The 57671-nt window shown below is 73.6% G+C and carries 53 protein-coding genes (1 of these 53 only partly in view); 38 read left to right on the top strand and 15 right to left on the bottom strand.

Annotated features, from left to right (window positions below; all coding sequences use genetic code 11):
- Nucleotides 1–753: the 5' portion of a DUF58 domain-containing protein gene (locus tag HNR21_RS26920; RefSeq protein WP_119729808.1), read on the bottom strand. The gene continues 492 nt to the left of window position 1, outside the view; the window shows 753 of its 1245 coding nt (coding positions 1–753); it begins with the start codon at nucleotides 751–753; its stop codon lies beyond the left edge, outside the window.
- Nucleotides 754–802: 49 nt separating this feature from the next.
- The gene (locus HNR21_RS26915) at nucleotides 803–1834 is read right to left on the bottom strand and encodes an AAA family ATPase (protein ID WP_182707399.1); all 1032 of its coding nucleotides are present in this window, start codon (nucleotides 1832–1834) and stop codon (nucleotides 803–805) included.
- Nucleotides 1835–2327: 493 nt separating this feature from the next.
- On the opposite strand from HNR21_RS26915, the gene mraZ reads away from it, so the two are divergent.
- The 18 genes from mraZ (at nucleotide 2328) to HNR21_RS26825 (ending at nucleotide 22653) form a co-directional block, all read left to right on the top strand.
- Complete coding sequence (gene mraZ, locus HNR21_RS26910; RefSeq protein WP_119729810.1) at nucleotides 2328–2759, top strand: division/cell wall cluster transcriptional repressor MraZ; 432 nt, start codon at nucleotides 2328–2330, stop codon at nucleotides 2757–2759.
- Nucleotides 2760–3097: 338 nt separating this feature from the next.
- Nucleotides 3098–4120: a 16S rRNA (cytosine(1402)-N(4))-methyltransferase RsmH gene (gene rsmH / locus HNR21_RS26905; RefSeq protein WP_376766632.1), complete on the top strand. Its 1023-nt coding sequence runs from the start codon at nucleotides 3098–3100 to the stop codon at nucleotides 4118–4120.
- Nucleotides 4117–4755, top strand: a complete 639-nt coding sequence (ftsL, locus tag HNR21_RS26900) for a cell division protein FtsL (protein WP_182707397.1) — start codon at nucleotides 4117–4119, stop codon at nucleotides 4753–4755. The genes rsmH and ftsL overlap by 4 nt, the downstream gene beginning before the upstream one ends.
- Nucleotides 4756–4771: 16 nt before the next feature.
- Nucleotides 4772–6835, top strand: coding sequence for a peptidoglycan D,D-transpeptidase FtsI family protein (locus HNR21_RS26895; protein ID WP_182707396.1), 2064 nt, complete (start codon nucleotides 4772–4774; stop codon nucleotides 6833–6835).
- 87 nt (nucleotides 6836–6922) lie between these two features.
- Nucleotides 6923–8467 (top strand): UDP-N-acetylmuramoyl-L-alanyl-D-glutamate--2,6-diaminopimelate ligase, encoded by a 1545-nt coding sequence (locus HNR21_RS26890; RefSeq protein ID WP_182707395.1) that lies wholly within the window; start codon nucleotides 6923–6925, stop codon nucleotides 8465–8467.
- The gene (locus tag HNR21_RS26885) at nucleotides 8464–9894 is read left to right on the top strand and encodes a UDP-N-acetylmuramoyl-tripeptide--D-alanyl-D-alanine ligase (RefSeq protein ID WP_182707394.1); all 1431 of its coding nucleotides are present in this window, start codon (nucleotides 8464–8466) and stop codon (nucleotides 9892–9894) included. The genes HNR21_RS26890 and HNR21_RS26885 overlap by 4 nt, the downstream gene beginning before the upstream one ends.
- On the top strand, nucleotides 9888–10967 hold the full coding sequence (gene mraY, locus HNR21_RS26880) for a phospho-N-acetylmuramoyl-pentapeptide-transferase (RefSeq protein ID WP_119729815.1): 1080 nt from the start codon (nucleotides 9888–9890) through the stop codon (nucleotides 10965–10967). Before HNR21_RS26885 ends, mraY begins: the two co-directional genes overlap by 7 nt.
- Nucleotides 10949–12367 (top strand): UDP-N-acetylmuramoyl-L-alanine--D-glutamate ligase, encoded by a 1419-nt coding sequence (gene murD / locus HNR21_RS26875; protein WP_182707393.1) that lies wholly within the window; start codon nucleotides 10949–10951, stop codon nucleotides 12365–12367. The genes mraY and murD overlap by 19 nt, the downstream gene beginning before the upstream one ends.
- A 6-nt stretch (nucleotides 12368–12373) precedes the next feature.
- Nucleotides 12374–13624 carry a putative lipid II flippase FtsW gene (ftsW, locus tag HNR21_RS26870; RefSeq protein WP_119729817.1) on the top strand — a complete coding sequence of 417 codons (1251 nt, stop codon included), beginning with the start codon at nucleotides 12374–12376 and terminating at the stop codon, nucleotides 13622–13624.
- A gap of 40 nt (nucleotides 13625–13664) precedes the next feature.
- The gene (gene murG / locus HNR21_RS26865) at nucleotides 13665–14756 is read left to right on the top strand and encodes an undecaprenyldiphospho-muramoylpentapeptide beta-N-acetylglucosaminyltransferase (RefSeq protein WP_182707392.1); all 1092 of its coding nucleotides are present in this window, start codon (nucleotides 13665–13667) and stop codon (nucleotides 14754–14756) included.
- Entirely contained in the window at nucleotides 14753–16153 is a 1401-nt protein-coding gene (murC, locus tag HNR21_RS26860; protein ID WP_119729819.1) for a UDP-N-acetylmuramate--L-alanine ligase, read from the top strand. The genes murG and murC overlap by 4 nt, the downstream gene beginning before the upstream one ends.
- A 52-nt stretch (nucleotides 16154–16205) precedes the next feature.
- On the top strand, nucleotides 16206–16958 hold the full coding sequence (locus tag HNR21_RS26855; protein ID WP_182707391.1) for a cell division protein FtsQ/DivIB: 753 nt from the start codon (nucleotides 16206–16208) through the stop codon (nucleotides 16956–16958).
- Nucleotides 16959–17422: 464 nt separating this feature from the next.
- Complete coding sequence (gene ftsZ / locus HNR21_RS26850; RefSeq protein ID WP_182707390.1) at nucleotides 17423–18889, top strand: cell division protein FtsZ; 1467 nt, start codon at nucleotides 17423–17425, stop codon at nucleotides 18887–18889.
- 13 nt (nucleotides 18890–18902) lie between these two features.
- The gene (locus HNR21_RS26845; RefSeq protein ID WP_182707389.1) at nucleotides 18903–19619 is read left to right on the top strand and encodes a YggS family pyridoxal phosphate-dependent enzyme; all 717 of its coding nucleotides are present in this window, start codon (nucleotides 18903–18905) and stop codon (nucleotides 19617–19619) included.
- 101 nt (nucleotides 19620–19720) lie between these two features.
- A complete protein-coding gene (locus tag HNR21_RS26840) occupies nucleotides 19721–20257 on the top strand; it encodes a cell division protein SepF (protein ID WP_119729823.1) in 537 nt (178 codons plus the stop codon).
- 21 nt (nucleotides 20258–20278) lie between these two features.
- A complete protein-coding gene (locus HNR21_RS26835) occupies nucleotides 20279–20560 on the top strand; it encodes a YggT family protein (RefSeq protein WP_119731999.1) in 282 nt (93 codons plus the stop codon).
- A gap of 81 nt (nucleotides 20561–20641) precedes the next feature.
- Entirely contained in the window at nucleotides 20642–21544 is a 903-nt protein-coding gene (locus HNR21_RS26830; RefSeq protein ID WP_119729824.1) for a DivIVA domain-containing protein, read from the top strand.
- A 125-nt stretch (nucleotides 21545–21669) separates the two neighbouring features.
- Nucleotides 21670–22653: a hypothetical protein gene (locus HNR21_RS26825; RefSeq protein ID WP_182707388.1), complete on the top strand. Its 984-nt coding sequence runs from the start codon at nucleotides 21670–21672 to the stop codon at nucleotides 22651–22653.
- Nucleotides 22654–22956: 303 nt separating this feature from the next.
- Here HNR21_RS26825 and HNR21_RS26820 read toward each other — a convergent pair whose 3' ends face one another.
- Entirely contained in the window at nucleotides 22957–23604 is a 648-nt protein-coding gene (locus HNR21_RS26820; protein ID WP_312881311.1) for a DUF1707 SHOCT-like domain-containing protein, read from the bottom strand.
- Between the two features lie 49 nt (nucleotides 23605–23653).
- Nucleotides 23654–26869: an isoleucine--tRNA ligase gene (ileS, locus tag HNR21_RS26815; protein WP_182707387.1), complete on the bottom strand. Its 3216-nt coding sequence runs from the start codon at nucleotides 26867–26869 to the stop codon at nucleotides 23654–23656.
- 332 nt (nucleotides 26870–27201) lie between these two features.
- Here ileS and HNR21_RS26810 point away from each other — a divergent pair, with 332 nt between their 5' ends.
- From HNR21_RS26810 to HNR21_RS26795, 4 genes are all read left to right on the top strand, one after another.
- On the top strand, nucleotides 27202–27474 hold the full coding sequence (locus tag HNR21_RS26810; RefSeq protein ID WP_182707386.1) for a DUF167 domain-containing protein: 273 nt from the start codon (nucleotides 27202–27204) through the stop codon (nucleotides 27472–27474).
- 208 nt (nucleotides 27475–27682) lie between these two features.
- Nucleotides 27683–28063 carry a TraR/DksA family transcriptional regulator gene (locus tag HNR21_RS26805; RefSeq protein WP_233359190.1) on the top strand — a complete coding sequence of 127 codons (381 nt, stop codon included), beginning with the start codon at nucleotides 27683–27685 and terminating at the stop codon, nucleotides 28061–28063.
- A complete protein-coding gene (gene lspA, locus HNR21_RS26800) occupies nucleotides 28036–28689 on the top strand; it encodes a signal peptidase II (RefSeq protein ID WP_182707385.1) in 654 nt (217 codons plus the stop codon). Before HNR21_RS26805 ends, lspA begins: the two co-directional genes overlap by 28 nt.
- Nucleotides 28690–28699: 10 nt before the next feature.
- Entirely contained in the window at nucleotides 28700–29629 is a 930-nt protein-coding gene (locus HNR21_RS26795) for an RluA family pseudouridine synthase (RefSeq protein ID WP_182707384.1), read from the top strand.
- Nucleotides 29630–29672: 43 nt separating this feature from the next.
- Here the strand turns inward: HNR21_RS26795 and HNR21_RS26790 are convergent, their stop codons facing one another.
- The 6 genes from HNR21_RS26790 to HNR21_RS26765 form a co-directional block, all read right to left on the bottom strand.
- The gene (locus HNR21_RS26790) at nucleotides 29673–30512 is read right to left on the bottom strand and encodes a DUF2382 domain-containing protein (protein ID WP_182707383.1); all 840 of its coding nucleotides are present in this window, start codon (nucleotides 30510–30512) and stop codon (nucleotides 29673–29675) included.
- Nucleotides 30513–30619: 107 nt separating this feature from the next.
- A complete protein-coding gene (locus tag HNR21_RS26785; RefSeq protein WP_119729833.1) occupies nucleotides 30620–30931 on the bottom strand; it encodes a branched-chain amino acid transport AzlD family protein in 312 nt (103 codons plus the stop codon).
- A 2-nt stretch (nucleotides 30932–30933) separates the two neighbouring features.
- Nucleotides 30934–31677 carry an AzlC family ABC transporter permease gene (locus HNR21_RS26780; RefSeq protein WP_376766605.1) on the bottom strand — a complete coding sequence of 248 codons (744 nt, stop codon included), beginning with the start codon at nucleotides 31675–31677 and terminating at the stop codon, nucleotides 30934–30936.
- Complete coding sequence (locus tag HNR21_RS26775; RefSeq protein WP_119729835.1) at nucleotides 31674–31997, bottom strand: chorismate mutase; 324 nt, start codon at nucleotides 31995–31997, stop codon at nucleotides 31674–31676. Before HNR21_RS26775 ends, HNR21_RS26780 begins: the two co-directional genes overlap by 4 nt.
- A 420-nt stretch (nucleotides 31998–32417) precedes the next feature.
- Nucleotides 32418–32723, bottom strand: a complete 306-nt coding sequence (locus HNR21_RS26770; RefSeq protein WP_140181783.1) for a hypothetical protein — start codon at nucleotides 32721–32723, stop codon at nucleotides 32418–32420.
- Complete coding sequence (locus HNR21_RS26765) at nucleotides 32720–32962, bottom strand: ribbon-helix-helix domain-containing protein (protein ID WP_157995983.1); 243 nt, start codon at nucleotides 32960–32962, stop codon at nucleotides 32720–32722. The genes HNR21_RS26770 and HNR21_RS26765 overlap by 4 nt, the downstream gene beginning before the upstream one ends.
- 308 nt (nucleotides 32963–33270) lie before the next feature.
- Here HNR21_RS26765 and dnaE point away from each other — a divergent pair, with 308 nt between their 5' ends.
- Nucleotides 33271–36810 carry a DNA polymerase III subunit alpha gene (gene dnaE / locus HNR21_RS26760; protein WP_182707382.1) on the top strand — a complete coding sequence of 1180 codons (3540 nt, stop codon included), beginning with the start codon at nucleotides 33271–33273 and terminating at the stop codon, nucleotides 36808–36810.
- 58 nt (nucleotides 36811–36868) lie between these two features.
- Here dnaE and HNR21_RS26755 read toward each other — a convergent pair whose 3' ends face one another.
- Nucleotides 36869–37594, bottom strand: coding sequence for a DUF6882 domain-containing protein (locus tag HNR21_RS26755; protein WP_182707381.1), 726 nt, complete (start codon nucleotides 37592–37594; stop codon nucleotides 36869–36871).
- A 532-nt stretch (nucleotides 37595–38126) separates the two neighbouring features.
- Between HNR21_RS26755 and HNR21_RS26750 the strand changes: the two genes are divergently transcribed.
- From HNR21_RS26750 to HNR21_RS26725, 6 genes are all read left to right on the top strand, one after another.
- Complete coding sequence (locus tag HNR21_RS26750; RefSeq protein ID WP_119729840.1) at nucleotides 38127–39380, top strand: glycosyltransferase family 2 protein; 1254 nt, start codon at nucleotides 38127–38129, stop codon at nucleotides 39378–39380.
- Nucleotide 39381: 1 nt separating this feature from the next.
- Nucleotides 39382–41436 carry a right-handed parallel beta-helix repeat-containing protein gene (locus HNR21_RS26745; RefSeq protein WP_182707380.1) on the top strand — a complete coding sequence of 685 codons (2055 nt, stop codon included), beginning with the start codon at nucleotides 39382–39384 and terminating at the stop codon, nucleotides 41434–41436.
- Nucleotides 41433–43388, top strand: a complete 1956-nt coding sequence (locus HNR21_RS26740) for a right-handed parallel beta-helix repeat-containing protein (RefSeq protein WP_182707379.1) — start codon at nucleotides 41433–41435, stop codon at nucleotides 43386–43388. The genes HNR21_RS26745 and HNR21_RS26740 overlap by 4 nt, the downstream gene beginning before the upstream one ends.
- A gap of 13 nt (nucleotides 43389–43401) precedes the next feature.
- Entirely contained in the window at nucleotides 43402–44553 is a 1152-nt protein-coding gene (locus HNR21_RS26735) for a right-handed parallel beta-helix repeat-containing protein (RefSeq protein ID WP_182707378.1), read from the top strand.
- 50 nt (nucleotides 44554–44603) lie between these two features.
- On the top strand, nucleotides 44604–45935 hold the full coding sequence (locus HNR21_RS26730; protein WP_182707377.1) for a UDP-glucose dehydrogenase family protein: 1332 nt from the start codon (nucleotides 44604–44606) through the stop codon (nucleotides 45933–45935).
- Nucleotides 45936–46035: 100 nt separating this feature from the next.
- Entirely contained in the window at nucleotides 46036–46635 is a 600-nt protein-coding gene (locus HNR21_RS26725; protein ID WP_312881308.1) for a hypothetical protein, read from the top strand.
- Here HNR21_RS26725 and ybaK read toward each other — a convergent pair.
- Both ybaK and HNR21_RS26715 read right to left on the bottom strand, forming a co-directional pair.
- Nucleotides 46519–47010: a Cys-tRNA(Pro) deacylase gene (ybaK, locus tag HNR21_RS26720; RefSeq protein ID WP_182707376.1), complete on the bottom strand. Its 492-nt coding sequence runs from the start codon at nucleotides 47008–47010 to the stop codon at nucleotides 46519–46521. The genes HNR21_RS26725 and ybaK overlap by 117 nt on opposite strands.
- A gap of 43 nt (nucleotides 47011–47053) precedes the next feature.
- Nucleotides 47054–47716, bottom strand: a complete 663-nt coding sequence (locus tag HNR21_RS26715) for an LON peptidase substrate-binding domain-containing protein (RefSeq protein ID WP_182707375.1) — start codon at nucleotides 47714–47716, stop codon at nucleotides 47054–47056.
- 149 nt (nucleotides 47717–47865) lie between these two features.
- On the opposite strand from HNR21_RS26715, the gene hisD reads away from it, so the two are divergent.
- From hisD to hisF, 8 genes are read left to right on the top strand one after another with little or no spacing between them, the layout of a single operon-like run.
- Nucleotides 47866–49206 carry a histidinol dehydrogenase gene (hisD, locus tag HNR21_RS26710; protein ID WP_182707374.1) on the top strand — a complete coding sequence of 447 codons (1341 nt, stop codon included), beginning with the start codon at nucleotides 47866–47868 and terminating at the stop codon, nucleotides 49204–49206.
- A complete protein-coding gene (locus HNR21_RS26705) occupies nucleotides 49203–50303 on the top strand; it encodes a histidinol-phosphate transaminase (RefSeq protein ID WP_119729847.1) in 1101 nt (366 codons plus the stop codon). Before hisD ends, HNR21_RS26705 begins: the two co-directional genes overlap by 4 nt.
- Nucleotides 50300–50893, top strand: a complete 594-nt coding sequence (gene hisB, locus HNR21_RS26700; protein ID WP_119729848.1) for an imidazoleglycerol-phosphate dehydratase HisB — start codon at nucleotides 50300–50302, stop codon at nucleotides 50891–50893. The genes HNR21_RS26705 and hisB overlap by 4 nt, the downstream gene beginning before the upstream one ends.
- Nucleotides 50894–50897: 4 nt before the next feature.
- Nucleotides 50898–51068 (top strand): CG2302 family histidine operon protein, encoded by a 171-nt coding sequence (locus HNR21_RS26695; protein WP_182707373.1) that lies wholly within the window; start codon nucleotides 50898–50900, stop codon nucleotides 51066–51068.
- Nucleotides 51065–51694: an imidazole glycerol phosphate synthase subunit HisH gene (hisH, locus tag HNR21_RS26690; protein WP_182707372.1), complete on the top strand. Its 630-nt coding sequence runs from the start codon at nucleotides 51065–51067 to the stop codon at nucleotides 51692–51694. The genes HNR21_RS26695 and hisH overlap by 4 nt, the downstream gene beginning before the upstream one ends.
- Nucleotides 51695–51729: 35 nt before the next feature.
- A complete protein-coding gene (priA, locus tag HNR21_RS26685) occupies nucleotides 51730–52449 on the top strand; it encodes a bifunctional 1-(5-phosphoribosyl)-5-((5-phosphoribosylamino)methylideneamino)imidazole-4-carboxamide isomerase/phosphoribosylanthranilate isomerase PriA (RefSeq protein ID WP_119729850.1) in 720 nt (239 codons plus the stop codon).
- Nucleotides 52446–52844, top strand: a complete 399-nt coding sequence (locus HNR21_RS26680; protein ID WP_182707371.1) for a RidA family protein — start codon at nucleotides 52446–52448, stop codon at nucleotides 52842–52844. Before priA ends, HNR21_RS26680 begins: the two co-directional genes overlap by 4 nt.
- A complete protein-coding gene (gene hisF, locus HNR21_RS26675) occupies nucleotides 52841–53611 on the top strand; it encodes an imidazole glycerol phosphate synthase subunit HisF (RefSeq protein WP_119729851.1) in 771 nt (256 codons plus the stop codon). Before HNR21_RS26680 ends, hisF begins: the two co-directional genes overlap by 4 nt.
- A 230-nt stretch (nucleotides 53612–53841) precedes the next feature.
- Here the strand turns inward: hisF and HNR21_RS26670 are convergent, their stop codons facing one another.
- Nucleotides 53842–54108, bottom strand: a complete 267-nt coding sequence (locus HNR21_RS26670) for a DUF1876 domain-containing protein (protein ID WP_119729852.1) — start codon at nucleotides 54106–54108, stop codon at nucleotides 53842–53844.
- A gap of 160 nt (nucleotides 54109–54268) precedes the next feature.
- Between HNR21_RS26670 and HNR21_RS26665 the strand changes: the two genes are divergently transcribed.
- Nucleotides 54269–55885, top strand: coding sequence for an alkaline phosphatase D family protein (locus tag HNR21_RS26665; protein ID WP_182707370.1), 1617 nt, complete (start codon nucleotides 54269–54271; stop codon nucleotides 55883–55885).
- Nucleotides 55886–55911: 26 nt separating this feature from the next.
- Here the strand turns inward: HNR21_RS26665 and HNR21_RS26660 are convergent, their stop codons facing one another.
- Entirely contained in the window at nucleotides 55912–57594 is a 1683-nt protein-coding gene (locus HNR21_RS26660) for a CocE/NonD family hydrolase (RefSeq protein WP_182707369.1), read from the bottom strand.
- Nucleotides 57595–57671: the final 77 nt, after the last annotated feature.

Below are 57671 nucleotides of genomic sequence, written 5' to 3'. Positions count from 1 at the left end.
GTCCCCGGCGTGCACCCGGCGCCGGGTGTCCAGGAACAGCGTGCCGCTGCTCTGCCAGTGCTGCTCCTCGCGGCGCACCATCAGCTCGCCGCGCCGGGCGGTGGACCGCCAGTGCACCCGCCGCAGGTCGTCGCCGTGCCGGTACTCCCGCGGCGCCACGTCGTCCTCCCCGGCGCTGGCCACCGTGCGGGCCAGGCTGTCCCCGCCGCCGGTCCACCCGCCGGTCAGCCGCCCGGCCGGCAGCGCCACGATCCGCGGGGTGACCGTCAGCCGGTCCGTCATGCTGAACGAGCGGACCAGCTCCACCAGCCCGAACGGGTCGGTCAGCCGCACCGTCAGCGGCCCCACCCGGTACCGGCCGCGCACGTCCGCGCGGACCCGGTAGCCCAGCTCGCGGGCCTCGTGCGACTCGATCTGGTCGATCACGAAGCGGGCCCGCCCGCCCAGGGCGTACGGCACCCGGTCCTCGACCATCAGCAGTCCGCTGGGCAGCCAGGACACGTTCTCCAGCCGCAGCTCCACCCGGGCCTCCTGGCCGACCGGCAGCCGCGGCGGGTCCAGCCGGCGCGCGCAGGCCAGCCGGTACCGGGTGCGCGCGACCACCACCGCCGACAGCAGCGGCAGCGCCAGCACCAGCATCCCGGCGCGCAGCAGGTCCCGTTCGCCCAGCACGAACGCGCACACGATGGCGGTCACCCCGGCGGCGACGAACGACCGTCCGCGGGTGGTGAGACCGCCCAGCGTTCTGTTCACGATGCGATTCTCCGGTCGGCGGCCCCGGCGCGGCGGCCGGGGCGGCGGCTCAGCGGCGCGGCGCCGGCACCGGCAGCCGGTTCACCAGGTCGGCCACCACCTGTTCGGGCAGCCGCCGTTCCAGCTGGGCCTCGGCGGTCGGCAGCAGGCGGTGCGCCAGCACCGGCACCGCCAGCGCCTGCAGGTCGTCGGGCAGCACGTAGTCGCGGTCGTCGAGCGCGGCGTAGGCGCGGGCGGCCCGCACCAGCTGCAGCGTCGCCCGGGGGGAGGCCCCCAGCCGCAGGTCCGGATGGCGGCGGGTGGCGGTGATCAGGTCGATGGCGTACTGCCGCACGCTCGGCGCCACGTGCACCCGGCGCACCACCTCCACCAGCGCCCGCACGTCGGCCGCGTCGGCGACCGGGGTGAGCCGGTCCAGCGGCGAGGACTGGCCGTGCACGTCGAGCATCTCCAGCTCGGCGGCCGGGTCCGGATAGCCCATCGAGATCCGTGCGGTGAACCGGTCGCGCTGCGCCTCGGGCAGCGGATAGGTCCCCTCCATCTCCACCGGGTTCTGGGTGGCGATCACCATGAACGGCGACTCCAGCCGGTAGGTGGTGCCGTCCACCGTGACCTGGCGCTCCTCCATGCACTCCAGCAGGGCGGACTGGGTCTTGGGGGAGGCCCGGTTGACCTCGTCGCCGACCAGGATGTTGGCGAACACCGGCCCCGGCTTGAACTCGAACTCGCGCAGCTCCTGGTTGTAGGCGCTGACCCCGGTGATGTCGCTGGGCAGCAGGTCGGGGGTGAACTGCACACGGCGCACCGAGCACCGGATGGACCGCGCCAACGCCTTGGCCAGCATGGTCTTGCCGACCCCGGGGACGTCCTCGATCAGCAGGTGCCCCTCGGCCAGCAGCACCGTCAGCGCCAGGCGGACCGCCGTCGGCTTGCCCTCGATGACCGACTCCACCGCGTCGCGGATCTTGGCGGCGACCTGCGCCAGGCCCTCCAGGCCGGGCGCGCCGTTCCGGGACGCTCCGTGCGGGGGAACCGGGGGGTGGGGGTTCGCATACGACTCGCCGTGCGTCCCTACTGCCACGAACCCTCCTCGGCAACGCCCGCCCCCGTGCGGGGCCCGGAGGGGCGCCCGGCCCCCACCGCGGCCCGCCGCGAGGCGGTGTGCATGTCCAACCTGCCCTAACGACACTACGTCGTCCGCTCGTTCCGCCGCGATGTTCGGCCGCGGCGACGGCGGGACCATTCTGCCGTCCCGCGGGGATCGCCACAGCCTCGGCGAGTTGTTCCTTTTGTTCGGTCCCATCGTGACACCGAATTCCCCACTTCGCCCCACGCCCTTTCCGGAACGCGCCGTCCCGCCCGCCGGCGGGGCTCGCGGGCCGCCCGCGCGCGGCCCCGGGGCCCGGGGCGGGGCGTTCCGCCCCCCACTTCACCCCACCCATTCTGACCTGGGGATTTGTCGCGTGAGAAAGAACAGGACAGGGGTTTTGACAGTTGACGGTGGGGAAGAGTGGAGTAGAGTGGGGCGCCGTGGGGGCCGGTCGCGCCCTGCGCGGCGCGGGGAGGTGGGCCGGTTGTTTCTCGGCACCCACACTCCGCGCCTCGACGACAAGGGACGGCTGTTCCTGCCGGCGAAGTACCGCGAGGAGCTGTCGGGGGGATTGGTGATCACGAAGGGCCAGGAGCGCTGCCTCTACGTCTTCCCGATGGCGGAGTTCCAGCGGATCACCGAGGCCCTGCGCACCGCCCCGGTCACCGACCGGGGGCTGCGCGCCTACAGCCGGGTCTTCTTCGCCAGCGCCTCCGACGAGACGCCCGACAAGCAGGGGCGCATCACCATACCGCCGGCCCTGCGCACCTACGCCGGCCTCAAGCGCGACTGCGCCGTCATCGGCGCCAACACCCGCCTGGAGATCTGGGACGCCCAGGCGTGGGAGAGCTACCTGGAGGCCGAGGAGCCTGCCTTCGCCGAGCTTTCCCAGGAGGTGATGCCCGGGGTCCTTTGAGCATCCACGCGCCGGTCCGACGACCGGTACGGCCGACGTTCGGCCAGGTCTCCACCCGCTTCTCCGGTCAGCTGACGCAGCTTCCCCGGTGTCAGGTGACGACTCTCCCGCGGTGACGCGCGGGACTTCCTCGAAGTGAGGCAGCGGATGGGGACCTGGCCGGACGAGGTGGCCGGCTCTCGGGGGCACCTGCGGGGACCGGCACGGTCCCGCGCCACGGAATGCGCGACGCCGTGGCGGGCAGGCAGAGGGCGGACCGGCGAACGCCACGACCGCGCGGGGTCGCCGGCGCCGTACGGCGCCGCGGCCGGCGCGGCTGCACGAGGGGGGTGAATCCGATCAGCGACAGCGCGACCGCGCCACAGGCCGCTCACATTCCGGTGCTGCTCGACCGCGTCGTGTCACTGCTCACCCCCGCCGTCGAGAACGCCGCCCGGCGCACGCCCGGGCGCGACCCCGTCTACGTCGACGCCACCCTGGGCCTCGGCGGGCACGCCGAGGCGATGCTGGCGGCGCACCCCCGGCTCCGGCTGGTCGGCCTGGACCGCGACCCCTCCGCCCTGGAGCGCTCCGCCCGGCGGCTGCGGCGCTTCGCCGACCGCGTCCACCTGGTGCACGCCGTCTACGACGAGCTTCCCCGCGTGCTGGCCGACCTGGACCTGCCGCACGCCGACGCCATCCTGTTCGACCTGGGCGTGTCCTCCCCCCAGCTCGACGAGGCCGAACGCGGCTTCGCCTACTCCTACGACGCCCCGCTGGACATGCGGATGGACCCCACCCAGGGCCTGACCGCCGCCGACGTGGTCAACGACTATCCCCCCGACGAGCTGGCGCGGATCCTGCGCGAGTACGGCGAGGAGCGCTACGCCCGCCGGATCGCCGCCGCGATCGCCCGCGAGCGCGCCCGCGAGCCGCTGCGCTCCACCCGTCGGCTGGCCGACCTGGTGCGCGCGGCCATCCCCGCGGCGACCCGCCGCACCGGCGGCAACCCCGCCAAGCGCACCTTCCAGGCGCTGCGCATCGAGGTCAACGGCGAGCTGGCGATCTGGGAACGGGCGCTGCCGGCCGCCCTGGACGCGCTGCCGGTCGGCGGCCGGGTCGCCGTGCTGTCGTACCACTCCCTGGAGGACCGGATCACCAAGCGGGTGCTGGCCGCCGCCAGCACCGACACCACCCCGCCCGGCCTGCCGGTGCCGCTGCCGGACCGGCAGCCGCGGTTCCGGCTGCTCACCCGGGGCGCCGAGCTGCCCACCGACGAGGAGACCGCGGCCAACCCGCGCGCCGCCTCGGTCCGCCTGCGGGCGGCCGAGCGGATCCGCGGGCCGGTCACCGGCCCAGGAGGCCCAGGAGGCGACGCATGACCACGACCACCGGCCCCCGGTCGCGCCCGTCCGGGCGGGCGGCCCGTTCCGGGTCCGCCGCGGAGCGCCCGGCGCCGCAGCGGGCACGGCGGGCGGAACGTGCCACGGCGCCCGAACCGGCCCCGGACGAGCCGGCCGTCAGGACCCGGTCCGCCCGGCGCGCGGCCCCGGCGGCGCGGCGACCGCGCCCGGTCCGCCGCCCGGCCGCCCCGCCGCGCACCCCGTTCGTGGCGCTGGTCGTCTCCCTGCTGGCCGGCGCGCTGGTCAGCCTGCTGCTGCTGAACACCGTGCTGGCCCAGGACGCGTTCGAGCTGACCCGGCTGCAGCGCAACGTCAAGCTGCTGGAGCAGCAGCGGCAGGCGATGGAGAGCGAGATCGCCCGCGAGGAGTCCCCGCAGCGGCTCGGGGAGAAGGCCGAGAACCTCGGCATGACGCAGCCCGACCAGGTCGGCTTCATCGACTCCCAGGGACGCCGGGTCGGTGGCGGCGGCGCCCCGGTGCGCCCGGTGCCGCACGCCGCGGCGGCGGCCGCCGGGGCCGCGGCCGCGCTCGGCGTGCCCGGCATGGTGATCCCGGGCGACGGCGCGCTCCCCGGCGGCGCGGCCCCCGCGGCCCCGGCGGCGCCGCGGCCGTGACGCGGGAAGGGCGGGCATGACGGCACGAGCGGGACGGGACACCGGCGGGCGGCCGCCCCGCCGCAGACGCACCCCGGCCGACCGGGGCCCCGGCGCGGCGCGGACGCCCGTCCGCCGCCCGGCGCGCCCGGCGGGCGGCGCCGACCGCCCCGGCCCGGGCGACCGGGCCGCCCGGGACGACGCGCGTCCCGACACGCGGGCCGGCGACGCCGGCCGCGGCGAGACCGCCCGGCGGCCGGCCCCGGCGGCCCGGCCCGCCGAACCCCCCCGGACCGCCCGTGCCTTCTCCGGCGGGCGGTCCGCGCGGCGGGGCGGCGGCCGGCCTCCCCGCGGGCCGCGCCGTCCGGCGTTCCGCCGCAGCGACCCGCTCAAGCGGCTCAACGCCGGCCTGCTGGTCATCGCGTTCGTGCTGTCGCTGTTCGCCGGGCGGCTGGTGCAGCTGCAGACCATCGAGGCCGACGTCTACACCGCCCGCGCCGTCAAGCAGCGGCTGCACGAGCTGGAGTTGCCCGCGGTGCGCGGCGACATCACCGACGCCGACGGCCACCCGCTGGCCAAGACCGTCGAGGCGCGCGCCGTCTACGCCGACCCGGCCCTCATCGAGCCCGCCCAGCGGCAGCGGGTGGTCGCCGCGCTGGCGCCGCTGCTGTCGATGGACCCCGCCAAGGTGCTGGCGAAGATCAGCACCTCGGGCAGCCGGTTCGTCTACCTGGCCCGCGGTGTCAGCCCCGACCAGGGCCGGATGGTGGAGGCGCTGGACCTGCCCGGCGTCGACACGCTGCCGGAGTACCGCCGGATCTACCCCAACGACGACCTGGCGGCGAGCGTGATCGGCTTCGTCAACCGGGAGGGCAGGGGCGGCGCCGGCCTGGAGTCGGCCTACGACCGGCAGCTGGCCGGGGTGGACGGCTGGCAGCGGGTGGAGACCAGCGTCAGCGGCCAGGTCATCCCGATGGGCGAGGACAGCAAGCGCGAGCCGGTCCCCGGCCGGGGCCTGCGGCTGACGCTGCTGCGCGACGTGCAGGCCAAGGCGCAGCAGGCGATCGAGGAGCAGGTGCGGGCCACCGGCGCGCGCAGCGGCAGCGTGATCGTGATGGATCCGCGCACCGGGCAGATCCTGGCGCTGGCCACCGCCCCCGGCTACGACCCCAACGACTACGGCCGGGCCGACGACTGGAGCAACCCGATCGTCCAGGAGGCCTACGAACCGGGCAGCACCAACAAGGTCATCACCGCCGCCGCGGTGCTGGAGAAGGGCGGCGTGACCCCCGGCACCGTGTTCCGGGTGCCGTACTCCGTCCGGCGGCACGACCGCACGTTCCACGACTCGCACCGGCACCCCACGCAGCGGCTCACGTTCTCCGGGGTGCTGGCCACCTCCAGCAACGTCGGCACCATCCTGGCCAGCGAGACCATCTCCGCCCAGACCCTGTACGACTACCTGCGCGCCTTCGGGTTCGGCGAGCCGACCCGGGTGGGGCTGCCGGGGGAGACCGCCGGGGTGCTCACCCCGCCGAGCAGGTGGTCGGGCACCGACCGCTACCCGATCTCGTTCGGCCAGACCGTGTCGGTGAACGCGCTGCAGATGGCCAGCGTGTACGCCACCATCGCCAACGGCGGCGTGCGGGTCAGCCCGCAGCTGATCGCCGGCACCGTGGAGCCGGGCGGCCGGTTCACCGCCGCGCCCGCGCCCGCCCAGCGGCGGGTGATCAGCCAGGCCACCGCCGAGCAGATCATCCGCATGCTGGAGGGCGCCACCACCGTGGAGGGCACCGCCCCCAAGGCGCGCATCCCCGGCTACCGGGTGGCGGGCAAGACCGGCACCGCCGAGATCGTCAACCCGGCCTGCGGCTGTTACGAGGGCGGCGGCTACACCGCCTCGTTCGCCGGGTTCGCCCCGGCCGACGATCCGCGACTGGTGGTACAGGTGGTGCTGCAGAAGCCGACCAGGGGAAGCCATTATGGTGGCGACGTGGCCGCGCCGGTCTTCCGGGACGTGATGGCCTTCGCCCTGAAGACCCGCAAGATCCCGCCCACCGGTGGACGGCCGCCGAAGATCGATATCTACGCCCGCGACTGACCATGCTCGCTACGGTGGGCGGGTACGCTTCCCCGCCGTGACGCGAGCAGTCATGTCACGGCTCCTGACCGCCGCGAAAGAACCGTGATGCGCCCGACCACCAATCCCGCCCGCCCGCTGTCCGGGCTGGCCGAGCTGCTGTCCGTCCCCGCGGACGGCCCCGGCCTGGCCCGCACGCAGGTGACGGGCATCACCCACGACTCCCGGCAGGTGCTGCCCGGCGACCTGTACGCCGCGCTGCCCGGCGCCCGTGCGCACGGCGCCGACTTCGCCGCCCAGGCCGCCGCGGCCGGTGCCGTGGCGATCCTCACCGACCCGGCCGGCCGGGCCGCCGCCGAACGGACCGGGCTGCCGGTGCTGGTCGTCGAGGATCCCCGCGCCCGGCTCGGCCAGGCCGCCTCCTGGGTGTACGGGGACCCCGCCCGGGACCTGACGCTGATCGGGGTGACCGGCACCAGCGGCAAGACCACCACGGTCTACCTGCTGGAGGCCGGGCTGCGGGCCGCCGGGGTGGAGACCGCGGTGATCGGCACCGTGGAGATGCGGATCGGCGACACCCGGCTGCCCAGCACGCTGACCACCCCCGAGGCCACCGACCTGCACGGGATCTTCGCCCTGATGCGGGAGCGCGGGGTGGGCGCCGGGGCGATGGAGGTCTCCAGCCACGCCCTGGCCCAGGGCCGGGTCGGCGGCGCCTTCTACGATGTGGCGATCTTCACCAACCTGTCGCAGGACCATCTGGACTTCCACCCCACGATGGAGGACTACTTCGCCGCCAAGGCCAGGCTGTTCACCCCCGAGTACAGCCGGGTCGGCGTGGTCAACGTCGACGACCGCTACGGCCGGGAGCTGACGCGGATCGCCCGGATACCGCTGACCACGGTCTCGGCCGCCGGGGACCCCTCGGCCGACTGGCGGGCCGAGGACGTGCGGCTGGGCACCGACGGCAGCGTGTTCCGGGTGGTCGGGCCGGGCGGCGTCGAGGCCGACGCGGCGATCCGGCTGACCGGGCCGTTCAACGTGGCCAACGCGCTGGCGGCGATCGTGGCGCTGGTGGAGGCCGGGATCGGGCTGCCGGTGGCGGTGCGCGGCGTCGGCATGCTGACCGGCGTGCCGGGCCGGCTGGAGCCGGTCGACGAGGGCCAGGACTTCACCGCCCTGGTGGACTACTCGCACAAGCCCGGCGCGGTGGAGGCGGTGCTGACCTCGCTGCGGCAGGTGACCTCCGGGCGGCTGATCGTGGTGCTCGGCTGCGGCGGCGACCGGGACCGCGGCAAGCGCCCGCTGATGGGCGAGGCCGCCGCCCGGCTGGCCGACCTGGCGATTTTCACCGACGACAATCCCCGGTCCGAGGATCCGCTGGCGATCCTCGCCGCTATGGTCGAGGGCGTGCTCAAGGTGCCGCAGAGCGAACGCGCGCACCTGGTGGTCGAACCGGACCGGGCCGCGGCGATCGCGCTGGCGCTGGACCGGGCGCGGCCGGGCGACGTGGTGATCGTCGCCGGCAAGGGGCACGAGCAGGGACAGTACGTGGCCGGCCGGGTGCTGCCGTTCGACGACCGCGAGGTGGTGCGCGCCGAGCTGCGCCGGCTGCTGGCCGGCGGGAACGGAAAGGACGTGGGCCGGCGGTGATCCCACTCGCGCTGTCGGAGATCGCGCAGATCACACAGGGCACGGCGGCGCCGGGCGGGGACGGCGCGGTGGTCGCCGGCCCGGTCGTCATCGACTCGCGGGCCGTCACCCCCGGGGCGCTGTTCGTGGCGTTGCGCGGCGAACGCGCCGACGGCCACGACTTCGCCGCCGCCGCGGTGGCCGCCGGGGCCGCCGGGGTGCTGGCCCAGCGCCCCCTCGACGACCGGGCGCTGCCCGCCGTGGTGGTGGACGACACGGTGGCGGCGCTGGGCCGGCTGGCCCGCGGGGTGCTGGCCCGGCTGCCCGAGGCCGTGGTCGTCGGGGTCACCGGCTCGGCCGGCAAGACCTCCACCAAGGACCTGATCGCCCAGATCCTCGACCGGCACGGCCCCACGGTGGCGGCCAAGGGGTCGTTCAACAACGAGATCGGCCACCCGCTGACCGTGCTGCGCGCCGACGCCGGCACCCGCCACCTGGTGCTGGAGATGGGCGCGCGGGGCATCGGGCACATCGCCTACCTGTGCGAGATCTCCCCGCCGCGCATCGGGGTGGTGCTGAACGTCGGCAGCGCGCACATCGGCGAGTTCGGCGGCCGGGAGGCCATCGCCCAGGCCAAGGGCGAGCTGGTGGAGGCGCTGCCGGAGGACGGCACCGCGGTGCTCAACGCCGACGACCCGCTGGTGCGCGCGATGGCCTCGCGCACCAAGGCCGAGGTGGTCACGTTCGGCCGCGGCGCCGACGCCGACGTGCGGGCCGCCGACGAGACCCTGGACGAGCAGGGCCGCCCCCGCTTCACGCTGGTCGCCCCGCAGGGCTCGGTGCCGGTCACGCTGGCCCTGCACGGCGCCCACGCGGTCGGCAACGCGCTGGCCGCCGCGGCGGTGGCGCTGCGGGCCGGGATGACGCCGCAGGCCGTCGCCGAGGCGCTGACGCAGGCCCGGCCGGTCAGCCGGTGGCGGATGGAGGTCGGGCGCACCCCCGAGGGCGTGGTGGTGGTCAACGACGCCTACAACGCCAATCCCGAGTCGGTGCGGGCGGCGGTGGACACGGTGGCGCACATGGCGCGTTCCGCCGGAGGCCGGGCGTTCGCCGCGCTGGGGGAAATGGCGGAACTGGGCGGACGTTCTGTGGCGGAACACGAGAAGATCGGGCAGCATGTCGCGCGCAGCGGATTCGCCGGCCTGGTCGCGGTGGGCGCTGCGGCGGCCCCGATGATCGACGGGGCCGGTCAGGTGGGGTCATGGACGGGAGAGTGCGTACAGGTGGATGACGTCGGCGCGGCGGTGACCGCGCTCCGCGAGCGGCTGCGGCCGCGGGACGTCGTGCTGGTGAAGGGCTCTCGCGTCGCCGGGATGGAACGGGTCGCCGCCGGGCTGCTGGCGCCCGCCTCCGGGGACGGCGCCGACGGGGGTGCCGCCCCGTGCTGAACATCATGCTGGCGGCCGCGGTGTCGCTGTTCATCGGCATGGTGGGGACCCCGGTGTGGATCCGCATAGTGCGCCGGCTCGGCTACGGCCAGATGATCCGCGAGGAGGGCCCGCAGGCGCACCACGGCAAGCGCGGCACCCCCACCATGGGCGGCGCGGTGTTCATCGTCGGGTCGCTGGTCGGCTACGCGGTGGCGCACATGGTGACGCAGACCACCCCGACCGTGTCCGGCGCCCTGGTGCTGCTGCTGATGACCGGGCTGGGCCTGGTCGGCTTCGTGGACGACTACATCAAGGTGTTCAAGCAGCGCAGCCTGGGCCTGCGCAGCGGCGCCAAGATGATCGGGATCGTGCTGGTCGGCGTGGTCTTCGCGGTCGGCTCGCTGAACTTCCCCAACGGCTACGACGTCACCCCGGCCACCGACCACCTGTCGTTCCTGCGCGACTTCGGCCCCTCCATCGGGCCGTACCTGTTCGTGCTGTGGGCGCTGTTCCTGATCGCCGCGGTCTCCAACGGCGTCAACCTGACCGACGGGCTGGACGGCCTGGCCGCCGGGCCCGCCGCGATGGTGCTGGCCGCCTACGTGATCATCGGCAACTGGCAGCTGCGCAACAGCTGCTTCGGCAGCGGCCTGGCGCCCAACTGCTACAGCGTCCGCGACCCGCTGGACCTGGCGGTGGTGGCCGCCGCGGTGCTGGGCGGCGTGTTCGGGTTCCTGTGGTGGAACGCCCCGCCGGCCAAGGTCTTCATGGGCGACACCGGCTCGCTGGCGCTCGGCGGCGTGCTGGTGGGCCTGGCCATCCTCACCCGCACCCAGTTCCTGCTGGCGATCCTGTGCGGCCTGATCGTGATGATCACCCTGTCGGTGATGATCCAGGTCGGGGTGTTCCGGGTGACCCAGAAGTTCACCGGCACCGGCAAACGGGTGTTCAAGATGGCCCCGCTGCAGCACCACTTCGAGCTGTCCGGATGGGCCGAGACCACCATCGTCGTGCGATTCTGGCTGATGTCGGCGCTGTTCGTGGCGCTGGGGATCGGCCTGTTCTACCTGGAATGGATGCCCAAGGGGTGAACGCGGACAACTGGCGGGACCGGCCGGTCTGCGTGGCCGGCCTGGGAGTGTCGGGCCGGGCGGCGGCCCGGGCGCTGGCCGACCGGGGCGCACGGGTCACCCTGGTGGACGCCCGCGACGACGCCGACGCCCGCGCGCAGGCCGAGCCGCTGCGCGAACACGGCGTCGAGGTGCGGCTGGGCGACGGCGACACGCTGCCGCCGGGCACCGACCTGGTGGTGGTCTCGCCCGGCTGGCGGCCCGACGCCCCGCTGCCCGGGGCGGCCGCCGCGGCCGGGGTGGAGATCTACGGCGAGGTCGAGCTGGCCTGGCGGCTGCGCCCGGCCGAGGGCGCGGCCCCGTGGCTGGCGCTGACCGGGACGAACGGCAAGACCACCGCGGTGCGGATGCTGGCGTCCATCCTGCGGGCCGCCGGGCACCGCACCCTCGCGGTCGGCAACGTCGGCACCCCGATCGTGGAGGCGGCGGCCGACCCGTCCTACGACGTGCTGGCGGTGGAGCTGTCCAGCTTCCAGCTGCACTGGTCCTCCAGCCTGGACCCGCTGGCCGCCGCCGTGCTCAACGTGGCGCCCGACCACATCGACTGGCACGGCTCCCTGGAGGCGTACGCCGCCGACAAGGGGAGGATCTTCGGGCCCGGGACGTTCGCCGTGGCCAACGCCGCCGACCCGGTCACGCTGCGGCTGGCCGAGGGCGCGTCGCGGCGCGCCGCGTTCACCCTGGCGATCCCCGCGCCCGGCGAGGTCGGCGTGGTGGAGGACCTGCTGGTGGACCGGGCGTTCACCGCCGACCCGGTCCGCGAGGCCGCCGAGCTGGCGTCCCTGTCGGACGTACGGCCGTTCGCGCCGCACAACGTGGCCAACGCGCTGGCCGCCGCCGCCCTGGCCCGCGCCTACGGCGTCCCGCCGGAGGCGGTCCGGGAGGGGCTGCGCGCGTTCACGCCCGACCCGCACCGCATCGCGCACGTGGCCACCGTGGACGGCGTGGACTACGTCGACGACTCCAAGGCCACCAACCCGCACGCGGCGCAGGCGTCGCTGGCCGCCTACGAGAAGGTGGTGTGGATCGCCGGCGGGCTGCTCAAGGGCGCCGAGGTCGACGACCTGGTCCGCTCGTGCGCGGGCCGGCTGCGGGGGGCGGTGCTGCTGGGCGCCGACCGCGGCAAGATCGCCGAAGCGCTGGCGCGACACGCCCCGGATGTCCCGGTGGTGGACGTCGCGGAGACCGAGACTGGGGCGATGGACACCGTGGTGACCCAAGCCTCCCGACTCGCCCGGCCCGGCGACACCGTGCTGCTCGCCCCGGCCGGCGCCTCGTTCGACATGTTCGCCGGGTACGGCGCGCGCGGCGACGCGTTCGCCGCGGCGGTCCACCGGCTGGCCGGACGGGCGGCCGGGTAGGCGCCGATGACCTCCCTGTCCGCGCGGGACGGCGGCCGGCCGGGCCTGCGGGCGCAGTTCGTCGCCCTGGTGGGGATGCTGGACCGCCCGCTGACCTCCTACTACCTGGTGCTCGGCTGCTCGATGCTGCTGCTGGCGCTGGGGCTGACGATGGTGCTGGCGTCCTCCAACGTCAAGCAGCTCCAGGAGACCGGGTCGGCCTACACCCTGTTCCAGAAGCAGGCCATGTGGATGGCGCTGGGGCTGCCGGTGATGTGGCTGGCGGCCAGGCTGCCGCCGCGGACGTTCCGGGCGCTGGCCTACCCGCTGCTGCTGCTGTCGGTCATCGGGCTGGTGATCGTGCTGATCCCGGGGCTGGGCTCGACCGTGGGAGGGGCCACCCGCTGGATCGACCTGGGGCCGTTCCAGATCCAGCCGTCCGAGCCGGCCAAGCTGAGCCTGGCGCTGTGGGGCGCGGACCTGATGGCCCGCCGCGAACGGCTCGGCCAGCTCACCGACTGGCGGGCGCTGCTGATCCCGCTGCTGCCCGGCTTCGGGGTGGTGGTGATGCTGGTGATGATCGGCCACGACCTGGGCACCACCCTGGTGCTGCTGACGATCTTCCTGACCCTGCTGTGGGTGGTGGGCGCGCCCGGGCGGCTGTTCGTCGGGATGACCGGGCTGATCGGGCTGCTGGTGGCCATCCTGATCGTGGTCGAGCCGTACCGGATGCAGCGGCTGATCGGCTTCCTGGACTCCTCCGGCGACCCGCTGGGGGTGCGCTACCAGGGCACCCAGGGGCTGCTGGCGATCGCCTCCGGCGGCTGGTTCGGCACCGGGCTGGGGGAGGGCCGGGCCCAGTGGGGGTTCCTGCCGCACGCCGAGACCGACTTCATCTTCGCGATCATCGGAGAGCAGCTGGGCCTGGTCGGTACGCTCGTCGTGCTGGGCCTGTTCGGCCTGCTGGCCTACGCCGGCCTGCGGATCGCCCGGCGGGTCAGGGACCCGTTCATGCGGCTGGCCGCGGCGGCGGCCACCGGATGGCTGTCGGTCCAGGCGATCGTCAACATCGGGGCGGTGATCGGGGTGCTGCCCATCACGGGCATCCCGCTGCCGCTGGTGTCCTACGGGGGATCGGCGCTGATCCCCACCCTGGCCGCGCTGGGCATGCTGCTGGCGTTCGCGCAACGCGAGCCGGGGGCGCGGCAGGCGCTGGCCGCACGCGGCCCCGGACCGGTCCGGCGGGCTCTAAGCTGGCTTGGTCTGGCACGGCGATGAAGTCCGTTTTCACCACCACGCTGAGGAGGCGTACTCGAGCATGAGGGTTGTCCTGGCCGGCGGCGGGACCGCTGGACACATCGAGCCGGCGCTCGCCCTCGCCGACGCGCTGCGCCGCGAGGATCCGAGTGTCCAGATCACCTGCCTGGGCACCGAACGGGGTCTGGAGACCCGGCTGGTCCCGCAGCGGGGCTACGAGCTGGCCCTGATCCCGCCCGTGCCGCTGCCGCGCACGCTGACCCCCCGGCTGCTGACCGTCCCCGGGCGGCTGCGCGGGGCGATCAACGCGGCCGCCGCCGTGCTGGACCGGGTGCAGGCCGACGTGCTGGTCGGGTTCGGCGGCTATGTCGCCACCCCCGGCTACCTGGCCGCCCGCAAGCGCCGCATCCCGATCGTCGTGCACGAGGCCAACCCCCGGCCGGGCCTGGCCAACCGGCTCGGCGCGCGGTTCACCGAGCACGTCGCCGTCTCGCACCACGACACGCCGCTGCCGCACGCCCGGTTCGTCGGGATCCCGCTGCGCCGGGAGATCGCCACCCTGGACCGGCTGGCGATGGGCGACAAGGCCCGCTCCTACTTCGGGCTGCTGCCGGACCTGCCGACGCTGCTGATCTTCGGCGGCTCGCAGGGCGCCCGCTCGCTCAACCGGGCCGCGGTGGCCTGCGCCCCGGCGTTCCGCGCCGCCGGCATCCAGGTGCTGCACATCGTCGGGCCCAAGAACACCGAGGAGCCCGAGCCGGCCCGCGGCGGCCCGCAGTACGTCACCCTGCCCTACTGCGACCGGATGGACCTGGCGTACGCCGCCGCCGACATGGCCATGTGCCGGGCCGGCGCGATGACCTGCGCCGAGCTGGCCGCGGTGGGCCTGCCGGCGGCGTACGTGCCGCTGCCGCACGGCAACGGCGAGCAGCGGCTGAACGCCGAGCCGATCGTGGCCGCCGGCGGCGGGCTGCTGGTCGACGACGCCGAGCTGAGCCCGGAGTGGATCCGGGGCAACCTGCTGCCGGTGCTGGGCGACCCGGCCCGGGTGGCGCAGATGTCGGAGGCCGCCGCGCAGATGGGCCGCCGGGACGCCGACATGGCGCTGGCCGGGCTGGTCCGCGAGGTCGTGCGGGGAGCACGGGCCCGATGAGCGGCGCCGCCCGGCCCGGCGCCGCCGGCGAGGCGATGCGGCACGTCCACTTCATCGCGATCGGCGGGGCGGGCATGTCCGGGATCGCCCGGATCATGCTGCGCCGCGGGATCACCGTGTCCGGCAGCGACGCCCAGGACTCGGCCATGCTGGCGCAGCTGGCCGGGCTGGGGGCGCGGGTGTTCGTCGGGCACTCCGCCGAGCACCTCGGCGACGCCGACACGGTGGTGGTGTCCACCGCCATCCGCGAGACCAATCCCGAGCTGCGGGCGGCGCGCGAACGCGGCCTGCGGGTGCTGCACCGTTCCGAGGCGCTGGCGGCGCTGATGGCCGGGCGGCGGGCGGTGGCGGTCGCCGGGACCCACGGCAAGACCACCACCACCTCGATGCTCACCGTGGTGCTGCAGCACGCCGGAGCCGACCCGGCCTACTGCATCGGCGGGCAGCTGGTCACCACCGGCCTCGGCGCCGACGACGGCACCGGCGACGTGTTCGTGGCCGAGGCCGACGAGAGCGACGGGTCGTTCCTGCGCTACACCCCGCAGATCGCGGTGGTCACCAACGTGGAGGCCGACCACCTCGACAACTACGGGGCGTTCGAGCAGGTCAAGGAGAACTTCCACCGGTTCGTGCGGCGGGTGGCGCCGGACGGTGCGCTGGTGGCCTCCGCCGACGACCCGGTGGCCCGCGAACTGGCCGGCGCCGCCCGCGAGCGGGGGCTGACCGTGGTCTCCTACGGCGAGGCCGCCGACGCCGACCTGCGCATCACCGCCTTCACCCCGCGCGGGCTCGGCTCGCGGTTCGAGATCGAGGGGCTGGGCGAGGTGACCCTGGAGGTGCCGGGCCGGCACTACGCCCACAACGCCACCGCGGTGGTCGCCGTCGCTCGGCTGCTGGGCCACGACTTCACGGTGGTGCGGGAGGGGCTGGCCTCGTTCGCCGGGTCGATGCGCCGGCTGGAGCGCAAGGGCGAGGCCGCCGGGGTGCAGGTGTTCGACAGCTACGCCCACCACCCGACCGAGCTGACCGCCGACCTGCAGGCCACCCGCGAGTACCTCGGGCAGCTGCCCGGGGAGGGACGCATCGTCGCGGTGTTCCAGCCGCATCTGTACAGCCGGACCCGGTTCTTCGCCGCCGAGTTCGGCCGGGCGCTGGGCCTGGCCGACGTGGCGGTGGTGCTGGACGTGTACGGGGCGCGCGAGGACCCCGAACCCGGGGTGAGCGGCCGGCTGATCGCCGACGCCGTTCCGGACGGCACGCGGGTCGAGTACGTGCCCGACACCGCCGACGTGCCGGAGGTGGTGGCCGGGCTGGCCCGTCCGGGCGACCTGGTGCTCACCCTCGGCGCCGGCGACGTGACCAAGCTGGGTCCGCTGATCCTGGAGCGGCTCGGCTGATCACGGCGTGGGTCCCCGACAGCACGGCCGGTTCGGGTCATCATCGAGATCTATGGCACAGACTCAGGCGAGGCGAGGACGCGCCGCGGCCCCGGCGGCCCAGGACGGCCGCCGGCCGCGGTGGCGGCCCATCGGGGTGACCCTGCTGGTGCTGGCCCTGCTGGCCGCCGCGACCTGGGTGCTGCTGGGCTCCCGGCTGCTGGTGGTCCGGCAGGTCGAGGTGTCCGGGACGGAGCTGGTGCGGCACGACCGGCTGGTGGCCGCGGCCGGGGTCCGGCTGGGCCTGCCGCTGGCCCGGCTGGACACCGACGAGGTCCGCGCCCGGGTGCAGCGCATTCGCGAGGTGGAGTCGGCGACGGTGCGGCGGGTGTGGCCGGGCACGGTGCGGATCGAGGTGCGCGAGCGGGTGCCGCTGGTGGCGGTCGAACGGGCCGGGCGGTTCTGGCAGATCGACCGGTTCGGGGTGACCGTCACCGAGTCGGCGCAACGGCCCGCGGCGCTGCCGGTGCTGAACGTCGCGGCCCCGCGGCCCGGCGATCCGGCCACCGACGCGGCGCTGCGGGTGGTGCAGGAGCTGCCCGAGCGGCTGGCCCGCCGGCTGACCGCGGTGGACGCCCCCAGCCCCGAGTCGGTGACGCTGCGGCTGGCCGCCGCCGACGGCGCCGGGCCGCTCACCGTGGTGTGGGGGCCGCCCGGCCGGGCCGAGGAGAAGAGCCGTCTGGTGGAGGCGCTGCGCCGGACCCCGGCGGGACGGTCGGCGCGCACCATCGACGTCAGCTCGCCCGAGGTGGTGACCACCAGGTGAACGCACCGGGCCCCGGTACGCAAAGGATCACATCCGGGATCGGGTGCGCCGCGCGAGTCGGCGGGAATGGGTGGCGCGGTATGGGGCAGTCTTGGAGGATCGCATGCGCGCCGGGCGGGTGCGCCGTGCCGTGGAGGGGAGGGGACCGGGTGATCGACCTGGAGCGCAGCCGGACGAGCCGTACCGGCCGGGGCAATCCGGCCGGGCCCGGTCCAGTGCGACACGCCGGTGCACTCGAGGGGCGGTTAGTTGACCCTGGCGGTGACCCGCCCCTACTGTCCGTATCAGCCTTCAGGTTGACATAAGTCTAACCCTCAACTTGAGGGTGAGGGTTGACGGACGGCCTCGGGCACCCCAGCCACAGTTCAACAAGACCAGGTCAGTACCATCGCGCGGGCCGGCGCGCGGCTTCGGCCGCAGGCGTGTCGGCCGGCCGGACTCAACGAGCGGAAAGGCCCCTCGTCGTGGCAGCACCGCAGAATTACCTCGCGGTCATCAAGGTCGTCGGGATCGGCGGCGGCGGCGTCAACGCCGTCAACCGGATGATCGAGGAGGGCCTCAAGGGCGTCGAGTTCATCGCGATCAACACCGACGCCCAGGCGCTGCTGATGAGCGATGCCGATGTCAAGCTCGACGTCGGCCGCGAGCTCACCCGCGGACTGGGCGCCGGCGCCAACCCCGACGTCGGCCGCAAGGCGGCCGAGGACCACCGCGAGGAGATCGAGGAGGTCCTCAAGGGCGCCGACATGGTCTTCGTGACCGCCGGCGAGGGCGGCGGCACCGGCACCGGCGGCGCCCCGGTGGTGGCCAACATCGCCCGGTCGCTGGGCGCGCTGACCATCGGCGTGGTCACCCGGCCGTTCAGCTTCGAGGGCAAGCGCCGGGCGATGCAGGCCGAGGCCGGCATCGAGACCCTGCGCGACGAGGTCGACACCCTGATCGTCATCCCCAACGACCGGCTGCTGTCGATCTCCGACCGCCAGGTCAGCGTGCTGGACGCGTTCAAGGCCGCCGACCAGGTGCTGCTGTCCGGTGTGCAGGGCATCACCGACCTGATCACCACCCCGGGCCTGATCAACCTGGACTTCGCCGACGTCAAGTCGGTGATGAGCGGGGCCGGCTCGGCGCTGATGGGCATCGGCTCGGCGCGCGGCGACGACCGCAGCGTGGCCGCCGCCGAGATGGCCATCTCCAGCCCGCTGCTGGAGGCCAGCATCGACGGCGCGCACGGGGTGCTGCTGTCCATCTCCGGCGGCTCGGACCTGGGCCTGTTCGAGATCAACGAGGCGGCCCAGCTGGTGTCCAACGCCGCCGCCCCGGACGCCAACATCATCTTCGGCGCGGTCATCGACGACGCCCTCGGCGACGAGGTCCGGGTGACCGTGATCGCCGCGGGGTTCGACGAGGGACGCCCTACTAAGCCGGCGCCGGAGCCGGAGACGGCCCGCAGGATTCCGGCGTCGGCGACCCGCCCGAACACCCCGCCGCAGAACCCGATCCCGACCCGGGTCGGGCGTTCGGACTCCGCTCCGGCCGCCCCGCAGCAGTCGGTGGCCCAGGCCGCCGCGGCCCCCGCCCCGGCGCAGCCCGCCCCGGCGCCCGCCCCCGCGCGGCAGGAGCGGTCCGACTCCGGAGACGACGACCCGGCCTCCGGGGAACGCTCCGGCGACCCCGCCCCGGCCAAGAACACCCCCACCGCCTCCGGCAACGCCCCGTCGTCCGCCGGACCGGCCAAGCCGGAACGCGAGTCCGGTGCCGCCGAGCGCGAGCCCGGCGCCGTGACGCCGCCCCGTCCGCGTCCGGCCGCCGACCAGAACCCGCCGCGGGTGCCCGCGGGGGACGGCGACGGCGGCCCGTCGTCCGGCCCGCGCCGCCGCCCGGTCGTCTTCGACGAGGACGACGACCTCGACGTCCCCGACTTCCTGAAGTAGGAGGCCGGCCGGGATGGGCCTCGCAGGCTCCGTGCGCGCCCGCCGCGACGAACTGGCGGCCAACCTGCGGACGGTGCGGGAACGGATCGCCGCCGCCTGTGCCGCGGCCGGCCGGGATCCGGCGGAGGTCACGCTGGTCGCGGTCACCAAGACGTTCCCCGCCTCCGACGTCCGGCTGCTGGCCGGACTGGGCGTCGCCGACGTCGGCGAGAACCGCGACCAGGAGGCCGCGGCCAAGGCCGCCGAATGCGCCGACCTGCCGCTGACCTGGCATTTCGTCGGTCAGCTGCAGACCAACAAGGCGCGTTCGGTGGCCGGGTACGCCGACGTGGTGCACTCGGTGGACCGGGCCAGGCTGGTGACGGCGCTGTCGTCGGCGGCGGTGCGGGCCGGCCGGACGCTGCGCTGCCTGGTGCAGGTCTCGCTGGACGAACGCCCGGGCCGGGGCGGCGCCGCCCCCTCCGAGGTGCCGGAACTGGCCGACCTGATCGCCGCGTCCGACGGCCTGGAACTCGGCGGCGTCATGGCGGTCGCCCCGCTGGGCGCCGACCCCGCCCCGGCGTTCGCCCGCCTGGCCGGCGTGGCCGAGCGGCTGCGCGCCGCGCACCCCTCCGCGACGGTGATCTCGGCCGGTATGAGCGGGGATCTGGAGCAGGCCGTCGCGTGTGGCGCGACACACGTGCGGATCGGTACGGCGTTGCTCGGCGGCCGAGGCGCAATCGTCAGGTAATGTCCCCACAGTGGCACCTGCCCGGGGAGGGGCCACCGACGGTCACTGCCGGAGCAGCGGCGTCCGCCAGGCGCGGCACCAACAGGACGACGGAGGGGCGTATGGCCAGCGCGATGCGCAAGATGGCGGTCTACCTCGGCCTGGTTGAGGACGACCGCTACGACGACAAGTACGACGACTACGACGAGTACGACGTCTACGACGACGAGGCGGTCGAGCCGGCCGGGCGGCGTCGGCCCGAGGATTCCGGCGGTCAGCTTACCCGAGCCGAGGAGACCACGGACCGCGATCGCGATCATCACGTGCCGTCGGCGGACGGGCGACGCTCCGTGGCGCTCTACGAGTCGGGTTCGTCAGATCTCGCGCGCATCACTACTCTGCATCCGAGGACCTACAACGAGGCCCGGATCATCGGGGAGCACTTCCGCGAGGGCACCCCGGTGATCATGAACCTGACCGAGATGTCGGACAGCGACGCCAAACGACTGGTCGACTTCGCGGCGGGTCTGATATTCGGCCTGCACGGGAGCATCGATCGTGTTACCAACAAGGTGTTCCTGCTGACCCCGGCCAACGTCGAGGTGACGGCCGAGGACAAGGCCCGGATGGCAGAACGAGGATTCTTCAACCAAAGCTGACGCCCACATGTGAGAGTGTCCGTGAACATCGTCGCGTCCGTGTTGACCACGGTGCTGTGGATCTTCCTCCTGTTCCTGATCGGGAGGATGGTCCTCGGTTGGGTGCAGGTGTTCGCCCGATCGTGGCAGCCCCGAGGGTGGGTGCTGGTGATCGCCGAGATCACCTACACCGTCACCGATCCGCCGCTGAAACTGCTGGGGCGCTTCATACCGCCGGTGCGGCTGGGTAACTTTGCACTGGACCTGAGTTTCATGGTGCTCTTCTTCGTGGTCTACATCATGATCATCATCATCGGGGGCTGATCGCAATGATCATCTTCGCGATGGGGCTCTGATCGGATACCGTCCCTTTGGGACAGACTCCAAGCGCGCCAAGGAGACGACATGCCGCTCACTCCCGCCGACGTGCGGAACAAGCAGTTCAGTACGACCCGGCTCAGGCCGGGCTATGACGAGGAAGAGGTCGACGCCTTCCTCGACGAGGTCGAGGCCGAGCTCGACCGGCTGATCCAGGAGAACGAGGAGCTGCGCGCCAAGCTGGCCGAGTGCCTGCGCGGCAAGGTGCCGGCGATGGCCGCCCCGATCGTGGAGCCCAAGCCGGACCTGGCCCCGGTGCCCGAGCCGCCGCGCCCCGAGCCCAAGCCCGAGCCGGAGCCCGCGCCCCTCGGCGCGCTCGGCGCCCCCGCCCCCAGCGGCGAGGACAACATGGACACCGCCGCCCGGGTGCTGGCGCTGGCGCAGCAGACCGCCGACCAGGCGATCGCCGACGCCCGCCGGGAGGCCGACGAGACGCTGGGCCGTGCCCGCCGCGAGGCCGAGGAGATCGTCGGCAAGGCCCGCCGCCAGGCCGACCAGATCGTCAGCGAGGCCCGCTCCCGCGCCGAGGCGCTGGACCGCGACGCCCAGGACCGGCACCGCCAGGTGATGGGCTCGCTGGTGCAGCAGCGCGAGGAGCTCGAGCGCGAGGTCGACAACCTGCGCGCGTTCGAACGCGAGTACCGCAGCAGGCTCAAGGTCTATCTCGAGGGCCAGTTGCGCGAACTGGAGATCGGCGCCACCGAGGGCGGACCGTTCGGACCGGGACAGCCGGGTCCCGCGACAGGCCCGCAGACCGGGCCCCAGCAGGTCATCCAGCACCCCGAGAACCGCAACGGACAGCCGCAGCCCGCACCCGCCGCCACCGGCCCCACGCCGTTCGCCCCGCCGGCCGAACCCGCCCAGCACGCCCAGCACTCCACCACGGGAGCTTTCCACACCGCTGACAACCCGCCGCACGACAGGCGTTGAATCCCGGTCCCAGAGCGGTAATGTCGTGGTCGCCGCACGCGTACGGCAGCGAGGCCGTCCGCGCGGTGCCGTAGTGATCGGCGGTGGCCCAGGCGCCCCGAGCGACCGGTAGAGAGAAGGACCCTGTGATCATCCTGAGCGGTGTCCTCGTGGTGGTGGCCATCGGCCTGCTCGTCGCGGGCCTGGTGGCCGGACGCGACGCCGAGGCCGAGGTGCTCGGCCTGGAGACGCTGACGGTGCTCTACATCTCGATCGCGGTGAGCATCGTGTCGGCGCTGTGCCTGGCCATCGGGGTCTTTCTGCGGCGCAGGGAGCTGCTGGGCATCGGCGCGTCCCCGCGTGCCGGCCGCAAGGGTTCCGAGCGCAAGGGCGGCAAGGGCAAGGGCAGGGCCGAGCGGGCCAAGGCCCCGGCGTCCGCCCCGGCAGGAGCAGGCGGCGCCAAGCCCGCCGCGGCCGCCGGCCGTCCCGCCCGGGTGCCCGACGAGGCGCTGGTGCACGTGGTCCCCGGCCGCAAGCGCTACCACCTGAGCACCTGCCGGCAGGTCGCCGGCCGTGACACCGAGGAGCTCACCTACGTCGAGGCCCGTGAGGAGGGCTTCACGCCCTGCACCGCCTGCATGCCCGACACCGCCCTGGCGGCGCGCGCCGCGGCGTCGGGCCCCTCCGGCGGCAAGCAGGGCAAGCAGGCCGAGACCGCCGACAAGGCCGGCACGGCGGCCGAGCACTCCGCCTCCTCCGCCAAGGACGCCTCCGCCGGTGGCGCCACCGCGGTCCTCGACAAGCCCGCGGCCCCGCCCGCGCCCGCTCCGGCACCCGCGGGAACGGTCCCGTCCGCCTGGTCCGCCCCCTCCGTCGACCCGGACGCCAAGACCGCCCCCGTCCCGGTCCCCGAGCAGTCCCGCCCGGAGGAGCCGCCCGCCGAGTCCTCCTCGGGGGACCCCGAGGTCCGCATCCTCAGCGGCACCAAGCGCTACCACAGCAGCAACTGCGCGCTGATCGAGGACATCGGCGACGACACCGAGGAACTGGAGTCCCTCCCCCTCTCGGAGGCCCGGTCCCGAGGCTGCACTCCCTGCCTGGTTTGCCAGCCCGACAAGGCCCACGCCTGACCACGCCGGATCCCCGTCGGCGTGACCCTGCACGGCCCGCAGACCACCGCATCACCGGCCGCAGATGCCCGCACGGCCGGGCTTGGCCGCTTCACGGAACGCGGCCAGGTCTTCGGCGAGGAGTTTCCGGTCCCGTGACCCCGCACATGACGGGGGCATCGCGATCGACGGCCCCGCCGAGAACCCCGCCTCATCCCCGTTGACGTCCGCGTCGCCACCGGCCTTCCCGGCATGGCGACGCGCCGGTCCCTTGACCCGGCCGTCGATCTCATGGCCGGACTGCCCCACCCCGGGCGATGGGGGTCATTCCCGTTCGATGTCCACGCCGCCGAAGATGGCCGCGCCGGTGAAGCGGATGACAGGGGCGTCGGGGGAGAGGACGTCCTCCTCGGGAACGGAGACACCGCCGAAGACGGCGGAGATGGCGTTCTCGACGCGGACGCCCGGGGGGACCTTGACCGAGACTCCGCCGAACAGGCAGGTGACGTTCAGGGTCACGGTGCGCTGGCTCAGGACGGCGGTGCGGAAGTCCAGGTCGACGCCGCCGAAGACGGCCAGCACGGTGGTGGTGGGCTCGACCAGCCAGCGGCCCCTGCGGTCGGCTCCGCCGAAGACGGCCACGATGCTCGCGGACTCCCGGCGGGGGGCCGGGAGGGCGGCGTCCTTGGTGAGGTTGACCCGGGGTTCGGGGGCGGGCTCGCCGGGCGCGGGGAGGTCGGCGACCAGGGGCTCCAGGTCGGCGTAGGTCTTGGCCCGGTAGAGGGCGTCGATGCGCTCGGCGTGCTCGTCGGGGGTGATGCGGCCCTCGGCGAGGGCCTCGCGGAGGCGGTCGGCGACGCGATCGCGGTCGGCGTCCGACGCCCGCAGCGCCGCGGCCCGCCCGCCGGATTCGCCGGCGGGCGGGACCGCGGGACGCGCGTCGGCCGTCGCGGAAGGCTCAGAGACGTTCACGACAGCCATCATCGCAAACGCGATACATCGCGACAATGGCCCCGGTGGATCATTCCGCCTTGCGGAGGCTGAACGCCAGGCCCAGATCCTCGTCCCGGTGGACCGGCAGCGGCCCGTCCGGCTCGCCCTCGGCGATCCGGACGGCGAGGACCTCGGCGGCGATCTGCGCGTCGTGCGCGCGCAGCGCCTCGGCCAGGTCGGCGGCGGTGGCGCCGTCGGCCCGCCACCACAGCTCGATCCGGTCGGTGACCTCCAGCCCGGTGGCCTTGCGGGCCTCCTGGACCAGCCGGATCACCTCGCGGACCAGCCCGGCCCGGCGCAGCTCGGGGGTGATCTCCAGGTCCAGCGCGACGGTCTCCGCGGCGGCGCTCTCCACCGCCCAGCCGCTGCGGGGCCGTTCGGTGACGATCACGTCGTCGGGACCGAGCACCACCTCGCCGACCTCCGGCACCTGCAGGGCCACCGAGCCGTCCGCGCGCAGCGCGGCGACCAGCCCGGCCGCGTCCGCCCCGGTGACCGCCTTGGCGACCTTGGGGGCGTCCTTCTTGTAGCGGCCGCCCAGCGCCCGGAAGTTCGGCTTGACCTCGTACTCGACCAGGTCCCCGCCGATCGCCGACAGGTCCTCGAAGTGCTCGACGTTCAGCTCGTCGGCGATCTGCGCGCGCAGCTCGGCCGGCAGCGCCGCCCAGCCCGGCGCGCCCACCAGCGCCCGGCCGAGCGGCTGGCGGGTGCGCACCCCGCTGGAGGCGCGGGCCGCCCGGCCCAGCTCGACCAGCCGCCGCACCAGCGCCATCCGCTCGGTCAGCTCCTGGTCCAGCAGCTCGGCGCGGACCCGCGGCCACTCGGCCAGGTGCACCGACTCCGGCGCGCCCTCGGGGCGGATGACGTCCCACACGTAGTCGGTGACGAACGGCACGATCGGCGCCATCAGCCGGGTCAGGGTCTCCAGGCACTCGTACAGCGTGGCGAACGCCGCCGCGCCGTCCGGGGTGTCCGGGCCCTCCCAGAACCGCCGCCGCGACCGCCGCACGTACCAGTTGGACAGGTCGTCGACGAACTCGGCGAGCCGCCGCCCCGCCCGGGCGGTGTCGAACGCCTCCAGCGCCGCGTCCACCTCGCCGACCGTGCGGTGCAGCTCGGCCAGCGCCCAGCGGTCCAGCAGCGGCCGGTCCGCCGGCGCGGGCGCCTCGCCCATCCGCTCCGGCGTCCACGCCCCCTTCCCGTTGGAGGCCGCCGCGTTGCTGTAGAGCACCAGGAACGAGGCGGTGTTCCAGTACGTCAGCAGGACCTTGCGGACGATCTCCTCCAGCGCCGCGTGCCCCACCCGGCGGGCCGCCCACGGCAGGCCGCTGGCCGCCATGAACCAGCGCAGCGCGTCGGCGCCGTGCCGGTCCATCAGCGGGATCGGCTCCAGCACGTTGCCCAGGTGCTTGCTCATCTTGCGGCCGTCCTCGGCCAGGATCAGCCCCAGGCACAGCACGTTCTCGTAGGAGGACCGGCCGAACACCAGCGTCCCCACCGCCATCAGCGAGTAGAACCAGCCGCGGGTCTGGTCCTGCGCCTCACAGATGTACTGGGCGGGGTAGTAGGCCTCGAAGACCTCCTTGTTGCGGTGCGGCGCCCCCCACTGGGCGAACGGCATCGACCCCGAGTCGTACCAGGCGTCGATCACGTCCGGGACCCGCCGCGCCTGCTTGCCGCACTGCGGGCAGGCGAACGTCACCTCGTCCACGTACGGCCGGTGCGGGTCCAGGTCCGACACGTCGCGCCCGGCCAGCTCGCCCAGCTCGGCCAGCGAGCCGACGGCGGTGACGTGGTCGTCCTCGCACAGCCACAGCGGCAGCGGGGTGCCCCAGTACCGGCTGCGCGACAGCGACCAGTCGACGTTGTTGCGCAGCCACTCCCCGTACCGGCCCTCCTTGACGGTCTCGGGGAACCAGTTGGTGCGGGCGTTCTCCGCCAGCAGCTGCTCCTTGATCTGCGTGGTCCTGATGTACCAGGCGGGCAGCGCGTAGTAGAGCAGCGGCGTGTGGCAGCGCCAGCAGTGCGGGTAGCTGTGCTCGTAGTTCTCGTCGCGGAACAGCAGCCCGCGCTCGGCCAGGTCCCTGCGCAGCGTCTTGTCGGCGTCCTTGAAGAACGTCCCCCCGACCAGCGGGACGTCCGTCTCGAACCGCCCGTCCGGCCGGATCGGGTTGACCACCGGCATCCCGGCGGCCCGGCATGCGGTGAAGTCGTCGGCGCCGAACGCCGGCGCCATGTGCACCAGCCCGGTGCCGTCCTCGGTGGTGACGAACTCGGCGGCGATCACCCGGTGCGCGTCCGGGATGTCCACCAGCTCGAACGGCCGCCGGTAGGTCAGCCCCACCAGCTCGGTGCCGGCCAGCCGCTGGACGGCCTCCCAGCCCTCGCCCAGCACCGCCTCGAACAGCGGCTCGGCCACCACCACCGACTCGGCCCCGTTGGTGGCCACCAGGTACGTCACGTCCGGGTGCACGGCGACCGCGGTGTTGGACACCAGCGTCCACGGCGTGGTCGTCCACACCAGCAGGCTGGCGCGCCCGGCCAGCGGCCCGGAGGTCAGCGGGAACCGCACCGTCACCGACGGGTCCACCACCGTCTCGTAGCCGCCCGGCTGGCCCAGCTCGTGGTCCGACAGCGGGGTCCCGCAGCGCGGGCAGTACGGGCTGATCCGGTGGTCGCGGACCAGCAGGCCCTTGTCGTGGATGACCTTCAGCGACCACCACACGGCCTCGATGTACTCGGGGTCCATGGTGCGGTACGCCTGGGACATGTCGACCCAGTAGCCCATCCGCTCGGTCATCGCCTCGAAGGCGTCCACGTGGCGCAGCACCGACTCGCGGCAGCGCGCGTTGAACTCGGCGACCCCGTACCGCTCGATGTCCTGCTTGCCGGTCAGGCCGAGCTCCTTCTCCACCGCGACCTCGACCGGCAGGCCGTGGCAGTCCCACCCGGCCTTGCGGGGCACGTGGAAGCCCTTCATGGTCTTGAACCGGGGGAAGACGTCCTTGAACACCCGGGCCTCGACGTGGTGGACGCCGGGCATGCCGTTGGCGGTCGGCGGACCCTCGTAGAACATCCAGGTCGGGCCCTGGGCGGTGCGTTCCAGCGAACGCTCGAAGACCTTGTTCTCCTGCCAGCGGCGCAGCATCTCCCGCTCCAGGGCGGGCAGATCGACCTGCGCGGGCAGCGCCCTGAACTGACGGCTCACTGCGGGAACCTCCGGTGCGACACGAAAACCCGTCATGTAGGACCGGAGGGACGAGGCGCGCCGATTCCGCGGCCCCGCGGTACCACCCTCCCTTGACCGCGCCCGAGGGCACGGCCCACTTCATTTGGCCTCTCGGCTGCCGGGTCTACTGCACCCCTGGGGATGGTTCTTCCGGCGGCTCCGGGGTGATCAGACCGCCGGGCACGCCTCCGGGCTCGCACCGTCCCCGGATCGCTCATGGCTGCGTTCGGCGGCAGGTGTCCCCATCACTGCCCTGCCTGTGAGACTTGCCGTACAGCAGACGATACTGCACCGGCGGAGCGGAACTCCTCCCGATTTCCCGCGCCGGGCGGCCCGTGGAGGTGACGGTGGCGGTACGGGTGGCGATCCGGGTGGGACCGGGGGCGTCGCGCACCAGGGTCGGCGGCGGCCACGGCGACGCGCTGGTGGTGAAGGTCACGGCGCGCGCCGTGGAGGGGAGGGCCACCGAGGCGGCGCTGCGCGCGGTCGCCGACGCGCTCGGCGTGCGGCGCCGGGACGTGACCCTGGTCAGCGGCGCGACCAGCCGCGACAAGGTGGTCGAGGTGGCCGGGGACGAGAGGGAGATCAGAGCAAAGATCGACGGGTTGCGGGGTTCGTGACGACCGCCCGATGGGCATATGCGGCCTGTTGCCCGTCGGTCGGGCAGTGTCGCGTAGAAGGAGATCCAAGGTGCCCGCAGTGCCCGCAGAGCAGACCAGCGCCGCAACGCCCGCGACGAAGAAGGGCCGGGCGTCCTCCGACACCGCGGCCAAGCGCCGCGGCGCGGCCGAGGGCGCCGGCCGGCACGCCGCCGCGCCGGCCGCCGAACTGCCGGTGCGCGGTGACGAGGAGCGCTGGACCGAGGCGGAGCTGGCCGAGGTGCGCACCCGGCTGGAGGCGGAGGTGACCGCGCTGGCGGCCGAGATCGCCGCCGCCGAGACGCAGATCGCCCAGGGCGACGCCAGCGAGGGCGCCGGCGACGACCAGGCCGACACCGGGGCCAAGACCTACGCCCGCGAGCACGAGATGGCGCTCGCCCACAACTTCCGTGACCTGCTGGCCCAGAACGAACGGGCGATCGAGCGGATGGACGCCGGGACGTACGGTATCTGCGAGTCGTGCGCCAAACCGATCGGCAAGGCGCGCCTGCAGGCCTTTCCTCGTGCGACCCTATGCGTACCATGCAAAACTCGCGAGGAGCGTCGCTGAACGACGCCCACAACCAGCCCGACGCGGCCGAGGGGACCGGCGGGTCCCCTCGGCCCCGCCGTATCGGCGTGCTGATCGCGGTGGCGCTCACCGCGCTGGCCCTGGACGCCGTCACCAAGGTGGTCGTGGTGGCGCGGCTGGAGGGCCGCACCCCCATCGAACTGCTCGGCGGCCTGCTCACCCTGCGGGTCACCCGCAACAGCGGGGCCGCCTTCTCCATCGGCACCGGGATGACGATCGTGTTCACCGTGATCGCCATCGCGGTGGTGGTCGCGATCCTGCGCACCGCCCGCAACCTGCGCAGCCTGCCCTGGGCGATCAGCCTGGGGCTGCTGCTGGGCGGCGCCACGGGTAACCTTGCCGACCGGCTGCTGCGCGCCCCCTCCCCCCTGAAGGGGCACGTGGTGGACTGGATCGAGCTGCCGTACTGGCCGGTGTTCAACCTGGCCGACTCGGCGATCGTGTGCGGCGGCGTCCTGGCGGTCCTGCTGGCCGCCCGGGGCCTGCAGCTCGACGGCACCCGGATCGGCGAGGACACCGGCGCCGAGGCCAGGGACGAGGCCCCGGACGGCCGGGACGCCGGCGACGGCGGCACGGATCGGCGCGGTGACGAAGACGAGGAGTGAGCGGGCAGCGATGGCGGACGTACGCAGCCTCCCGGTCCCGGACGGGCTCGAGGGTGAACGGGTGGACGCGGCGCTGGCCCGGTTGTTCGGGCTGTCGCGCAGCCGCGCCGCCGACATCATCGCCGCCGGGGACGTGCTGCTGGACGGGAGGACGGTCGCCAAGTCCGACCGGGTGCACGGCGGCGGCTGGCTGGAGGTGACGCTCCCGCCACCGCCCGCCCCGCCGCGTCCGGTGGCCGAGCCGGTGCCGGGGATGACGATCCTGTACGAGGACGACGACATCGTGGTGGTGGCCAAGCCGGTCGGCGTGGCCGCCCACCCCACCACCGGCTGGACCGGCCCCACCGTGCTGGGCGGGCTGCTGGGCGCCGGGCACACGGTGGCCACCAGCGGCGCCGCCGAACGGCAGGGCATCGTGCACCGGCTGGACGCCAACACCACCGGCGCGATGGTCGTCGCCAAGAGCGAGGTCGCCTACTCGCGGCTGAAGCGGGCGTTCAAGGAGCGCCGGATCGACAAGCGCTACCACGCGCTGGTGCAGGGGCACCCGGATCCGTTCCGCGGCACCGTGGACGCCCCGATCGACCGGCACCCCTCCGGGGACGGCCGGTTCGCGGTGGTCGCCGGGGGCCGGCCCTCGGTCACCCACTACGACACGCTGGAGGCGTTCCGGGCGGCCAGCCTGCTGGAGATCGACCTGGAGACCGGGCGCACCCACCAGATCCGGGTGCACATGGCGGCGATCCGCCACCCGTGCGTCGGCGACCTGCTGTACGGCGCCGACCCGACGCTGTCGGAGCGGCTGGGGGTGCGGCGGCAGTGGCTGCACGCGATCAGGCTGGGGTTCGAGCACCCGACCACCGGGGAGCAGATGGAGTTCGAGGCCCCCTACCCCGACGACCTGGCGCGTTCCCTGGAACTGGTGGCGGCCGAGTCCTGACCGGGGGTTCCGGCGGCCTCGCGCCGCCGGAACCCCGCCGGGATCACCGGCCCGGGGTATCAGGACGGCCGCGGCGCCGTGTGCGGGTGTCGTCCTCCATCTCGATGTGCTCCTTGCGGACCTCGCCGCCGACGCTCTCCTCCTCGGTGACCGTCTCCTTGGTGGCGCGCACCCGCTCGACCGGGGTGGTCTCCTTGGACACCACCGGGCGTTCCTCGTGCAGCACGACCTCGTGCTCGGCCTCGCTGATGTCAGGGCCGCTCATCGCCCGGTCGCGGTTCTCGTCGGTGATCGGCTCCCGCTCGATCCGCACCTCCTCGTGGCTGACCGGGACGGTCACCTGCTGCTCCTCGGTGACCACGTACTTGCGCAGCCGCACCCGGCCGGTCTCGTGGGTCTCCTTGCCGACCCGCAGCCGCTCCTCCGAACGGGTCATCGCGTCGTCACCGGTCTCCGTCCCGCGCCCCGGTCCCCGCTCCGGTCCGCGCGCGGACTCCCGAGCGGCCGCGGGACCGCCCGTGGCGGCCGCCGGACCCTCCCGGCCGGCCGCGCTCTGCTCGGCGCCCCAGTCGATGCCGTAGTACCGGTACAACTGCTGTTCCTCGCTCGCCGACAGGTGCCCGCCGGCGTCGACGTCCACGTTGGGCGCCTGCTTGATGAAATCCTTGTCGTATCCGGCCTCGACGTGGTCGCGCACCCACTCGGCGCGGCTGGTGGGCACGAACGTCTCCTTGGAGCCGAACATCCCGGTCTTGACGCACAGCCACTCGGGCCGGCCGGTGGCGTCGTCGAGGAAGACGTGCTTGACGTCGCCGACCCTGCTGCCGTGGTTGTCGTAGAGCGGATGGTCCAGCACCTGGGGAATCTGCTGTTCCGTGATCATGACTTGTCCTTTCCTCTCCTGGTCGGCGTACCGCAGAGGACCGGAAAGGACTCGCGCAATCACGGCAAATCCCGGCAAACCGGACAGAAATGTCGCTGGTCGGCGGGTCAGCCGGCCGGCAGCCGCAGCAGCGCGGCGGTGCCCGCGGCGACCGCCAGCACCACCAGGAACGGGGCGCGCAGCAGCAGCGCCGCCACCGCCGCCCCGAGCCCGGCCAGCCGCGGACCGTCCAGTTCCAGCGCCCGGCCGTCGGCGAGGGTCTGCACCGCCACCAGCGCGGTCAGCAGCGCGACGGGCACCAGTTCGGTGAACCGGCGCACCCGCGGGTCGGCCAGCACCCGCTGGGGGACGACCAGCCCGGTCAGCTTCAGCGCGTAGCAGCCCACTCCGGTGGCCAGCACGGCGATCCAGACGGCCATCGTCAGCCCTCCTCGCGTTCCGCGGCGGGGCGCGTCCCCGCCGTCCGCACCATCCCGGCCAGGGCCGCCACCGCGGCCAGCATCACCGGCACCCCGGGCGGCAGCAGCGGGGTGGCGGCGACCGCGACCACGATCGCCGCGACCGCCACGCGCGCCTCGGCGCGCCCGGAGGTCAGCCTCGGCCACAGCAGCGCCAGGAACGCCGCCGGGCCCAGCACGTCCATCCCGAACGCCTCCGGATCACCGATCCGGGCCGCGCCCAGCGCGCCGCCGAGGGTGCTCAGGTTCCAGACCGTGTACAGGCTGAACGCGGTGGCCCAGAACCCGGCGCGCGCCGACCGGGGGTCGGGCTGCGCGGTCGCCACCGCCGTCGTCTCGTCGATCACCACGTGCGCGGTGAGCAGCCGGCGGCGGCCGCGCACTCCCAGCAGCCCGGCCAGCCGCAGCCCGTACAGCCCGTTGCGGGCGCCCAGCAGCACCGCGCCGAGGGTCCCGGCGACCAGGCTGCCGCCGCCGCCGAGCACCCCGGCCAGCGCGAACTGCGACGCCCCGGTGAACGCCAGCAGGCTGAGCACGCAGGCCTGTGCCACCGACATCCCCGCGGTGACCGCCGCCGCGCCGAACGCCAGCCCGGACAGGCCCACCGAGATCCCCACCCCGAGCCCGTCGCGGACGGCCGACCGCGCCGCGGCGGACCCGGCGTCCCGTTCCGCGTCGCCGGCGGCGGTGCCGTCCGAGGCGGTCACCGGGCCTCCTCGGCGGCCTCCAGCCCGGCCTCGATCACCGCGTTCATGATCCGGGCCAGCCGCTCCGCGCCGAGCGCCGGGGCCCGCCGCGCCATCGTCTCCACGATCTGCCGTTCCCGCCGCCGGTCACGCCCGGCGAACCCGCCGACCGGCTTGAGCCGCTGCACCACCCCGGCCAGCTCGGTCCGCCGGGCCAGCAGCACCGCCAGCGCCGCGTCCACCTCGTCGATGGCCGCCCGGGCCTGCTCCAGCGAGCCCACCTCCGCGGGCCGGGGCAGCCGCACCGTCAGGTCGCCGCCGATCGCGTCCGCCGTCGCCATACCGTGTCCTCCGTTCGGCACGGGCCGGCGGAACGGGCGCCGGCCCAAAAAGAAAGAGCAGAGGCCCCGTGGGGAACTCTGCTCGGCCGGCTCCGGGATCGTCGCTCAGGGGGCGTCGACCGGCTCGTCCGGAGCCGGCGAGGTAAACCCGAAATAGCGTCGATCCACGGGCCCAGCCTAGGCAAACCCCCCGGCGTCCGCCAACTTCCGGGCGGTCCGTCTCATCCGACGAGACATGCCCGCCCGGCCGTCCGGGCCGGACGCCGACGTTGGGGAGGCGCCGTGACACGGTCCGCGCCCCATCTGGCGGTGATCGGCTTCGACCGCCCCGGCCAGGCCGCCGGGTTCCTGGCGGCGCCGGTCCGCCGGCGGCGCCGGGCGTCCGCTGACCGGAACGGGCCGGTCAGCGGGAGCGGGACGTCAGTCGCGGATGCCGAACAGCAGGCGCAGCGCGATCTCCATGTGGTCCAGGACCGGCTGCTCGACGTCGCCGATGTGCTCGATGAAGCGCTTGGGGGAGAACGGGCCCACGTCGTAGACCGCCGCGATGCCCTTCACGGGGGTGTCGATGCGGACGCTCAGCACCGTCTCGGGGACCTCACCGGGGTCCTTGATCGGCACCACCTGGATGCCGCGCAGATGGGGGATGAACACGTCGTCGAGGACGACGATGCCCGTCCGCTCGCGGTTAACGGTCTGCAGTCGCCACACCTGGCCGCGCTTCACGCCGCACCCGCGGCGGCGCCCCAGAAATCCGGGTCGCGGTCGGCCTCGATGGTGTGCAGCCAGTCGTCGTCGCCCAGCGCGCCCGCCCCGCCGAGCTGGGCCAGGGCGTCCTCCAGCAGCGCCTTGCGCACCGACTCGCCGATGAACAGCGACCTGGACACGCCGACCCGCTTGACGTGCGCATCCAGCATGCGCAGCTGAGCCGTGGGCAGTGACACGTTGATCCGCTCAGTCGCCATGTCCACAACACTAGTACACACCGAGCGTGTGTATCACCGGTGTGTACGGCCGTGTCGCGAAATGTTTCCCCGTGACGTGGGACACAGCGGGACGGAGGGGGTACAACGGCGGCGCGGGAACGGACGTTCCGGGGCGGGGCGGGCATCCGGAGTGTCGGGCGGCGGGCCGGTGCGGGGCGCGTTAGGCTCGCATCCACCGCGTCGTCCCGGGCCGTGAACCGGGGCGGCGGTCCTTCCCTCGGTCCGGTACAGACGACACGTGCCCGGCGGCACGTGCGCGGTCGCATGCACTAGGAGGCGCAGCGGGCATGAGCGACTCGTTCGTACATCTCCACGTACACACCGAGTACTCCATGCTCGACGGCGCGGCCCGGCTCAAGCAGATGTTCGCCGAGGTCGAGCGGCAGAAGATGCCGGCGGTCGCGATGACCGACCACGGCAACATGCACGGCGCCTACGACTTCTGGAAGCACGCCAAGGACGTCGGCGTGACCCCGATCATCGGGATCGAGGCGTACATGGCGCCCGAGTCGCGCTTCCACAAGAAGAAGGTGCAGTGGGGCGAGCCCTCCCAGAAGCGCGACGACGTCTCCGGCGGCGGCCTGATCAACCACAAGACGCTGTGGGCGCGGGACAAGACCGGCCTGCACAACCTGTTCAAACTGTCCTCGCGGGCCTACACCGAGGGCTTCGTGTTCAAGTACGCCCGGATGGACGAGGAACTGCTGGCCGAGCACGCCGAGGGCGTGATGGCCACCACCGGCTGCCCGTCCGGCAAGATCCAGACCCGGCTGCGGCTCGGCCAGTTCGACGAGGCGCTCAAGGCCGCGGCCACGTTCCAGGACATCTTCGGCAAGGAGAACTACTTCCTGGAGCTGATGGACCACGGGCTGGAGATCGAGCGCCGGGTCCGCGACGGGCTGCTGGAGATCGGCCGCAAGCTCGGCATCCCCCCGGTGGTCACCAACGACTCGCACTACACCCACGAGTCCGAGGCCGCCGCGCACGACGCGCTGCTGTGCGTGCAGGTCGGCAAGCAGTTGTCGGACCCCGACCGGTTCCGCTTCGACGGGTCCGGCTACTACCTCAAGACCGCCGAGGAGATGTACTCGATCGACACCTCCGACGCGTGGGTCGAGGGCTGCAGGAACACCCTGCTGATCGCCGAGCGGGTCGACCCGACCGGGTTCTTCGAGCACCGCAACCTGATGCCGCGCTTCCCGGTCCCCGAGGGCGAGACCGAGGCCTCCTGGTTCCGCAAGGAGGTCATGCGCGGCATGGACCGGCGGTTCCCCGACGGGTACGACGAGGAGCACCGCAGGCAGGTCGAGTACGAGATCGAGATCATCACCCAGATGGGGTTCCCCGGCTACTTCCTGGTGGTCGCGGACTTCATCATGTGGGCCAAGAACAACGGCATCGCGGTCGGCCCGGGCCGTGGCTCGGCCGCCGGGTCGCTGGCCGCCTACGCGCTGGGCATCACCGACCTGGACCCGCTGCCGCACGGGCTGATCTTCGAGCGGTTCCTCAACCCCGAGCGCGTGTCCATGCCCGACGTCGACATCGACTTCGACGAGCGCCGGCGCGGCGACGTGATCCGGTACGTCACCGAGAAGTGGGGCGCCGACAAGGTCGCCATGATCGCCACGTTCGGCACCATCAAGGCCAAGGCGGCCGTCAAGGACGCCGGGCGGGTGCTGGGCTTCCCGTACGCCCTCGGCGACCGGATCTCCAAGGCGTTCCCGCCCGCGGTGATGGGCAAGGAGATCCCGCTGTCGGCGATCTTCGACGACTCCCACCCCCGGCACGGCGAGGCCGGCGAGCTGCGCAAGCTGTACGAGGAGGACGGCGACGTCAAGCAGGTCCTGGACCTGGCGCAGGGCCTGGAGGGACTGATCCGCCAGTGGGGCGTGCACGCGGCCGGCGTGATCATGTCGGCGGAGCCGCTGACCGACCACATCCCGATCATGCGCCGGGACAGCGACGGGGCGATCATCACGCAGTTCGACTACCCGACCTGCGAGACGCTCGGCCTGCTGAAGATGGACTTCCTGGGCCTGCGCAACCTGACGATCATGGACGACGCGCTGAAGGCCATCAAGGCCAACAAGGGCGTCGAGATCGACCTGCTCAAGCTGCCGCTGGACGACTCCAAGACCTTCGAGCTGCTGGCCCGCGGCGACACCCTGGGGGTGTTCCAGCTGGACGGCGGGCCGATGCGGTCGCTGCTGCGGTTGATGAAGCCGGACAACTTCGAGGACATCTCCGCCGTCCTGGCGCTGTACCGGCCGGGCCCGATGGGCGCCAACTCGCACACCAACTACGCGCTGCGCAAGAACGGCCAGCAGGAGATCACCCCGATTCACCCCGAGCTGGAGGAGCCGCTCAAGGAGATCCTGGACACCACCTACGGCCTGATCGTCTACCAGGAGCAGGTCATGGCCATCGCGCAGAAGGTCGCCGGGTACACGCTCGGCGGCGCCGACCTGCTGCGCCGCGCGATGGGCAAGAAGAAGAAGGCCGAGCTGGACCGCCAGTTCGAGTTCTTCGAGAAGGGCATGAAGGACAACGGCTACTCCGACGAGGCCATCAAGGCCCTGTGGGACATCCTGCTGCCGTTCTCCGACTACGCCTTCAACAAGGCGCACACGGCCGGGTACGGGCTGGTGTCGTACTGGACCGCCTACCTGAAGGCCAACTACCCGGCCGAGTACATGGCGGCGCTGCTCACCTCCGTCAAGGACGACAAGGACAAGAGCGCCCTCTACCTCAACGAGTGCCGCCGGATGAAGATCACGGTGCTGCCGCCGGACGTCAACGAGTCCGACGCCGACTTCACCCCCAAGGGCGACACCGAGGTCCGGTTCGGCCTGTCGGCCATCCGCAACGTCGGCGACAACGTGGTGGAGGGCATCATCGCCGCCCGCCGCGACAAGGGCGCGTTCACCGACTTCAACGACTTCCTCAACAAGGTGCCCGCGCAGGTCTGCAACAAGCGCGTGGTCGAGTCGCTGATCAAGGCCGGCGCGTTCGACAGCCTGGGCCACCGGCGCAAGTCGCTGCTGATGATCCACGAGCAGGCCATCGACGCGGTCATCGACATCAAGCGCAAGGAGGCGATCGGGCAGGACTCGCTGTTCGGCGCGCTGGACGAGGGCGACGACGGCGCGGCGTTCTCGGTCGCCATCCCCGACGGCGAGGAGTGGGACAAGACCACCAAGCTGTCGTTCGAGCGGGAGATGCTCGGCCTGTACGTCTCCGACCACCCGCTGCTGGGGGTGGAGCACATCCTGGCCAAGGAGGCCGACACCTCCATCGCCTCGCTCACCGGCGACGGCGACGCCGACCGGCCCGACGGCCAGGTCGTCACCGTCGCCGGCCTGCTGTCGGGCCTGCAGCGCAAGGTCACCAAGCAGGGCAACTCGTGGGCGATGTTCCAGCTGGAGGATCTGGGCGGCTCCATCGAGGTGATGTGCTTCCCCTCGACCTACCAGCTGTGCTCCACGCTGCTGGCCGAGGACGCGATCCTGGTGGTCAAGGGCCGGCTGGACCGGCGCGAGGACGTCGCGAAGATCATCGCGATGGAGGTCACCCAGCCGGACCTGACGGTGAGCGAGTCGGGCGCGCCGCTGGCGGTCACCCTGCCGATCGGCCGGGTCACCCCGCCGGTGGTGGAACGGCTCAAGGAGGTCCTGACCACCCACCCCGGCTCCAACGAGGTGCACCTGCACCTGCAGAACGGCCCGCGCACCACGGTGGTCCGCCTGGACGACTCGCTGCGGGTGCAGCCCTCACCCGCCCTGATGGGCGACCTCAAGCAACTGCTCGGCCCGTCCTGCCTGCTGTGACCCCGCGAAGGTCCGGTGGCCGCCCGGGCGGCCACCGGACCTTCGGCGCGGACCCGGTTCAGCCGGCCGCCGGGCCCGCGGCGACCCGCGCCGACCACTCGGCCAGCCGGCCGTGCTCGTCGAAGACCGCGTGGGCGTGGCCGCCGCCGGGCAGCCGGGCCTCCAGCCCGCCGGGCGTCTCCCGGTACGGCACCCGGTGGTGGCTCAGCAGCCGGGCCAGGGTGAGCCGCGGATCGTGCGGGAACAGGGTGACGGCGTTGGTCACCAGCCGCGGCACCGGGATGGCGTCCCAGCCGGCCCGCGGCGTCTGCGGGTCGTCGACGTGCAGGTACGCCGAGCCGCCGTCGTACCCGGCGCCGATGTAGCCGCCCCCGCCCAGCAGCCCCCCGGCCACCACCGCGATCAGCTCGCCGCCGTGCCCGGCCGGGCCGTCGTACCAGGACAGGTCGATCTCGGGGGTGACCAGCTCCGGCACCCCGAGCCGCTCGCCGGCCTCGCGCACCGCCAGGGTCGGCCGCACCGCCGGATGGTCCTCGCCGAACTGCGGGTTGGCCCACCCCCACAGCCAGGTCTGCTCGCGCACCGCGTAGCTCCCCAGCAGCGACACCCGCACCGTGACGCCGCCGCTGGAGTAGGTCCGGGCGGTCAGGTCGGCGGTCCAGTCCTCGCGCGGCAGGAACTCCGCCAGCGTCTCCTGCTGCTGCAGGACCACCGCGGCCAGGGCCGCGCCGAGACGGTGGAAGGCGGGGCTGAACCCGGCCTGCGTCGGGGTGGGGGCGGACATGTCCGCACATTATCTCAGGACGGGTCGCGACCCGCCGCCCGCTCGGCGGACGGCCGCCCGGGACCTGCGGACCGGCGGGCGGCCGGACCGCCGGAGGCGCCCCGGTCACGGCGTTGACTGGATGTCCGGTCCAATGTCGCGGAATTTTTTCGGACGATTCGGCGCCTCTTGTCCGCGGGCCGAAATATGCCGCCGGACGTCCTCCGGAAAATCGGTCCACGGCCACCATTATTCGGTTGTCCTGGGACCGGGGGGATGGTTGTCCCGGGCGGCTCGGGACAATGTGCCCCCTCGCCCGGGACCCCTCCCACCTCCTGCTCTGAAAACTCTGGAGGTCCTGTCGCTTGCCGTTGCGTTTCCGGAAGGGGCGGAATGTTAACGGCATGCTAATTTCGCCGGACCGACTTCGATTCGGTGGCCTTGCGGTGGATTTCGTGGCTAGCATCCGCTGGTGCCGGGAAAGGCTCGTTCACCTGTTTCCGGTGTGCCGGGGTGGCTGCCACGGGGGCAGTGTGTGCCGGGGGAGGGGCCTTTGTCGTCTTTTTCGGAATTCATCGAGGACGCCTACACGCGGGCGGTGGCCGACGGGGACTGGCGCACGCTGGTGCCGCTCGGGCTGGCCGGCCTGCTGGTGTGGTCGCTGTGGATCTACCGGGTGGTGCTGTCGCGGCTGGCCAGGCCGATCGTCAACGACTTCCGCACCACGGTGTCGGTGGTGATCCCGTCCTACCGCGAGGATCCCGACATCCTGATGCGCTGCCTGGACAGCTGGCTGGCCCAGGACCCCACCGAGCTGATCATCGTGGTGGACGTGGGCGACGCCGAGTGCCAGCGCCGGCTGGCCACCGTCGAGGATCCCCGGCTGCGGGTGCTGGTGTTCGAGCACGCCGGCAAGCGCTCTGCGCTGGGCGTGGGCATCCGCGCCGCCAACTGTGAGCTGGTGGTCTTCGCCGACTCCGACACCTGGTGGCGGCCGGGACTGCTGGAGGCGGTGCAGATGCCGTTCGTCGACCCCGACGTCGGCGGGGTCGGCACCCAGCAGAACGTCTACCAGCGGCACACCAGCGTCTGGCGGCGGATCGCCGACTGGCTGGTCAACCTGCGCTACCACGACTACGTCCCGGCCATGGGCAGCAAGGGCGGGGTGGCCTGCCTGTCCGGCCGCACCGCCGCCTACCGCCGCTCGGTGATCCTGCCCGTGGTGGACAACCTGGAGAACGAGTTCTTCCTGGGCCGCCGCTGCATCGCCGGTGACGACGGCCGGCTCACCTGGCTGGTGCTGGCCTCCGGCTACAAGACGGTCCACCAGCCCACCGCGCGGGCGGTGTCGATGTTCCCCTCCTCGTTCCGGGCGTTCGTCAAGCAGCGGATCCGCTGGAGCCGCAACTCCTACCGGTGCTACCTGACCGCCCTGTGGAAGGGCTGGCTGTGGAAGACGCCGTTCGTCACCAAGGTGACCGTGCTGCAGATCCTGCTCACCCCGGTCACCATGGGCATCACGCTGGCGTACCTGCTGTTCAGCCGGCTGGAGCTCACCCCGCTGGGCGTCGGGCTGGCGGTGGGCTGGCTGCTGCTGGGCCGCGGCGTCCGGGGCTGGTCGCACCTGCGGCGCCACCCCGGGGAGATCTGGCTGCTGCCGCTGCTCACCCTGGTCGTCATCATGATCGCCCTGCCGATCAAGCTGTACGCGTTCGTCACGATGAACAAACAGGGGTGGCTGACCCGTACCTCGGACCAGGTCGGCGGCGCCGGGCAGACCGCCGCCACGCTGCAGGGAGCGGCCTGACATGGGCGGCGGGGCCGCCGGCGGCGGAGCCGGCCGCAGGACCCTCGCGGCGACGCTGACCCTGGGCCTGGTGGCCGTGCTTGGCGCGGGCGCGGCCACCGCTCACGCCGCTCCCGGGCCCACCGACGGGCCCGGGAGCGGCGTCACCCGGCCGGATCCGGCCACCGACGGGCCCGGGAGCGGCACCGTGACGCCGGACCCCGCCGAGGCCGAGCCGGGGGGATCGGCCGACCCGACCCCGGCCGAGGTCGGCGCGGTCGACCCCGCCGACGCCGCCCGGCAGGCCGCGCTGGTCGACCGGGAGGACCAGCGGATCATCCAGACCCGGGCGGTGCTGGCGGCGATGCTGCAGATCGGCGGGACCGAGTCGGGCCGCTGGAAGCAGCCGCAGATCTACGGCTCCGCGCACGGCAAGACCCTGGTGCTGCCCGAACGCGGCGACGGCGCCGCGTACACGATCAGGGACCTGGCGGCGGCCGGGGGCGGGAAGTACTTCCGGCGCCTGCCCGACGGGTCCTACCTGCTGGGCATCCACGTGTTCGTCGCCGACGGCGCCGAGCTGGTGCTGGAGAGCGGCGACCGGCCGCTGGTGATCAGGATGGGCAGCATCCCCGGCGCGTTCGCCTCCGTCGTCGGGTTCGGCGGCGTCGTCCGGATCATCGGCACCCGGCGCGCCCCGGTCACCGTCACCAGCTGGAACGCCCAGACCCGGCGGCCCGACACCCGGCCCGAGGACGGCCGCGCCTACATCCGCGCGGTCGGCGGCGAGTTCGAGATGGAGCACGCCCACGTCTCGCACCTGGGGTTCTGGAGCGGCCGCACCGGCGGCATCGCCCTCACCGGCACCGACCGGCCGACCAGCGCCGCCAAGCACCGCACCAAGGAACAGCGGCAGCAGGACAAGCGGCTGCGCATGCGGCGCAACCAGGAGGGCCAGGGCGGCGCCGGCGGCGGACCCGGGGACGTGGAGCTGGGCCCCGCCGGGCAGGGCGGCGGCACCGCCTCCCACGTGCCCGCCGAGGAGCTGGTGACCGGTTCCATCGAGAACAGCGCCATCACCGGCAACGCCTACGGGCTGTTCGTCTCCGGCTCCAACCAGACCCAGATCAGCGGCAACCGCGTCACCGGCAGCCTGGTGCACGGCGTGCTGCTGCACCGCTTCGTCAAGAACGCCACCGTCGAGAACACCACCGTCACCGGCAGCCGGGGCGACGGGTTCGTGCTGTCACGGGCCACCGAGAAGGTCCGGGTCGTCGGCTGCACCGCCGAGCGCAACGGCCGCAACGGGTTCACCCTCAACGGGCAGGCGCTGGCCGCCGGGCCGTCGGCGGCCGGCGAGCCGCTGAGCGACTTCGGCGACAGCTCGGTCAGCGGCGGCACCGCCCGCGGCAACGCCCGCTACGGCGTGGAACTGCTCGGCGGTCGCAAGCTGGCCGTGCAGGGCAGCCGGATCACCGGCGGCGACATGGGCATCGTGGTCCGCGCCGGGGCCGCCGACGTGCGGCTGTCCGGCAACACCCTGACCGGGCAGCGCCGGCACGGGATCGCGCTGCGCGACGGGGTCACCGGGGCGGCGGTCAGCGGCAACTCCATCACCGGCCCGGTCACCGGGATCTACCTGCGCTCCTCCACCGGGACCATCGTCGGCAACACCATCACCGTCGCCAGGGCGCCCAGGGCGCACGGCATCTCGGTGCTGGGCGACGCCGACGGCACCCAGATCACCAGCAACACCGTCCGCGGCTCCGGCACCAGCGCGGTGCACGTCTCCCGGGCGCACGGCGACGTGGAACGCGACGACAACGACCTGGACGGCTGGCACGACACCTCCACCCTCTGGATGAAGGCGCGGCGGTTCGTCAAGCCGATGAACCTGGTCTGGGCGGGCGTCTTCCTGCTGGTGATCGTCTCCATGGTGCGCTCCCGCGACGCCGGTCCCCGGCTGCGCCGCGGATCCCACCCGTACGCGCCCCAGCGCCGCCTGGACCACCGCCCCGCCCAGGTGCTGCAACGCCGTCCGCACCAGCCGTCCACGGGGGAGAGGGCCCTGACATGACCGACACGACCCGCCGGGAGGCGCCCCGGCGCCGCAGGCGGCGCCGGGCGCTGACGACCGTGCTGGTGCTGGCGCTGTCCGGCGGCGGCACCTACGCCTACCTGTCCTACGACCGCGCCGAGCCGACGCCCGGGGTGAACGACGTGGCGCCGCAGGACGCCCAGCAGCAGGCCACCCTGGTCGACCAGGAGGACCTGCGGGTCATGCAGACCCGGGCGGTGCTGTCCTCGGCGCTGGCGCGCGGCGGGGCCCGCGCCGCCCAGGTCCGCCAGCCGCACATCGCCAGCTCGGCCAACGGCCGCACCCTGGTGCTGACCGCCCGCAGCGCCCCCTACTACGTGGCCGACCTGGAACGCTTCGCGCAGGAGGACTTCCAGCGCCAGAGCGACGGGTCGTACCTGCTGAGCATCAACCTGTTCGTGGCGCACGGCGCCAAGCTGGTGCTGCAGAGCGCCACCGGGCCGCTGGACCTGCGGCTGTCCAGCGAGCCGGGCGCGTTCACCTCGATCGTGGGGTTCGGCGCCAGCATCCGCGTCAACGGGTCGGCGCAGAACCCGGTCCGCATCACCAGCTGGGACGCCCAGGCCGGCGCGCCCGACACCCGCGTCGCCGACGGCCGCGCCTACATCCGCGCCATCGGCGGCGAGCTGCGGATGCGCCACACGCACGTGTCCCACCTGGGGTTCTGGAGCGGCCGCACCGGCGGGATCGCGCTGACCGGCTCGGACCGGCCCAGCGACTCGGCCGAGGACGTCCAGAAGAACCGGTGGCGGCCGGAACGGCGCACCGTGCTGATGCCCGACGGGCGGCGCGAGACCACCGGCGGCGGTATGGACGCCATCGAGGTCGCCCCGGCCCGCGGCGGCGCCGGGACCGGCTTCCAGGTGCCGTCGGCCAACCTGGTCACCGGCGCCATCGAGAACAGCACCGTCACCGGGAACGCCTACGGGATCTTCATCACCGCCTCCAACCGGACCGGGATCCGCGACACCACCGTCACCGGCAGCCTGGTGCACGGGGTGCTGATGCACCGCTTCGCCCGCAACGCCACCATCGAGAACACCACCGTGCGCGGCAGCCGCGGCGACGGGTTCGTGCTGTCGCGGGCCACCGAGAAGGTCAGCGTCACCGGCTGCCTGGCCGAGGGCAACGGCGGCAACGGCTTCACCCTGAACGGGCTGCCGCTGGCCGAGGGGCCGTCGGCGTCCGGGGAGGCCACCGAGGGCTTCGGGGACAGCTCGGTGATCAGCAGCACCGCCCGCGACAACGGCCGGTACGGCATCGAACTGCTCGGCGGGGTGGACCTGGCGGTGCAGACCAGCCGGGTCGTCGGCGGCGACATGGGCATCGTGGTCGGCGACGGGGCCCGGGGCGTGCGGGTCTCCGGCAACGAGCTGACCGGGCAGCGCCGCCAGGGCATCGCCGTCCGCGACGGCGTGACCGGCGCCCGGATCAGCGGCAACATCATCCGGCAGACCCGCACCGGGCTGTTCGTCCGGGGCTCCAGCGCGCAGATCGACGGCAACACCGTGCACGCCGCCACGCTGCACGGCGTCAGCCTGGTCGGCCCCGCCGGCGGCACCCGGATCAGCGGCAACACCTTCGGCGGGGCCGGCCGCAGCGCCGTCGACCTGCTGCGCGCCACCGGCCCGGTGGACGCGCGCAACAACAACACCTGCGGCTGGCGCGACACCGCCGACCTGACGACGCAGATCAGGCGGATCGCCAAGCCCATGAACGTCATCTGGGCCGGGGTGTTCCTGCTGGTGGTGGTGTCCGCGCTGCGCTCGCGCAACGCCGGGCCGCTGATCGGCCGCCGCGGGGCGCACCCCTACGAGCGCCAGCGCCGCCTGGAGCACCGCCAGGCCGTCCCGCTGCCCACCCGGGCCGCCCGGACCGCCGCGGGCGCCGGCGAACGGCACGATGAGCTCAGCGGCGCGGGCACTCGATAGGGACGGGACCTCGATGACCGACAGGATCGATCTGAAGTTCGTCGCCGGGCTGCTGGTCGGCGCGCTGCTGATGGCGGGCCTGGTCGCCTGGCTGATGCGCGACGGCGACGGCGGCGACGAACGGCCGGCCGGAGCGAGCGGCCGGGCCGCGCCCGGCACCGGCGCCCCGCCGGCCGACGACGGGGGCGAGGGGGACGACGGCGGCGACGGCGGCGACGAGCCGTTCGCCCCGGCGGGCCCGCCACCGGCCCACCGGGTCCCGTCCGGGGAGGGGCGCATCGCCTGCCCCGAGCCGACCCGGACCGTCGAAAGCGCCGAGGACCTGCACGAGGCCCTCAGGACCGCCCGGCCCGGCGACACCATCCGGCTGGCCGACGGGACCTATTCCGGGAAATTCGTGGCGCGCGCCTCGGGGACCCCGCAGAAACCGATCCACCTGTGCGGCGGGCGCGGGGCGATCCTCGACGGCGGCGGCGTCAAGAAGGGCTACGGATTCCACCTCGACCGGGCCGGCCACTGGCGGCTGGTGGGATTCACCGTGCGCAACAGCCAGAAGGGCGTCATGGCCGACGCCACCACCGGAACGGTCGTCCAGGACCTGCAGGTGCACGACATCGGCGACGAGGCCGTCCATCTCCGCAACTTCTCCAGCCGCAACACGGTGCAGTACAACCTGATCTACAACACCGGGCTGCGCCGCGAGAAGTTCGGCGAGGGCGTCTACCTGGGCACCGCGGAGAGCAACTGGAAGCGGTTCTCCGGCGGGAGGATGGACCGCAGCGACCACAACGTGGTGCGCGGGAACGTGATCCGGGCCGTCGCCGAGGCGGTGGACGTCAAGGAGGGCACCACCGGCGGCCGGATCGTCGGGAACGTCTTCGACGGGTCCGCGCTCGGCGGCTCCAAGCACAACGACTCCTGGGTCGACGTCAAGGGCAACGGATACCTCGTCGAGGGCAACCAGGGGTTCGGCACCAACGAGGACGGGTTCCAGACCCACGAGATCGTCGAGGGCTGGGGCACCGGCAACACCTTCCGCGGCAACGTCATCGACCTCGGCGACGGCGGCGGGGTCGGGATCAACGACACCGCCGGCGGCAACACGATCGCCTGCGACAACAAGGTCACCGGAGGCCCGCTCACCAAGGACGGGCGATGCGGCTGACGCCGGCCTCCGCGACATCACGGCGCGGCGCCGACACGACAGGAGAACCCATGAACACCGGACGAACCCCCCGCCTGACCGTGATCGGCACCGGCTACCTGGGCGCCACCCACGCGGTCTGCATGGCCTCGCTGGGCTTCGAGGTCCTCGGCGTGGACGTCGACGCCGGCAAGATCGGCAAACTGGCCTCCGGGCAGGTGCCGTTCTTCGAGCCCGGCCTGCCCGAGCTGCTGGCCAAGACCCTGGAGACGGGGCGGCTGCGCTTCACCACCTCCTACGAGGAGGCCGCCGAGTTCGGCGACGTGCACTTCATCTGCGTCGGCACCCCGCAGATGCCCGGCTCGGACGCCTGCGACATCTCCTACGTGGACGCCGCCGTCACCGCCCTGGCCCCGCACCTGACCCGGCGGGCGCTGGTGGTCGGCAAGTCCACCGTCCCGGTCGGCACCGCCGCCCGGCTCACCCACGTCGTCCGCGAGCTGGCCCCCGCCGGCGAGGAGGTCGAGCTGGCCTGGAACCCCGAGTTCCTGCGCGAGGGCTATGCCGTCGACGACACCCTGCGCCCGGACCGGCTGGTGTTCGGGGTGGCCTCCGACCGGGCCCGCGACACCCTGGCCGCCGCGTTCGCCCCGATCATCGAGGCGGGCACCCCGGTGGTGACCACCGACCTGGCCACCGCCGAGCTGGTCAAGGTGGCCGCCAACTCGTTCCTGGCCACCAAGATCTCCTACATCAACGCGATGGCCGAGGTGTGCGAGGCCACCGGCGCCGACGTGCGCGACCTGGCCACCGCGCTGGCCTACGACGACCGGATCGGCGGCCGGTTCCTGCAGCCGGGCCTCGGGTTCGGCGGCGGCTGCCTGCCCAAGGACATCCGGGCGTTCGCGCACCGCGCCGAGGAGATCGGGGTGGGGCAGGCGGTGTCGTTCCTGCGCGAGGTCGACGCCATCAACCGCCGCCGCCGGTCCCGCACCGTCGACCTGGTCCGCGAGCTGCTCGGCGGGCGGCTGGACGGCAGGCGCATCGCCTGCCTGGGCGCGGCGTTCAAGCCCAACTCCGACGACATCCGCGACGCCCCCGCCCTGGACGTGGCCCGCACCATGCACGGCCTGGGCGCCTACGTGCGGGTGTACGACCCGGCCGCGCTGGACAACGCCCGCCGCGCCTACCCGGAGCTGCGGTACGGCGAGAGCGCCATGGACGTCGCCCGGGACGCCGACGTGGTGGTGCTGCTGACCGAGTGGGCCGAGTTCCGCCAGATCGACCCGCACGCGATGGCCGAGGTGACCGCCCACCGCCGGATCGTGGACGGCCGGCACGCCCTGGACGCCGAGGCGTGGCGGGCGGCGGGCTGGGAGTACCGCGCGCTGGGCCGTTCCTGAGATCCCCGCAAGGTCCCGCAGGCCCGGCGATCGTCCCGGGGAGGCCGATACCCTTTCCCAGGGGGACACGTCGACGTGTCATGGTCACAGGGGAGCGCGAGTGGGCCGACCGGGCGTACGGGGGTTGCGGATCTGGGCGGTCACCACGCTGCTGCTGGCGGTCTGCGGCCCGCCGCTGGGCCTGCTGTGGGCGGCCTGGGCCCCGCCGGTCCGGTACGTGCTGCTCGGCGGCTCGGTGGAGCTGGCCGACCCGGAGACCCAGGCGCTGATCGCCACCGACGGGCGGTTCGCGGCGATCGCCGCGGCCGCCGGCCTGCTCAGCGGGGTGCTGGCCTATCTGGCCGGGGGCCGGGACAACGACGTCCCGCTGGTGCTCGGCCTGGGCACCGGCGGGCTCGCCGGGGCGCTGCTGGCCTGGTGGGCGGGGCACCAGGCCGGGCCGGACGACCTGGGCGCGGCGCTGCGGGCCGCCGCCGGCCGGGCCGTGGAGGGCCCGGCCGACCTGCACGCCACCGGGGTGGTGGTGTTCTGGCCGCTGCTGGCGGTGGCGATGTACGGGATGCTGGAGGCCGCCCTCGGCCGGCTAGCCCCGCGCGATCCGGGCCACGGCGGCGCCGACGAGCCGTACCAGATCGCCGGGGGCCAGTTCGATCTGCAGGCCGCGCCGGCCGGCCGAGACGAGGATCGTGGCGAACCCTGACGCGGAGGAGTCCACCACGGTCGGCAGCCTGCGGCGCTGCCCGAGCGGGCTGATCCCGCCGACCACGTAGCCGGTCGCCCGTTCGGCCGCCGCCGGGTCGGCCAGCTGCGCCTTCTTGCCGCCCGCGGCGGCGGCCAGCGCCTTGAGGTCCAGCTCGCCCGACACCGGCACCACCCCGACCGTCAGGTTCCCGTCCACGGTGGCGACCAGGGTCTTGAACAGCCGTTCACGCGGCACGCCGAGGGCGTCGGCGACCGCCGCGCCGTAGTTGTCGACCCCGTGGTCCACGTCGTAGGTGTGCAGGGTGTAGGCGATCCCCGCCCTGGCGGCGGCCACCGTCGCCGGGGTTGCGCCCCCCTTGCTCTTCGAGCCCATGCGGGCAGTGAACCACCTGCCGCCGATCTTCCGCGCCCCGATTTCAGTTGGGGTGCACGGCGCCGTCGAGGAACTGCCCGGCCGGGACCGCCGGCAGCACCTCCAGCAGCCGGATCTCCCGTTCCAGCAGGTCCTGCTCGGCGCGCAGCCGCAGCGCGGCGTCCTCGGCCTCCAGCAGCCGCTGCTTGTCGTCGCGGTCCAGCACCGCCGCCGCGGCGACCAGGTACGACAGCCGCACCGGGTCGTCCGGCAGCTCCAGCGGCTCGCCGGCCTCCGCGCCCGCCGACAGCAGCCGCTCCCGGTAGGCGTGGAACAGCCGGGCCACCCGGGCGGCCGCCTCCGCGGCGCCCTCGCCGGCCTCCTCGCCGAGGTACTCCACGTCCCCGACCAGGTACGGCCCCGACCGGTCGATCTCCTTGAGCCGGAACCGGGCGGTGCCCACGGTCACCACGTCGAACCGGCCGTCGGGGTGCGGCTGGACGGTGTGCAGGTCGGCGGTGCAGCCGACCGGGGCAAGCCGGCGGGCCGCGCCCTCGCCGACCTCGTGGCCGAGCTCGATCGCGACCACCCCGAACCGGCGCGGCTCGGGCATCTCCAGCAGGTCCCGCATCAGCAGCCGGTACCGCTCCTCGAACAGGTGCAGCGGCAGCACCAGTCCCGGGAACAGCACCGTGCCCAGGGGGAACAGCGGCAGGCGTGCGGTCACACCGCCAGCCTACGCCTCAGTAACGATCATGACAGCGGTGGAATTCTCAGATGGTGAAGCGCGCCCGGCACGGTCTCGCTCCCCGGCGACACGTCTCAGGACCCGAGACCGGTGCCCGATCCGCGGGCGGCCCTCCGTAGACTGGAGCGGTGATCTCCCGTATCGACCTGCGCGGATCCCTGCCCGGCGATCTGCGCTCCGTGCTGCCCCGCGCCGAGCTCGACGTCGAGGCCGCCCTGGAGAAGGTGCGGCCCATCTGCGAGGACGTGCGCCATAGGGGCGCGGCCGCGGTGCGGGAGTACACCAAGCGGTTCGACGGCGTGGACCTGGAGACGACGCGCGTCCCCACCTCGGCGATCGACCAGGCCCTGGCCGGGCTGGACCCGGCGGTCCGCGACGCCCTGGAGGAGTCGATCCGCCGCGCCCGGCTGGTCCACCGCGACCAGCGCCGCACCGACGTCACCACCCAGGTGGTGCCCGGCGGCACCGTCACCGAGCGGTGGATCCCGGTCGACCGGGTCGGCCTGTACGTCCCGGGCGGCCGGGCCGTCTACCCCTCCAGCGTGGTGATGAACGTCGTGCCCGCGCAGGAGGCCGGTGTGGCATCCTTGGCGGTGACCTCTCCGCCCCAAGTCGATCTCCCCGCTGGTCTCGACCAGCGGCCCCATTGCGGTGGTGGGCTGCCACACCCGACGATTCTGGCTGCATGCGCGCTGCTTGGGGTGGATGAGGTTTACGCCGTCGGTGGGGCGCAGTCCATCGCGATGTTCGCCTACGGCACCGAGGAGTGCCGCCCGGTCAACCTGGTCACCGGCCCCGGCAACATCTGGGTGGCCGCCGCCAAGCGGCACCTCAAGGGCGTGATCGGGATCGACTCCGAGGCCGGTCCCACCGAGATCGCGATCCTGGCCGACGCCACCGCCGACCCGGTGCACGTGGCCGCCGACCTGATCAGCCAGGCCGAGCACGACACGCTGGCCGCCGCGGTGCTGGTCACCGACAGCGTCGAGCTGGCCGGACGGGTCGAGCGGGAGCTGGCCGAGCAGGTCGCCCGCACCAAGCACGTCGAGCGCATCACCGAGGCGCTGCGCGGCAGGCAGTCCGGCATCGTGCTGGTCGACGACCTGGCGGCCGGCCTGGCGGTGGTCAACGCCTACGCCGCCGAGCACCTGGAGATCCAGACCGCGAACGCCCGCGAGGTCGCCGCCCGGGTCCGCAACGCCGGGGCGATCTTCATCGGCCCGCACTCGCCGGTGTCGCTGGGCGACTACCTGGCCGGGTCCAACCACGTGCTGCCCACCGGCGGCTGCGCCTGCCACTCCTCGGGACTGTCGGTGCAGTCGTTCCTGCGCGGCGTCCATGTGGTGGAGTACGACGAGCGCGCGCTGGCCGAGGCCACCGCCCGGGTGGTGGCGCTGGCCGAGGCCGAGGACCTGCCCGCCCACGGGGCCGCGATGAAGGCCCGCTTCGACTGGGGGATCCCCGAGTGACGTCCCTGAACGACCTCCCGATCCGCGACGACCTGCGGGGCCGGGAGCCCTACGGCGCGCCCCAGCTCGACGTCCCGGTGCGGCTGAACACCAACGAGAACCCGTACCCGCCGTCGCCGGAGCTGGTGAAGGCGCTGGGCGACGCGGTCGCCGAGGTCGCCTCCTCGCTCAACCGCTACCCCGACCGGGACGCGGTGGCGCTGCGCGCCGACCTGGCCGACTTCCTCAACCGCGACACCCCGGGCGCGGACCTGACCGCCGAACGGGTGTGGGCCGCCAACGGCTCCAACGAGGTCATCCAGCAGATCCTGCAGGCGTTCGGCGGGCCGGGCCGCACCGCGCTGGGCTTCGAGCCGTCGTACTCGATGCACCCGATCATCGCCCACGTCACCGGCACCCGGTGGATCAACGCCCAGCGCGACGAGGACTTCGGCCTCGACCCCGGCAAGGCCGTCGCGGCGATCGAGGAGCACCGTCCCGACGTGGTGTTCCTGACCTCGCCCAACAACCCGACCGGCACGGCGCTGCCGCTGGAGGCCATCGAGGCGGTGCTGGCGGCGGCGCCCGGCATGGTGGTGGTGGACGAGGCGTACGGGGAGTTCCGCCGCGAGGACACCCTGTCGGCGCTGGAACTGCTGCCCGAGCACCCCCGGCTGATCGTCACCCGGACCATGTCCAAGGCGTTCGCGATGGCCGGCACCCGGCTGGGCTACCTGGCCGCCGACCCCGCGGTGATCGAGGCGCTGCTGCTGGTGCGGCTGCCGTACCACCTGTCGTCGGTCACCCAGGCGGTGGCGCGCACCGCGCTGGCGTACGCCGACGAGCTGCTGGGCTCGGTGGACACGCTGCGCGCCGAGCGGGACCTGCTGGTCGGCTGGCTGCGCTCGCAGGGCCTGCGGGTCGCCGACTCCGACGCCAACTTTGTGCTGTTCGGCACGTTCCCTGACCGCCGCCGGGTATGGCAGGCGATGCTGGACCGGGGAGTGCTGATCCGCGAGGTCGGCCCGCCGCAGTGGCTGCGGGTCACCGTCGGCACCTCCGCGGAGATGGCGGCGTTCCGCTCCGCCCTGACCACGGCCTTGAAGGAGACACAGTGAGCCGCATTGGTCGCGTCGAACGCGGCACCAAGGAGACCACCGTCGCCGTCGAGATCGACCTCGACGGCACCGGTCAGGTGGACGTGGCGACCGGAGTCGGCTTCTTCGACCACATGCTCGCCCAGCTCGGCAAGCACGGGCTGTTCGACCTGACCGTCAAGACCACCGGCGACCTGCACATCGACAGCCACCACACGATCGAGGACACCGCGATCGCGCTGGGCCAGGCGTTCGCGCAGGCGCTCGGCGACAAGGCCGGCATCCGCCGGTTCGCCGACGCGTCGGTGCCGCTGGACGAGACCCTCGCGCAGGTCACCGTGGACATCGCCGGGCGGCCCTACCTGGTGCACAGCGAGCCGGAGAACATGGCGCCGATGATCGGCCCGGACTACGACACCACGCTGACCCGGCACATCTTCGAGTCGTTCGTGGCCAACGCCCGGATCGCGCTGCACGTCCACGTCCCCTACGGCCGCAACGCCCACCACATCGTGGAGGCCCAGTTCAAGGCGCTGGCCCGGGCGCTGCGCGACGCGGTCGCGTTCGACCCCCGGGTGCAGGGCGTGCCCTCGACCAAGGGGGCGCTGTAACGCCATGGAGATCGGGGGCCTGCACTTCACGTACGTCAACGTGGCGCTGTTCGGGCTGGCGGTCTTCTTCCTGATGGGCGTGATCAGCTTCGTCAGGCAGGGGATCAAGGTCGGCGCGCTCATCCTGCTGGCGCTCACCGCGCTGGCCTTCACGGCGGGAGCGCTGCGGCTGTGAAACCCAAGGTCGTCGTACTGGACTACGGCTCGGGCAACCTGCGTTCGGCCGAACGCGCGGTGGCCCGCGCCGGCGCCGAGGTGACCGTCACCTCCGACTTCGACGCCGCGCTGAACGCCGACGGGCTGGTGGTGCCCGGCGTCGGCGCGTTCGCGGCGTGCATGCGGGGGCTGCGGGCGGTCCGCGGCGAGCAGATCGTGGGCCGCCGGCTGGCCGGGGGCCGTCCCGTGCTGGGCATCTGCGTCGGCATGCAGATCCTGTTCGAGAAGGGCGTCGAGCACGGCGTCACCACCGAGGGCTGCGCCGAGTGGCCCGGCACGGTGGAGCGGCTGAACGCCCCGATCCTGCCGCACATGGGCTGGAACACCGTGCGGGCGCCCGCGGACTCGGTGCTGTTCCGCGGCCTGGACCCGGGCACCCGGTTCTACTTCGTGCACTCCTACGGGGTGCGCCGCTGGGAGCTGCCGCCGGGGCGGCTGACCCCGCCGATCGTCACCTGGGCCGAGCACGGCGAGCCGTTCGTGGCCGCGGTGGAGAACACCGCGCTGTGCGCCACCCAGTTCCACCCGGAGAAGTCCGGCGACGCGGGCGCCCAGCTGCTCCGCAACTGGCTGTCCACCCTGTGACCATCCCCACGACTCGCACGACAGATGGGTTCGCGATGACACTGACGCTTCTTCCCGCCGTGGACGTCGCCGACGGCCAGGCCGTCCGGCTGGTGCAGGGCGAGGCCGGCACCGAGACCTCCTACGGGTCGCCGCTGGACGCGGCGCTGGCCTGGCAGGCGGCCGGGGCGGAGTGGATCCATCTGGTGGACCTGGACGCGGCGTTCGGCCGGGGCTCCAACCGGGAGCTGCTGGCCGAGGTGACCGGGCGGCTGGACGTGAAGGTGGAGCTGTCGGGGGGGATCCGCGACGACGCCTCGCTGGAGGCGGCGCTGGCCACCGGCTGCGCCCGGGTCAACATCGGCACCGCCGCGCTGGAGAACCCCGAGTGGTGCCGCAAGATCATCGCCGAGTACGGGGACCGCATCGCGGTCGGCCTGGACGTGCGGGGGACCACCCTGGCCGCCCGGGGCTGGACCCGCGAGGGCGGCGACCTGTGGGAGGTGCTGGCCCGGCTGGAGGACGACGGCTGCCCCAGGTACGTCGTCACCGACGTCACCAAGGACGGCACGCTCCGCGGCCCCAACGTCGACCTGCTCCGCGAGGTGTGCTCCCGCACCGACAAGCCGGTGATCGCCTCCGGCGGGGTGTCCTCCCTGGACGACCTGCGCGCCCTGGCCGCGCTGGTGCCCGACGGCGTGGAGGGCGCGATCGTCGGCAAGGCCCTGTACGCGCAGGCGTTCACCCTCGAAGAGGCCCTGGAGGCGGTGAAGTGACCCGCCGGGTCGGTTCGGGCGCGCCCTGGGAGCGCGTCGTCGGCTACAGCCGGGCCGTCGCCGCGGGCGACCACGTGTACGTGACCGGCTGCGCCCCGGTGGACCTGGCCGACGGCAAGGTGCTGCACGAGGGCGACGCGTACGCCCAGGCCAAGCAGTGCCTGGCCAACGTGGCGTGGGCGCTGGAGCAGTTCGGCTGCTCGCTGGCCGACGTGGTGCGGACCCGGATCTTCGTCACCGACATCGAACGGTGGGAGGAGTACGGCCGGGCGCACGGCGAGGTCTTCGGCGAGATCAGGCCCGCCACCTCGATGGTGGAGGTGTCCCGCCTGATCGACCCGGCGATGCTGGTGGAGATCGAGGCCGACGCCTACAGGCCGGGGGTGGGCCGATGAGCGTCGCGGTACGCGTGATCCCCTGCCTGGACGTGGACGCCGGACGGGTGGTCAAGGGCGTCAACTTCCAGAACCTGCGGGACGCCGGCGACCCGGTGGAGCTGGCCCGGCGCTACGACGCCGAGGGCGCCGACGAGCTGACGTTCCTGGACATCACGGCCTCCAGCGCCGACCGGTCCACCACCTACGACGTGGTGCGGCGCACCGCCGAGCAGGTGTTCATCCCGCTGACCGTGGGCGGCGGCATCCGCACCGTCGAGGACGTGGACCGGCTGCTGCGCGCCGGCGCCGACAAGGTCTCGATCAACACCGCCGCGATCGCCCGCCCCGAGTTCCTCCGCGAGGCCGCGCACCGCTTCGGCTCCCAGTGCATCGTGCTGTCGGTCGACGCCCGCCGCGTCACCGGAGACACCCGAACCGAGTCCGGCTTCGAGGTCACCACCCACGGCGGCCGCCGCGGCACCGGCATCGACGCCATCGAGTGGGCCCGCCGCGGCGAGGAGCTCGGCGTCGGCGAGATCCTGCTGAACTCCATGGACGCCGACGGCACCAAGAACGGCTTCGACCTGGAGATGCTCCGTCAGGTCCGCGCCGCCGTCACGGTCCCGGTCATCGCCAGCGGCGGCGCCGGCGCCCTGGACCACTTCCCCCCGGCCGTCGCCGCCGGCGCCGACGCCGTCCTGGCCGCCAGCGTCTTCCACTTCGGCGACCTCAAGATCCCCGAGGTCAAGGACACCCTCCGCGCCGCCGGCCACCCCGTCCGCTAGTCACTCAGGACTCTGCACCCCAAGTGGCCCAGGGCCCGCATCCTCGCAGCCACGGGTGACCTCGCACCCGACGGTCCTGAAGGCCGCCGCGAGCGGGCACGCGTGGTCGTGAGGAGGAGCGGTTCAAGATCGCGAGGAACGAGCGATCTTGAACCGCGACGACGAACGGCCGCGCGTCCCAAGGCCCGCGAGCCGCCGCGCCGGAGGCGCGGCCATGAACACGCGCGCGACTAATGAGTAAGCCGGACCTTGCGGTGCTCTATCCGGCTGATCTCCTGGGCGGCGGCGTCCAGGAGGCCGTGGGCGAGTTCGGCCAGGGCGCGGGACACCGCCAGTTCGTCGCCGATGCTGGGTACGTCGGCGTCGCGCGGGTTGCGGCGGGCGATGCCACGGCCGGTGAGGGTGTTGTCGGGCGTGGTGAGGCGGGCCTCGGCCTCGGTGTAGCGGTCCTGCTCGGTGATGTCGACGGTCAGCTGCCAGCTCTTGTTGGCGTGCATGATTCCCCCCGTTGTGTGCTTCCTTCCACATTCCTCCTGATCGGGGCGGGTGTGAAGCCCGGAGGGCGGATCGGTGTCCGCCGCGCGCGGATGAACACTCGATGGCGGGTTGTGGTCATGGGCTTCCCGGACGGGATGGACATGAGTACTTTTCACAACCGTGACTTCTCTCGATCGTCGTGGTTTCCTCCGGGCGGGTGCGGCCGGGGCTGTGGTGGTCTCCTCGCTGGCGGTGGCGGCGTCCGGTGCGCACGCCGCGCCCGCGTACTTCCGGCACGGGGTGGCCTCGGGCGACCCGCTGCCGGACGGCGTGATCCTGTGGACCCGGGTGACGCCCACCGACGAGGCGACGCCGGGCTCGGGCGACGGGCCGGCCGTGGACGTGGTCTGGCAGGTGGCGCGGGACGCGGAGTTCCGGTCGATCGTGGCGCGGGGGACGTTCCGCACCGGGCCCGAACGCGACCACACGGTGAAGGTGGACGTGCGCGGGCTGACCCCCGGCACCTCGTACCACTACCGCTTCCTGCTGGACGGCACCCCGTCCCCGGTGGGCCGGACCCGCACCGCGCCCGCGGCGTCCGCGCAGGTGGCGGCGCTGAAGTTCGGCGTGGTGTCCTGCTCGAACTGGGAGGCGGGGCACTTCGCCGCCTACCGGCACCTGGCCGGGCGCGGCGACCTGTTCGGGGTCGTCCACCTCGGCGACTACATCTACGAGTACGGCGCGGGGGACTTCGGCGCGGGCGGCACGGTGGTCCGTCCGAACGTGCCGGCGCACGAGATCCTCACCCTGGCCGACTACCGGATGCGGCACGCCCTCTACAAGACCGACCCGGACCTGCAGGCGCTGCACGCCGCGTACCCGTGGATGATCGTCTGGGACGACCACGAGGTGGCCAACGACGCCTGGTCCGGCGGCGCGGAGAACCACGACCCGGCGACCGAGGGCTCCTGGGAGGCGCGCCGGGCGGCCTCCCGCAGGGCGTACTTCGAGTGGATGCCGGTGCGGGCCGGGGCGGACGGCGAGATCTACCGGCGGCTGCGGTTCGGGCGGCTGGCCGAGCTGACCCTGCTGGACCTGCGGAGCCACCGGTCCAGGCAGGAGAGCGGCGTCGTGGTGGACGACCCGGACCGCACGATCACCGGCGACGCCCAGATGCGCTGGCTGAAGGACGGGCTGTCGGCGAGCGCGGGGGAGACCCGCTGGCGGCTGGTCGGCAACTCGGTGATGATCAGCCCGGTGGCGATCGGGTCGGTGCCCGCCCACCTGCTCGGCCCGCTGGCCAGGCTGCTGGGGATCCCGGCCGGCGGGTACGCGATCAACCCGGACCAGTGGGACGGCTACACCGCCGACCGCCAGGAACTGCTCGGCCATCTGCACGACGGGCGGATCGGCGACACCGTCTTCCTGACCGGCGACATCCACACCTCGTGGGCCAACGACGTGCCGCTGACCGCCGCGACCTACCCGGCCACCCCCTCGGTCGCCACCGAGATGGTGGTCCCGTCGGTGACCAGCGACAACATCGACGACTTCCTGGGCGTCCCGCCGCGCACCCTCACCCTGGCGGCCGAGGGCGCGCTGGCGCTGACCAACCGGCACGTGCGCTGGTCGGAGCTGGACTCGCACGGCTTCGGGGTGATCGAGCTGACCGCCGAGCGGGCCCGGATGGACTGGTTCAGGCTGTCGGACCGCACCCGCCGGGACGCCACCGCGACGAGGATGGCGTCGTTCGCGGTGGCCAGCGGAACCCAGCGCCTCACCCGCCTCTGGGGCTGACCCGCCCGCACGCGCGGTGCGACCGCCTAGCAGTCCTCGGCGGCCGGGTCGCTGCGCGTTCGTTCGGCGGCACGTTCCACCACCGGCAGCATGATCGCCGACAGCCGGTCCGGGTCGTGGAACACCTCCTGGTGCTGCACGACCCGGCCGGCGGCGCTGCCCAGCGGCTCGCCGGTCCCGGGATTGACCGCCACGACGGGGAACGCGCCGCCGGTCACGTGCACCCGGACCCGGTGGCCGCGGCGGAACCGGTGACCGGCCGGCCACAGCTCCACCGTCACCGCCCGCACCCCGTCGGCGTCGGCGGGCGGGTCGCCGGGCCGCAGCCGCCGCCCGCCCTCGCACACGTTCAGCGAGGTCCCGTCCGGCGCCACGTCGCACAGCCGCACCACGAAGTCGGTGTGCTCGCGGTCGCAGCGCACGTACAGCCGCGCCGACACCGGGCCGATGACGTCCAGGTCGGCGCGCAGCGGGGCGGAGGTGAACAGCGCCACGTCGGGGCGTTTCTCCAGCGGGCGCTGGTCGACCGGCTTGCAGCTGCCCAGCAGGCTCGGCCCGGACAGCGCGGGCGTCGGGTCGGCCGGGTCGAACGTGTAGCGGGTGGGATCCCCGTTCTGCGGGCCGTCCTCACCGAGCCCGCCGCCCGGATGCAGATGCCAGGGACGCACCCGCATCCCCGGCGGCGGCCAGTCGCGGTAGTCCCGCCACTGCCTGGCGCCCGTCACGTACACCCGGACCGGGTGGGCGCGGATGCCGGAGAAGTCGTCCTTGAGATGGGCGCGGAACCAGGCCAGCGACTCGCGCACCGCCACCAGCCCGTGCCGCGGGTCGGCGTGCCACCACGGCCCGATCGTCAGGAACGGCAGCCGCCCCGCCGCCCGCAGCGCCTGATAGTCCTTGAGCTGCCAGGGCAGGAAGATGTCGTACCAGCCGCCCAGCAGCGTCACCGGGGCGGTGACGTCGGCGACCGAGCCGGTGAAGTCCCGGCTGCGCCAGTACTCGGCGCCGGGCTCGTCGTTGGCCAGCAGGTCCTGCCAGAACCGCAGCGGCGCCCCGGTGGTCAGCGCGTCCAGCTCGGCCAGCGGCCGGCCGGTCGCGGCGGCCCGGCGCGCCCGCCGCTTGGCCAGCAGCGCCCCGTTGATCATGCCCAGCCGCCGTTCCTGCCGGGCGGTCAGGTCCGACCACATCAGCACGGTCTCCAGCGCGAACGAGCCGCCCACATAGGCGGCGTCGCGGAACGAGGAGGCGGAGACCTGCACCGACATCGCCCTGAGCGCCGGTCCCGCCTCGGCCGCCAGCGCCCAGGAGGTGTAGCCGAGGTAGCTGGCGCCGTAGGTGGCCAGCGACCCGCCGAACCACGGCTGCCGCCGGATCCACTCCACGGTGGCCAGCCCGTCCTCCTGCTCCCCGCCCAGCGGGTCGAACTCGCCGCCGGACCCGAACGTCCCCCGGGTGCTCTGCACCAGCAACTGGAACCCGAACGGCACGAACGGCAGCCCGTTCAGCACCGAGGGCAGCCCGCGCCGCCCGTAGGGGGTGCGGACCAGGATCGTCGGCGCGTCCGGCACCCCGGCGGGCGCGTACCGGTCGGTCAGCAGCGTCACCCCGTCCGGCATGGGCACCGGGATGTCGCGCTCGACGGTGTAGCGGAACCGGCCGGTGGGGAGCGGGAGCCGGGTGGGGGCGGGCAGGCGGCGGATGAGGGACATGTGTCCTCCTTGAGCACCCTGCGGGGGGGTGCCGCGACGGCCCGAGGACCCTGCCGGGCCGCCGCTCAATCGGCTAC

The organism is Thermomonospora cellulosilytica (assembly GCF_014138835.1).
Lineage (GTDB): Bacteria > Actinomycetota > Actinomycetes > Streptosporangiales > Streptosporangiaceae > Thermomonospora > Thermomonospora amylolytica.
The sequence above is the reverse complement of the archived record's forward strand: the minus strand, read 5'-3'. Positions and strand labels throughout refer to the sequence as shown.

Coding starts and splice junctions, on each gene's coding strand:
- ftsL (WP_182707397.1), top strand. CDS start 4,117: ATGACCACGACCACCGGCCCCCGGTCGCGCCCGTCCGGGCGGGCGGCC.
- HNR21_RS26895 (WP_182707396.1), top strand. CDS start 4,772: ATGACGGCACGAGCGGGACGGGACACCGGCGGGCGGCCGCCCCGCCGC.
- HNR21_RS26890 (WP_182707395.1), top strand. CDS start 6,923: ATGCGCCCGACCACCAATCCCGCCCGCCCGCTGTCCGGGCTGGCCGAG.
- murD (WP_182707393.1), top strand. CDS start 10,949: ATGGATGCCCAAGGGGTGAACGCGGACAACTGGCGGGACCGGCCGGTC.
- ftsW (WP_119729817.1), top strand. CDS start 12,374: ATGACCTCCCTGTCCGCGCGGGACGGCGGCCGGCCGGGCCTGCGGGCG.
- murG (WP_182707392.1), top strand. CDS start 13,665: ATGAGGGTTGTCCTGGCCGGCGGCGGGACCGCTGGACACATCGAGCCG.
- murC (WP_119729819.1), top strand. CDS start 14,753: ATGAGCGGCGCCGCCCGGCCCGGCGCCGCCGGCGAGGCGATGCGGCAC.
- HNR21_RS26855 (WP_182707391.1), top strand. CDS start 16,206: ATGGCACAGACTCAGGCGAGGCGAGGACGCGCCGCGGCCCCGGCGGCC.
- HNR21_RS26845 (WP_182707389.1), top strand. CDS start 18,903: ATGGGCCTCGCAGGCTCCGTGCGCGCCCGCCGCGACGAACTGGCGGCC.
- HNR21_RS26840 (WP_119729823.1), top strand. CDS start 19,721: ATGGCCAGCGCGATGCGCAAGATGGCGGTCTACCTCGGCCTGGTTGAG.
- HNR21_RS26830 (WP_119729824.1), top strand. CDS start 20,642: ATGCCGCTCACTCCCGCCGACGTGCGGAACAAGCAGTTCAGTACGACC.
- ileS (WP_182707387.1), bottom strand. CDS start 26,869: ATGACGGGTTTTCGTGTCGCACCGGAGGTTCCCGCAGTGAGCCGTCAG.
- lspA (WP_182707385.1), top strand. CDS start 28,036: ATGCAAAACTCGCGAGGAGCGTCGCTGAACGACGCCCACAACCAGCCC.
- HNR21_RS26795 (WP_182707384.1), top strand. CDS start 28,700: ATGGCGGACGTACGCAGCCTCCCGGTCCCGGACGGGCTCGAGGGTGAA.
- HNR21_RS26790 (WP_182707383.1), bottom strand. CDS start 30,512: ATGATCACGGAACAGCAGATTCCCCAGGTGCTGGACCATCCGCTCTAC.
- HNR21_RS26785 (WP_119729833.1), bottom strand. CDS start 30,931: ATGGCCGTCTGGATCGCCGTGCTGGCCACCGGAGTGGGCTGCTACGCG.
- HNR21_RS26775 (WP_119729835.1), bottom strand. CDS start 31,997: ATGGCGACGGCGGACGCGATCGGCGGCGACCTGACGGTGCGGCTGCCC.
- HNR21_RS26765 (WP_157995983.1), bottom strand. CDS start 32,962: ATGGCGACTGAGCGGATCAACGTGTCACTGCCCACGGCTCAGCTGCGC.
- dnaE (WP_182707382.1), top strand. CDS start 33,271: ATGAGCGACTCGTTCGTACATCTCCACGTACACACCGAGTACTCCATG.
- HNR21_RS26755 (WP_182707381.1), bottom strand. CDS start 37,594: ATGTCCGCCCCCACCCCGACGCAGGCCGGGTTCAGCCCCGCCTTCCAC.
- HNR21_RS26745 (WP_182707380.1), top strand. CDS start 39,382: ATGGGCGGCGGGGCCGCCGGCGGCGGAGCCGGCCGCAGGACCCTCGCG.
- HNR21_RS26740 (WP_182707379.1), top strand. CDS start 41,433: ATGACCGACACGACCCGCCGGGAGGCGCCCCGGCGCCGCAGGCGGCGC.
- HNR21_RS26735 (WP_182707378.1), top strand. CDS start 43,402: ATGACCGACAGGATCGATCTGAAGTTCGTCGCCGGGCTGCTGGTCGGC.
- HNR21_RS26730 (WP_182707377.1), top strand. CDS start 44,604: ATGAACACCGGACGAACCCCCCGCCTGACCGTGATCGGCACCGGCTAC.
- ybaK (WP_182707376.1), bottom strand. CDS start 47,010: ATGGGCTCGAAGAGCAAGGGGGGCGCAACCCCGGCGACGGTGGCCGCC.
- HNR21_RS26695 (WP_182707373.1), top strand. CDS start 50,898: ATGGAGATCGGGGGCCTGCACTTCACGTACGTCAACGTGGCGCTGTTC.
- priA (WP_119729850.1), top strand. CDS start 51,730: ATGACACTGACGCTTCTTCCCGCCGTGGACGTCGCCGACGGCCAGGCC.
- hisF (WP_119729851.1), top strand. CDS start 52,841: ATGAGCGTCGCGGTACGCGTGATCCCCTGCCTGGACGTGGACGCCGGA.
- HNR21_RS26670 (WP_119729852.1), bottom strand. CDS start 54,108: ATGCACGCCAACAAGAGCTGGCAGCTGACCGTCGACATCACCGAGCAG.
- HNR21_RS26660 (WP_182707369.1), bottom strand. CDS start 57,594: ATGTCCCTCATCCGCCGCCTGCCCGCCCCCACCCGGCTCCCGCTCCCC.